Here is a 57,671-nt window from a genome sequence, read left to right on the forward strand (position 1 = left end):
GTGCCCGCCGCGGATGCCGCGCCCGCCGCGGGAGCGGAACCGCACGCCGGGACCCCGGCCGGCCCCGGCCAGGGCTCGCGCGCGCACGTGCGGGCGGGCGCGCAGGAGGAAACAGAGGCGGCCGAGCTGCCCCACAAGTTCCGGCGCGACCGGCGGCACAAGATGCTCGCCGGGGTGTGTGCCGGGCTGGGGCGGCAGTGCGACATGGATCCGGTGATCTTCCGGATCACCCTCACGGTGCTGTCCGCGACAGGCGGCATAGGCCTCCTCTTCTACGGCTTCGCATGGCTCTTCGTCCCGTACGACGACGAGGACGAGAACGAGGTGCGCAAGCTGCTGACCGGCCGCGTGGACGGCCAGGCGCTGACGGCCGTGCTGTTCGCCCTGGTCGGTTGCGGTGTGTTCCTGACCCTGCTGAACAACGGCGGGGTGCTGACCTTCGCCGTCGTCCTCTCCCTGCTCCTCGCGGGCACCGGGTACTGGTCGCGGCAGCGCGGCGCCCCCGACACGGATCCGCTGTCCGCCCAGGCCGTCGCCGACGCCCCACCGGAGGCCAAGGCACCGCCGGTGCCCGCCGCCTACCCGTCCTGGTGGCGCGACCCCATCGTCAAGGACGGCACGCACGTGGGCGGCACAGGCTATCTCTGGGGCCCCGAGGACTCCCGGGACCGGGACATCGCGGCGGCCGTCAACATCGGCCTGGGCACCTCCTGGCGCACCCGCGAGGACATACGCACCCCGTACAGGCCGGCGCCCAAACCGCGCGGCCCCCGCTGGATCGGCGGCTGGGTGCTCCTGTTCGCCCTGCTCGCGGGCGGCCTCGGCACCCGTCTGACGTGGGAGGACCACACCCTCGGCAGCAGTCTGCAGACGGGCCTGGCCTGCGCGATGATCGTCCTCGGCGTCGGCATGGCGATCAGCTCGTTCCTGGGGCGCACGGGGGCGGGGTCGGTGTTCCTGGCGATCGTCACGGCGGGCCTGCTCGCCGGCACGGCGGCACTGCCCGGCGACATCAGCACGCACTGGGAGCGCACCAATTGGAGGCCCGCCGCCGTGGCTCAGGTCCAGCAGCAGTACGACCTCGGCACCGGCGTCGGCACCCTGGACCTGAGCCGTCTGGACCTGGCGAAGGGGCAGACGGTCGCCACGCAGGCCGACGTGGGCATGGGGCGGCTGCTGATCGTCGTGCCCGCCGACGTGACCGTGAAGCTGAGCATCGATGTGGGGGTGGGCGACATCCAGTTGCCGGGCGACGACGAGCAGGACGTGGACGTGGCACCGGGCAAGCACAAGGAGGTGACCCTGACACCGGCGGCCGGCGTCAAAGCCGTCGGCACGCTGGATCTCGATCTCAGGGTCGGCATCGGACAGGCGGAGGTGAGCCGTGCTACGTCATGAGTTCCAGCCCGGAAAGCTGGTCGCCGGAGCCTTCCTGGTCCTCGCGGGCGTCATCTACGCCGGTGACGCGGGCGGCACCTGGGACACGCCGTGGTTCGTGGTCATCCCCATCGTCACGGGCGGCCTCTGTCTGGCGGGCGCGGTGGGAGGGCTGACCCGCGCCATACGCAGACGCCGCGCGGTGGGAGTTGCGAACCGTGCCGCACCGCAACCGGTGGAACCGCACTGAGCCCGCACGCACCTCCACCCCCACACCGGCGCCTGCGCCTGCGCCTGCGCCTGCGCCTGCGGAGCTACCGGTAGTCCCCCACTCGCCGTCGTCGCCGTGCCCGTAGGGCCGCGTCGAGGGAGAGGACGGGGGCGCCGGCGAGGACGAGCGGGATCCAGGCCATCAGGTAGGCGAGGTCGTTGCCGTAGTAGTACGGGTCGGAGGCCCAGCTGACGGTCAGCCACAGACTGAGCGAGATCAGCGCCCCGCCGAGCGCGGCGAGGCGGGTGAGCAGCCCGATCAGGGTGCCGATGCCGACGGCGAGTTCACCGAAGGCGATGGCGTAGCCGAAGCCGACGGGGTTCTTCAGGGACAGGTCGACCAGGGCCGGAATGGCCGAGGAGTCGCGCACGGTGCGCATCAGGTCGCCGACCGAACCGGAGCCGGAGTCCTTCATGAAGGCGCTGTCGGTGAGTTTGTCCAGGCCGGCGTAGATGAAGGTGACGCCGAGGAAGACGCGGAGCGGAAGGAGGGCGTAGCGGATGGCGGTGTCCCGCCAGTCCGGACCGCCATCGACGTAGGGGGAGTGTCTGTCCGTACGAATGCCATGAGTCATAGCTGCTAGCCGCCTCTCGCCCGCCGTGCCGTGACCCCTCAGGTGACGATACGTACGACAGGGAGGTCCCGCTCAATTCCGTCGTGACCGGTTGCGCCCCTGTCCCGACCAGTTTCTCCGACTTGACCGGCTTCGGCCATGCCCACGACACCGAACGGCCCAGGAAGAACACGGGCCATGGACGACATGGGCACGGGCGACACCGTTCATGAACGACGAACACGCACGGATTCAGCGCACGGGCGGACGGATCAGTCGGTCACGTCGATCGCGTACCGGTTCGTCTCGACGCCCGCCGCCGTCACCACCTGGACGTCCACTCGGCCGGGTTCCACGTCGGCCGGGACCGGCACGGTCAGTACGGCGTCCGTGGGGTTGCTGAAGCCACCGGTCACCGGGACCAGGGGCACGTGCACGTTGACCGGGCCGATGCGGACGACCATCCGGGACAGCCGGTCCGCGCCCTGTGCGCCCGGCGGCACGAACGCGGCGCCGCGGATCTCGATGTCGTCGCCCGTGCGGATCGGCCCGTCCAGGTCGCCGGCCTCGCGGGCGCGCACGACGGAGAGGATCACCGGGCGCCCGCCCTCCGCGTACTTCCCGGCGAGGTAGGTCGCGGCGGACACCAGGACCACCACCGCGAGACCCCACGGCAGGTCCGGCAGCTGGTCGGGGCGCCGGGCCAGCCGTACGGCGGCGAACAGGAGGGCGACCGTGTTGATGACGACGTACTGGATGTCGGCGAAGGCCCCCCGGCCCGCGTCGTCCGTCAGCAGGTCGGCGGCGCGCGGCCGGTCCGCCCGCACCTTCTGCAGCCGCTGCCCCAGCACCCGCAGCCCGACCACCCGCCGCACCAGGACGGCGATCGCGCACACCACGGCCAGGACGGTCACCACCCCGGCGGCACGGGCGAGCTCGAAACCGGAGATCAGCGCGTCGCGCTCGGGGTGTTCGGACGCGGCCGCCAGCCGGCCCACCAGCACGAGCACGGCGTACGCGACGAACAGCACCCAGCCGACCGCGACCGCCCGTGACGTGGAGAGGCGGTTGTCCTCGCCGATCAGTGGCGCCAGCGCGCCGCCGCGCGCCCGGTGGAACCACGAGGCCGCGGTCAGCGCGCCGGCCACCACCAGGGCGGCGAGCAGTCCGGCCGTGCGGGCCGACGTCCAGCCCGCGCCGATGGCCGTGAGCGCCTGCACGAGCAGGAGCAGCACGACCAGCGTCCACACCGCACCCGCCGTAAGACGCCAGAGCCGTGACAGCCAGGCTTCGCCCTCGGCCCGGCCTCGTTCGGCGACGAGGTCCGCGGACTGGGTCAGTTCCTCCGAGACCCACTGGCGGGAGGCGGAGGCCGAGTGGGCCACCGCCGCCGGAAGCCCCTGCCCGGCCGCGAACTCGTCCCGCTTCAGCAGGAATTGGGCGACCGCCCTACGGTGTCCCGCACGCGCCCCATGGGGACAGTCCCCGCACGTGCAGCCACCCCCGTGCCCGCCCGAGTCCGCGCTCTGTCTCGCCTCCTGCACCGCCACGCCCGATTCCCCGCCTTCCCCGCCATTTTGTGCCTCACTACACCCGTGCGATGACAGCGAATTGTGCCCTACGGAACACGGTCCGTGCCGGGCAGGTCCGGTCAGGGCGGGGGAAGGGCACTTCGCCGTGTTGACCCGGCTGCGAGAATTCCTCCATGGCCGAGATCATCCAGCGCGACGGGACCTGGGCCTTCGACGGGAGCACGGTCAGGATCACGCCGGGACTCCACCGCTCCGTGCCGCTGTTCCGGCAGACGTACGGCGAGATCGCCGTACCTCTGGAGGCCATCGCGGGCGTCGCCTTCGAGCCCGAACGCAGGCGCGGCCGGCTGCGCATGCGGCTGCGCGAGGGCGCGGACCCGCTCCTGCACGCGACCGGGGGCCGCCTGCCCGACCCGGCCGATCCGTACCGGCTGCTGGTGGAGGTGGACCGGGCGGGGGTCGCCGAGTACCTGGCGGAGGAGATCCGCCGGTCCCTGCTCCTGGACCAGATCCCCACCGAGCCGACCAAGGCCTACCTCCTGCCCGGCCCGCCGGTCCCGGTCTCGGTCCGCTCCTCCGACGGCATGGTCTCCTTCGACGGCACCCGGGTCCGCATCGACTGGGCCGATACCTCGGACCGGGTCAAACGGGCGACCGGCCCCCGCATCGTCGACCTCGGCGATCTCGTCCAGGTCGAGTGGCTGCCCAACTCCGGCTACGAGGACGGCTTCCTGCGCTTCGTGACCCGCGAGACCACGTTGTCCAAACTGCCGCCCGAGAAGGACCCCTACGCCCTGGACCTGTGGGGCAGCACCCGCCGCGACCTGCTCACGGCTCTCGTCGCCACCGCGGTCACGGCCCGGCTGCCGCATCCCTCCACCCGTGCCGCCGTGGAGAGCGGCGAGCGGACCGCCCGGCGCCCGCCGACGGCGACCGTCCCGCCCCAGGCCGACCATCACGACGTACTCCTGCGACAGCTGCGGGAGCTGGGCGAGCTGCACCGGGACGGGGTGCTCACGGACGAGGAGTTCGCGATGACGAAAGCCGCCGTCCTCCGAGGGTTCTGAACGTCGACCCCGAAGCATCGGCCCCGAAACATCGGCCCCGAAGCATCAACTCCGAAGCGTCGGCCCAGCAGCGTCGGCCCAGCAGCCTCAGCTCAGCAGATCCGGCTCGCTGCGGCTGATGTCCTGCCACATCGGCTGGTAGTTGATCCACGCCACCAGGTCGCCGCCCAATTGCTCCCGGGTGGCCACCGCCGCCTTGTGGTCGATCAGGACGGGCCGCCCGGCCGCCTTCGCGGTGAGCTGGACCTGGCAGGACCGCTCCAGGGACAGGAACCACCAGGCCGCCGCGTCCACCGAGTCGCCGACCGTCAGCAGTCCGTGGTTGCGCAGCACCAGCGCCTTGCGCGTGCCGAGGGCGGTGGCGATGCGGCGGCCCTCGTCGGCGTCGACGGCGACGCCGGTGTAGGCGTCGTACAGGGCGTGATCCTCGTAGAAGGCGCAGCTCTCCTGGGTGATCGGGTCCAGGAAGTCGCCGAGGGCCGACAGCGCGCGGCCGTGCACCGAGTGGCAGTGGGCGACCGCGACGACGTCGGGGCGGGCCGCGTGCACCTGGACGTGCACGGTGAAGGCGGCCTGGTTGACGTGGTAGCGGCCCTCGATGACCTGGCCGTCGGAGTTGGCGAGGACCAGGTCGCTCACGGTGACGTGCTTGAACGGCATCCCGAACGGGTTGACCCAGAAGCAGTCGCTGTACTCCGGGTCGCGGGCGGTGATGTGTCCGGAGACCCCGTCCTCGAAGCCCAGCCGCCCGAAGACGCGCAGTGCGCCCGCGAGCCGCTCCTTGCGGTGCCGGCGTTCGTCGTCGACCGATTCGTGCATCGGTGGCATGGCGAATTGGAGCCGGTCGGTGGGGAGCGGCTGGGGTGGAGTGGGCCCGGCTTCGGGCGTCCCGTGCATGTGTCGTCCTCCAGCACTGGGTGGGCTTTACGGGGCGGAAGTTACCGTCGGTCAGCGCGGGAGAACAGCGCTGGTGGGTAAAGATGGCGCACCCGGCCGATACCCGACAGAAGATGTCGGGTATCGCCGGAAGACTGGCTGATATGAACTGGGCAGCTTTCTCCGCCGCGGAACCCGACCTGGCCAGGACCGTCGAAGAACGGTTCGGCGCCTACACCCACCACATCCTCGCGACCCTCCGCAAGGACGGATCGCCGCGCACCACCGGCCTGGAGGTGCGTTTCCTGAACGGCGAGCTGTGGCTGGGCATGATGCCGGGCTCGCTCAAGGCGCTCGACCTGCGCCGCGACCCACGGTTCGCGCTCCAGGCGAACCCCGGGGACGGCACCGGCATGGGCGGCGGCGACGTGCGGATCAGCGGCCGGGCGATCGAGGTCGACGACCCGGAGACCAGGGCCGGATACGTCGAAGAGGTGGAACCGCCGCAGCCGTTCCACCTCTTCCGCACCGAGCTGACGGAGGTCGTCCGGACCTACGTCGAGGACGACACCTACCTGGTCGTCGAGGTCTGGAAGCCCGGAGCGCCGGTGCGCACGCTCAAGAGGACCTGACCTTCCAAAGGGGCCAAGGGGGGAATCACTCCCACTCGATGGTGCCCGGCGGCTTGCTCGTCACATCGAGCACTACCCGGTTGACGTCCGCGACCTCGTTCGTGATCCGCGTCGAGATCTTCGCGAGGACGTCGTACGGCAGTCGCGACCAGTCGGCGGTCATGGCGTCCTCGGACGAGACGGGGCGCAGGACGATCGGATGGCCGTAGGTGCGGCCGTCGCCCTGGACGCCGACGCTGCGGACGTCCGCGAGCAGGACGACCGGGCACTGCCAGATGTCCCGGTCCAGGCCGGCCGCGGTGAGCTCCTCGCGGGCGATGGCGTCGGCGTCACGGAGCAGGTCGAGCCGCTCCTTCGTCACCTCGCCGACGATACGGATGCCCAGGCCGGGCCCGGGGAACGGCTGGCGCTGGACGATCTCGTCCGGCAGGCCGAGCTCCTGGCCGACCATCCGGACCTCGTCCTTGAACAGCTGGCGCAGCGGCTCGATCAGCCGGAACTCGAGGTCCTCCGGCAGCCCGCCCACGTTGTGGTGGGACTTGATGTTGGCGGTGCCGGTACCGCCACCGGACTCGACCACGTCGGGGTACAGCGTGCCCTGGACGAGGAACTCGACCGCGGGACCCTCGTCCGCGATGATCTCCGCCTGCGCCTGCTCGAAGACCCGGATGAACTCCCGGCCGATGATCTTCCGCTTCTCCTCGGGGTCGGAGACCCCCTTGAGCGCGGTGAGGAACCGCTCCTCGGCGTCCACGACCTTCAGCTGCACGCCGGTGGCCGCGACGAAGTCCTTCTCGACCTGCTCGGTCTCGCCCTTGCGCATCAGGCCGTGGTCGACGTAGACGCAGGTCAGCTGGGAGCCGATGGCCTTCTGGACGAGGGCGGCGGCGACGGCGGAGTCCACGCCGCCGGACAGGCCGCAGATGGCCCGCTTGTCACCGACCTGCTCGCGGATCGCGGCGACCTGCTCCTCGATCACGTTGCCCGTGGTCCAGGACGGGTTGATTCCGGCCCCGCGGTAGAGGAAGTGCTCCAGCACCTGCTGGCCGTGCGTGGTGTGCATGACCTCCGGGTGGTACTGGACGCCGTACAGCTTCTTCTCGTCGTTCTCGAAGGCGGCGACCGGGACGACGTCCGTGGAGGCCGTGACGGAGAAGCCCTCGGGGGCGGCGGAGCAGGCGTCGCCGTGCGACATCCACACCGACTGCTCGTCCGGGGTGCCCTCGAAGAGGGTGGAGGACGACCTGGAGACGTGCAGTTCCGTACGGCCGTACTCGCGGGCGCCGGTGTTGTCGACCGTGCCGCCGAGGGTCTGCGCCATCAACTGGAAGCCGTAGCACATGCCGAAGACGGGGACGCCGGCCTCGAAGATCTCGCGGTCGAGACGGGGGGCCTCGTCGGCGTACACCGAGGAGGGGCCGCCGGAGAGGACGATCGCCGCCGGGTTCTTGGCGAGCATCTCGGCGACCGGCATGGTGCTCGGCACGATCTCGCTGTAGACCCGTGCCTCGCGGACGCGACGGGCGATGAGCTGGGCGTACTGCGCGCCGAAGTCGACGACCAGGACGGTGTCGGGGGCGGGGGTCGCTGATGACACGGGGGCCTTCCGGCGGTGGGGCGGGGTCTCTGTGTAACCCGATTCTACCGAGGTGGGCGGGGGCGGGATCCCGGGCGTCCGAGATGTGCGGACCGACGCCGAAAAGTTCCGTGGCATACTGACCGCATGCTCACGCACCCGACCTTCCTCTTTACCTATGGCACCCGGCCCGCCGGCTGCCATGGTCGTGCTGCTTGAGCAACTGACAAGCGACTTCCCAGGCGCCCCGGGCCGACAAGGCCCGGGGCGCCTGTCGTTTTCCGGGTCCTCCTCGCTCCGTGACGTCCCGCCGCACCCCTTGCCCTTCCAACCCCTGAGGAGCCCCGACATGACCGCCATCGACGTGACCGGCGCCCGTACCTCCGAGGCCGCCGACGTGATCTCCGGCGCGCGTGAGCGCATCGACGCGCTGGACGACCGGATCATCGGTCTGATCCAGGAACGGATGGCCGTGTCCGCCGTCATCCAGGAGGCGCGGATCACCTCCGGCGGCCGGCGCGTGAACCTCTCCCGCGAGATGGACGTCCTGAACCACTACAGCCAGGCGCTGGGCAAGCCCGGTACGTCCCTCGCGATGACGCTCCTCGAACTGTGCCGGGGTCGCATCTGAGTTCGGGGGCGCTCTCACCCGTACGGCGCGTGACCGCAAGACGAAGCGCTTCGTTGGTCGGGATGTCCGTGCCAGCCAGGGGCGGGCCCGAAAGAACCACGCGTGGCTCGCTGGAGCGATGAGACGTACGAATCGTGCTGTGCGTCGTGGGACCTCGCTCCGGACAAGTGACCGGACGGCAGGGGACAGCAGCCCGGTCACCCAAGAGAACGGTCGGCTCCGGGGACGCCCGGGGCCGGCCGACGGGACGTCCAAGTCAAAATGTCCGGGTCAGAATGTCCAAGTCTGAGTCAAACGGTTGCGGTGGCGGCATCGATCGAGCACGATGCCTGAAAAGCCCCCGAGTCCCCCCGTAGACAACTGCATGACATGCACCGCCGCACTGCCAAAGGTCTAGACCGATAGTCCCCGCGCCCCGAATGCGCCGGGGCGCCGACCGAGGCACACAAGGCAAGCGGCGCAACCCCCCGGCGCCGCTCCCCAGGCACCGACGCTGCCCTGACGTCGGTGCTGACGCAAGAAAAGAAGGGCCCCGCGGCCTCGGCCTGCGGGGCCCTTCTCATGCCCTGCGTTCCTGCACTGCGCGCCTTGCCCGGCTTCCTTGTACCGCTGTCCCGCACTGCCGGCGCCTGGCGTCAGGCCCCGCGCGTCAGGTTCGTGACACCGTCCCGCACGTTCCGTCCTCGCCGATGTCACGGCTGCGGTCGTACGGATCGACCGTCGGGCCGCTCGCCGGTTCGTCCGCGGGGGTGGTCGACGGGAACTCCGGGCGCAGATAGCCGTCGTTGATCTCGCAGGACGTGTTGCCGACGTCCCGGTCGAGGTTCAGGACGTTCAGGCGGTCGGGGGTGGACACATAGCGGGCGGGGTCGAGGAGTTCGACGTCGAGGACGCGGCGGACGACGGTGCGGGTGACCTCGGTCGAACCGTCGGTGCGGACGACCGGATAGACGAAGGTGTAGTCGGCGTGCACGGCCACCCCGTCCTGGTCGCCCTTCTCGAAGGTCATCCGGCCGCGCGTCTTGATCACGTCACCGACGAGCCGTACGTCTGCCGGGTCGAAGCGGCTGAACAGGTCCAGCGGGTCGTGTTCCTCGTCGGGCGCGCGCAGCGACCGGTTCAGGCCGTCGACGAACTCCGGCTGCTTCGGGTCGAGCACCGCGAACGCGGCCTCGGGGCGTTCGCCGCGTACGGTCTTCGGGTCCAGGTTCGCTCCGACCAGCAGCTTCTTGGTCAGTCGCAGCGCCAGGTCGACCCGGTCCTTCGACAGTCCGCCGACGGCCTTCGCCTCCGGCAGGACGATGCCCGCCGCCCCGTCGGCCCACTGCCGAGCCGGGGAACCGGCGAACGGCTCGTCCAGGGTGGGGGTTTCGGCGTCCGCGGCGGCGGGCGGCGCGGTCGGGGCCGCGGTCTCCTCGGCCAGGGGTGAGGCCGCGGCGGCGTCCGGCGTCCCGGTGCCGAAGGGGTCACCGGGCAGCAGCGAGGGTTTGATCGCCACGACGGCCACGGCGACGGCGAGGGGTATGCCGATGATCGCCCACCCCCGGCGGCGCCGGGCGGCGCGTCCGTTCATCTCCTGCCAGGCCGGACCCGTGCGCCAGCCCGCGGGAAGCTCGCCCCGCGCCTCCTGCTGCCGCAGCCGCTCGGTCACCATACGGGCGCGGGCGGAGGGCTCCTTCGGGGCCGCGGCAGCCACCTCGCGCTCGCTGTCCTGGACGAACTTCTCCCACACCTCGTCGGGGATGGAGGAAGAGTCGCCCCCCTCCCCCGAACCGGATCTCGGCTCTTCGGACGATCTGTCGACCACGGCGCCGGGCGCCTTTCTGCGAGTGGGCTTTCACGGGCTGCTGAGCGTACGTCAGCCCCCACCCGCCCCGAATAGTGATCCAGATCACATAAAAATCCTGTGAAGACGAGGGCAACCATTCGCGGGCTTCGCGGATCAAACCATGCGACTCAAGGGCCACACCCGCGTCACAAACGCGGAGGCCTCTCAAGCGTGCTGCCGCCCGCGGCACACCGGATTCTCGAGGTCTTCATGAAGCTTCGCCGTGCCATGGCCGCAGCGGCCGCGACGGCCGTCATAGCCCCGCTCGCCCTGCTCTCCGCGCCCGCCGCGTTCGCCACGGACGGGACCCCGGACACGTCGACGAGCAGCCCGGCGGCCGAGGAGACCACTCCCTCCGCCGACGCGAGCACCCCGGCCTCGGACACCAGCACGCCCGCCGCCGACAACAGCACCCCGGCAGCGGACCAGAGCACACCGGCCGGCGACTCCAGCACGCCCGCCGCGGACACCAGCACGCCCGCCGCCGACAACAGCACCCCGGCAGGCGACGCGAGTTCCCCGGCCGCCTCCACCTCCCCGAGCGCCAGCGCGAGCGCGCCCGAGGACGAGGACCCGGAGCTCTGCGTCGACGAGGACGGCAACAGCACCGCCGAGCTCAGCGACGACGTGACCAGTGGCCTGTCCGGGCTCCCCGAGACGATCGTCGCCGGCAGCGGCTGGACCGGGTTCGCGTTCAACGTCTCCAACCACGGGGACGACGAGATCAAGGACATCAAGCCGCTCATCGGCGTCGCCGCGATCGGCTGGGAAGACGCGGCGGACTACTCCGGCCAGATCAAGGTCCAGGTCTTCAACACGGCCACCCACTCCTGGGACACGATCGCGGACGCCGCGGGCGAGGGTGGCACGTTCCCCTCGTTCTCGCTCGGCGCCGGCCAGTCGATCTCGTACAAGCTGCGGCTCAGTGTCAGCGGCAAGGTGCCGGACTCCCTCGGCCTGACCGGCGGCCTCGCCGAGTACGCCGACGACGAGGGCTGCTGGGTCGCCGACGACCCGAACGGCTGGGTCTACTTCTTCGACATCCTCGCCGCCGGCTCCGACGCCGGTGACCCGAACGACGCCAAGCCGCAGGGCGGCAAGACGGACCTCACGGACGTGAACGAGGTCTCCGCCACCGGCACCCTGGCCGAGACGGGTTCGAGCTCGGCTCTGCCGGTGATCGGCCTCGTCGGTGGCGTCGCGGTCGTCGCCGGTGCCGGTGCGGTGTTCGTGGTGCGGCGCCGGAAGTCCGGTGCTCAGGCTTAAGGCCCGACCAGGGCTGAACAAGGCCCGGTAAGGCTCGCAAGAACAGAGAAGGACCTGCGCTCGGAGGGGGGTGCAGGTCCTTCTCTTTGCGTACGGCCTCTTTGTGTACGGCCTCTTCGTGTACGGCGGTCCGCTCGGGGTTACTTCTTCGGCGGCACCGCCGGTATCCCCAGGAACGGCAGCCTCAGCGCGCCGAAGGCGTCCGCCGGGACCGCCGGGGACTTCGGCTCGACCGGCTTGAGGCGTTCGTACGCCCTGCCCTGGGCCGGACGCGGGTCCGCCTCGCCCTTGTTGGGCCAGTACGACATGGCGCGCTCGGCCTGGGCGGTGATGGTGAGGGAGGGGTTCACTCCCAGGTTCGCGGAGACCGCGGCGCCGTCGACGACCGAGATGCCGGGGTGACCGTAGAGGCGGTGGTAGGGGTCGATGACGCCGGTGTCGCGGGAGGAGCCGATCGGGCAGCCGCCGAGGAAGTGGGCGGTGAGCGGGGTGCCCATCAGTTCGCCGACGTTGGAGCCGGCGAAGCCGTTGATCTCGGCCGCGATGGCCGCCGCGCCCTCCGAGGCCGCCTTGATCTGCTTGGGGTTCGGGGACCCGTGGCCCTGGCGGGCCGTCAGCAGGCCTTTGCCCACGCCGTCTGGTTTCAGGTACGTCGTCAGGGAGTTGTCCAGCGACTGCATCACCAGACCGATGATGGTCTTCTCCGACCAGCGCCGGTTGGAGAGGGAGCGCAGGACCAGGCCGGGGTGGCGGGCCGCGTTGCGCAGCCAGGCCAGGACGCGGGAGGAGCCTTCGGCGTACGGGACCTGGAGGATCGACAGGCTGCCCATCGAGTTGGAGCCCTTGCCGTAGCGGACCGGCTCGATGTGGGTGTTGGCGTCCGGGTGGATGGACGAGGTGATGGCCACTCCGCGGGTGAAGTCGACCTTCTGCTCGCCGGTGATCTTGCGGTAGCGGCGGTCGCTGGTCTGCGCGCCGACCAGCGCCTCGGAGTTGGTGCGGGTCAGCTCGCCCAGTTTGTCGGACACGTACGGCAGTTGGCCGCCGGTCCTCATCCGGTGCAGGAGGGTCTGGGTGCCGTAGGTGCCGGCCGCGAGGACCACCCGGCGGGCCTTGAAGGTCCGGCCCCCGCCCTTCTTCCGGTCGGTCGGCAGCGTGGCCACCGCGTAGCCGCCCTGCGAGTCGTCCGTGACCGAGACGACCGTCGTCAGCGGGTGCACGACCGCGCCCGCCTTCTCGGCGAGGTACAGGTAGTTCTCGTTGAGGGTGTTCTTCGCCCCGTGCCGGCAGCCCGTCATGCACTCGCCGCACTCGTTGCAGGCCTTGCGAGCGGGGCCGGCACCCCCGAAGTAGGGATCGTCCACCTGTTCACCGGGTTTGGCCTTCGAGGCGCCGTCGGCGTCCTCGCCGTCCCCGAAGAAGACGCCGACCGGCGCCATGTGGAAGCTGTCGCCGACGCCCATCCGCTCGGCGGCCGCCTTGAGGTGCACGTCGGACGGGGTCATCGTCGGGTTGAGGCGTACACCGAGCATGCGCCGCGCCTGGTCGTAGTACGGCGCCAGCTCCTCCTGCCAGTCGGTGATGTCACGCCACTGCGCGTCCTCGAAGAACGGCTTCGGCGGTACGTAGAGGGTGTTGGCGTAGTTGAGGGAACCGCCGCCGACACCCGCGCCGGCCAGGACCATGACGTTGCCCAGCAGGTGGATGCGCTGGAGGCCGTACATGCCGAGTTTCGGGGCCCAGAGGTAGTTCTTCAGGTCCCAGGAGTTCCTGGGGAGGGTCTCCCGTGTGAAGCGGCGGCCGGCCTCCAGGACGCCTACGTTGTAGCCCTTTTCCGTGAGGCGGAGGGCGGTGACGGAACCGCCGAAGCCGGAGCCGACGACGATGACGTCGTAGTCGTAGTCGTATGCGTCCTGGGGCACGTGCCGGCTCCTCTTCGAGTGTGCAGTGCGGGTGATTCGTGGCTGGTCGCGCGGTTCCCCGCGCCCCTGGGTCGGCTACCTGAAACGGAATGCCTTCATCAGGCGGAGACTGCGGCTCATGAAGGCCGCGTACTTCTCGTCGTCCATCCCCAGCGAGGGGGCCATCGGCAGCAGGCGCTGCTGGGCGACCGTCTGGGCCTCGGTGTACTTGAGGATGCCCTCGGAGCCGTGGCGGCGGCCGAGGCCGGATTGCTTCATGCCGCCCATCGGGGACTGGACGCTGCCGTAGGCGGGGGCGTAGCCCTCGTTGATGTTCACCGTGCCGGTGCGCAGCCGGGCGGCGACCTCGCGGCCGCGTCGGCCGTCCTTCGTCCAGACGGAGGAATTGAGGCCGTACGGCGTGGCGTTGGCCTGCTCGACCGCCTCGTCCTCGGACGCGAAGCGGTAGATCGAGACGACCGGGCCGAAGGTCTCCTCGCCGCACACCGACATCGGTGCCTCGACGTCGTCGAGGATGGTCGGCTCGAAGAAGTACGGGCCGACGTCCGGGCGGGCCACCCCGCCGGCGACGACCTTCGCGCCCTTGGCGACGGCCTCCTCGACGTGCCGGGTGACGGTCTCCAGTTGCCGCTCGCCGACCAGGGAGCCCATGTCGGCGCCGTACGCGAGGGAGGTGCCCAGGCGCATCGCCTTCGTGCGGGCGGCGAAGCGCTCGAGGAAGGTGTCGGCGACGGACTCGTGGACGTACAACCGCTCGATGGAGATGCAGAGTTGGCCGGCCGAGGAGAAGCAGGCGCGGACGGCACCCGCGGCCGCCTTCTCGATGTCGGCGTCCTCCAGGACCAGCATCGCGTTCTTCCCGCCGAGTTCGAGGGAGACGCCGACCAGGCGGGCGGCGGCGCCCTGGGCGACCTCGCGGCCGGTGCGGGTGGAGCCGGTGAAGGAGACGTAGTCGGCGTGCTTGACGACCTCGGGGCCTATGACCGGGCCCTCGCCGAGGACGACCTGGAAGACGTCGGCGGGCAGACCGGCCTCGACGAGGAGGTCGCGGGCCCAGAGCGCGGTGAGGCAGGTCTCCGTGTCCGGCTTCATCACGACCGCGTTGCCCGCGACGAAGGCGGGGAGCGCGTCGCCGACGGAGAGTTCGAGGGGGTAGTTCCAGGGGGCGATCTGGCCGACGACACCGCGCGGGTGGCGCAGTTCGGTGACCTTGGTGAGGGCCGGGACGGCGCCGGCGTGCCGCTTCGGCTTCAGATACGCGGTGGCCCTGCGTCCGTAGTGCCGGGCCGCGACGGCCACGGCCTGCACCTCTTCATGGGCGTGCAGGCGGGCCTTGCCGGTCTCCAGCTGGATCAGGTCGAGGACTTCGGCCTGGCGTTCGAGGATCAGGTCGTGGAAACGCAGGAGCACGGCGGCGCGCTGCCGTACCGGCGTCTGCGCCCAGACCGACTGTGCCCTGCGGGCCGCGTCGAAGGCCTCCTGTACGTCCTCGGGCGTCGACTCGGGCAGGTCCGCCAGCTTCTCGCCGGTGAACGGCGTGTGGTTCGCGGTCCGACCGGATCCGGCCACGCCCTTGGTGAGCTGGGCGACCAGCTCCGGGGTGACCACGTCGGCCGCGGTACGGGCGCCCTCGGGGGCGGGGGCGATGGGGTTCGTGCCGGTCTTGGCCGGGGCCTGCGCGTCCGTCATGAGCCGCAGGGTATGACGCCGGGAAGGCTTTGTGTACCCGTCGGTAACGCGGATTCACCGAGCGCCCACACGATGCCAGCGGTCGCTGGCAGGGAATGCGCTGATCAGGGCGTTGTCCGGTGGCATCGCCGGGAGTTCAGCCGCTTCCGTCATTTCCGATCGCGAGCCGGCCACGGGCCGCCTTGAACACCGACGTGCCCTTCTTCTCGTCCGGCGTTCCCTTGGGCATGTCCACGCGCAGCTCGTACATGCGGCCGTCGGGAGTGCGGACCATCAACTGCATGACCCGGGTGGGGCGCCCGTCCAGGTCGTACGTGGTGTCCGCGAGCGCCGCCTCGTAACCGTGGAAGCTGGTGCGGGTCTTCTGCGTGCTCGCGTCCCCGTCACGGCTGCCCCAGGTGTCCTGTGCCGCCTGCGCCTGGGCCATCGGGGAGCGGGGGGCCCGGTCCCACTGGGTGAGGCGCAGCCGGATGGTGTCGTCGAGGTCGTAGACGACGAAGCGGCTCGGGTCCTCGGCGCTGCCTTCGCGGGCGGTTTCCCTGTAGGCGGCGGGAAGGGCGAGGGTGGCGTTCATGGCCGGCTCGGGGTGGCTTGTCCAGGAGGCCGCAGGGGCGGGGGTGGGAGTTGGCGTGGGAGTGGGAGTTGCGGTGGGGGTGTGGGTGGGGGTCAGTTCCGCGGCGGAGCCGCTTTCGGTCTCGGTGAGGTAGGTCGACGTGCCCAGCCATACGCCGCCGACGAGGAGGGTGGCGAGGAGGGCCGTGAGGAGGGGGAGGCGGGGGCGGCCGGGGCGGCGCTTCGGCTTCGGCCTGGAGGTGGCGACGGTGTCCGGTTCGGGCGCGGGAACGGTTTCCGGTGCGGCAGCGGTTTCCGGCGTGGGAACGGCTGCCGGTTCGGGAACGGCTGCCGGTTCGGGAACGGCTGCCGGTTCGGGAACGGTTTCCGGTTCGGGTCCGGGAGCGGGCTCCGGCGGCCGTACGGCCTCTGCCAGCCGCACCGTCCCTACGTCCTCCGCCAACTCCCTGAGTCCCGCCGGATCCTGCTTCTCCGCGTCGGCCGCCTCTCCGGTCGGGCCCGGGTCCGGCCATCCCTGCGCCACCGCATCCAGCGCCACGGCGACCTCCGCCGCTTCCGGACGCCGCTCGGGGTCCTTCTCCAGCAGCCGCACGATGAGCGGCCCGAGCGGACCGGCCTGTTTGGGCTCCGGCGTGTCGGCGGCGAGGATCGCGGCGAGGGTGGACTCCAGTGTCGTACGGCGGAAGGGTGACCAGCCCTCCACGGCGGCGTACAGCAGCACGCCCAGCGACCACAGGTCGGAGGCGGGGCCGGCGGGGCCGTCCCGGCCGGACATCCGCTCGGGTGCGATGAACTCCAGCGAGCCGACGAACTCGCCGCTGAGGGTGAGGGACTCCTCGCCCTGTACGTGGGCGATGCCGAAGTCGGTGAGGACGACGCGGCGGTGCGGGCCGAGCAGGACGTTGGCCGGCTTGACGTCGCGGTGCACGATGCCGACGGAGTGCGCGGCGCGCAGGGCGCCGAGGACGGCGAGGCCGATGCGGGCGCATTCGGCGGCTTCGACGGGCCCTCGCTGAAGCACTTCGTGGAGCGACTCGCCGCGGACCAACTCCATGACGATCCACGGGAGTCCGTCCTCCTCCTCCGCGACGACGTCGTGGATGGTGACGGCGGAGGGATGGTCGACGCGGGCGGCGGCCCGAGCCTCACGGTAGAGCCGGTGGGCGGCCCGCTGATGGCTCTCGTCCCCGGGGTCCCCCGGCAACCGCGGCTGCTTGACGGCGACCTCGCGTCCGACCACCTCGTCGACGGCCCGCCACACGGTCCCCATCCCACCGGACCCGATCCGTTCGACCAGTCGGTAACGCCCCCCGACTATCCGCTCCTTGCCGTCTCCGGAGCCACCGTCGTTGCTCATGTCCCATGAGTACCTTGCGGGGTGGCCGCTTGTCGACGCGGCTCAGTGGCGGGCGGACGCGGCGGGTGTCCCGGCGGCGCCACCTCGGCTCACAGTTTGTCGACGTCGAGGTTCGCGATCGCCGTCTTCGCCACCTCGCGCCCGCGCTCCGTGAAGTCCCCCTCGCCCGGGTAGCCGATGGAGAGCTTGTACATGTCGCCGGCGGAGGTCTTGTAGTAGAAGATCCGCAGCTCCCGCAGGCGGGGGTTCTGGGTGTCGTCGGTGGTGTAGACGATGGTGTTCTCGGCGGCCTTCTTGCCCTGGTACGTCGCGTTGTCGGGCTTGGTCTTCAGCTTCTCGGCGGGCATGTTGAGCTCGTAGGCCCCGCTCTGCTTGAACACGCCGTCGTCGTCGTACATCTCGGCGGCCGCGGAGCCCGCGATCTCACTGCCCGTGTCCTCGGCCTTCTTGTCCAGCGACAGGCGGATCCAGATGGCCCCGCTCGCATCGGTGTACGTCACCCAGTGACTTTTGTCGGACTCACGGTCGGGCAGGGACTTCTTGTAGGTGTCGGGCACCGCCAGCGTCGCCGCGACGTCCTGCGAGGGCACCGTCTTCCAGCCGTCCGGCAGCGGCCCCGCGAAGGGGTCCGCGAGCACGAGATACGCCGCCACCGCCGCCGCGACGACCGCGGCACCGAGGCCGATCAGGGTCTTGCGGCCGAGCCGGATGCCGCCGGGGGCGCCCCCGTTCGCGGAAGCGCCGCTGATCTGGACGACCTGCGTCGGGGCCGGGGCCGGCGGGTTGGCGGTGCGCTCCAGCAGATCGCGGACCTGGGCGGCGTTCGGGCGACGGGCCGGGTCCTTCTGCAGCAGGCCGTTGATGGCCTCGGCGAGCGGGCCCTGCGCCGAGGCGGGCGGCGCGGGGGCCGCGTTGAGGACGGACTGGAGGGTCGCCGGGGTGTTGCTGCGGCGGAACGGGGAGACACCCTCCGTCGCCGCGTACAGGACCACGCCGAGGGACCACAGGTCGCTGGCCGGGCCGGGACGCTGGCCCAGCACCCGCTCCGGCGCGATGTATTCGGGCGAGCCGACGAACCCGCCGGTGTCGGTCAGGTTGGTCTCGCCCTCGATCTGGGCGATGCCGAAGTCGGTGAGGACGACCCGGTCGTGCCGGCCGAGCATGACGTTGTCCGGCTTGACGTCGCGGTGCAGGATGCCCGCCGCGTGCGCGGCCTCCAGCGCGCCCAGCACCTCGAGGCCGATTTTCGCCGCGTCCCGGGCTCCGAGGGTGCCCTCCTGCAACGCGTCGCCCAGCGAACGGCCCCGCACCAGCTCCATCACGATCCACGGCTGGCCGTCCACGACCGCCACGTCGTGCACGTTCACCACGGCGGGGTGGTCGAGCCGGGCCGCCGCGCGCGCTTCCCTGCGCATCCGTTCGAAGGCGTTGGCACGTTCGCGGTCGGGAAGGTGATCCGGTACGCGGGGCTCCTTGACGGCGACCTCGCGGTCCACCGTCTCGTCCTTGGCCCGCCACACCGTACCCATGCCACCGTGCCCGAGCTTGGCGAGCAGCCGGTAGCGACCGGCGATCAGCCGACCGGTGCCGGGGTCCTGGGCAGGCTGCGGCTCCGGCTGGGGCGCGGTCTGCGGCGGGGCGGCCTGCGGCGGCACGACCTGAGTGGGCGCCGCGTACGGGTTGTCGGGGTGCGGCACCGCCGGATGGGGCACCGCCGCGTGCGGGTTCGGCGGTTGCAGACCGAAACTCGTTGGCTCTTCGGCTCCGTAAGGGGCTCCCCCGTTGCTGCTCATGGGTTCATCAATATCGCGCCAAGCGCTTCCGCTTCCACCTCTGGCGCTTTCCGGTCACAGACCCGTGACTCAACTTGCCGCTTATCTTCCCTTTATCCGGAGTTCGTGGGAGCGGGGGCGGGGGCGGAGACAGCGGAAGAGGCGGACGGGCTGAACGGGCTGGACGAGGGAGACGGGCGCAAGGACGCCGACGACCTCGGTGCGGTCGGCGTATTGGGTGCGGTCGGCGTACTCGGTGCGGTCGGCGTCCCCCGTACGGTCGACGTTCCCTGCGCACTCGACGTACCGCCAGAGTGCGGCGCCGAACTGGTGGGCACCGGCACCACACCCCCGCCGCCCTCCCGGTCCATCAGCAAGGCCGCCGCCGACACCCCCGCCCCCGCCATCGCGGTGACCAGCAGCGCGGCGACCAGCACGCTGCGCGGGGAGTACGCGTGGCGCTCCCCCGTGCCGAATCGTTTCGACGTGCTGCCCGTCTCCAGGAAGTCGCGCAGCATCCGCTCCGCCTCCCCCGCGTCGAGCCGCTGCCCGGGATCGCGTTCGAGCAGGCCCTGTACGACGGGCAGGATCGGCGCGGCCTGCGCGGGTGGCCGTATCTCCGCGGAGACGACCGCGTGCAGGATGCCGCCCAACGAGTCGCGCCGGAACGGCGACTCGCCGCTCAGCGCGGTGCACAACAGCGCGCCCAGCGACCAGAGGTCGGACGCGGGCCCGGTCACCGCCCCGGACATCCGCTCGGGCGCGGTGTACTCGGGTGAGCCGACGAAGGCCCCGCTCTCGGTGAGCGTGGAGGCGCCGACGACCTGTGCGACGCCGAAGTCGGTGAGAACGACACGGCCGGGACCGACACGACCGGGACCGACGCGGTCGAAGCCGTCGTGGCCGGTGCCGGTGCCGGTGCGGGTGCCGGTGCGGTTGCGGGTGTTGTGAGTGTCGTGGGCGCCCTTGGTGTGACCGGTGCCGTCGATGCGGTCAGCGCCGTTGGTGCCGTTGGTGCCGTCGATGCCGCTCACGCCGTTCCCGCCGGCGCCGTTCTCCTCCAGCAGGACATTCGCCGGCTTGATGTCCCGGTGCAGGACCCCCGCCGCGTGCGCCGCCCGCAACGCGCCCAACAGGGCGATGCCGATCCGGGCGGCCTCGACGGCGTCGACCGGGCCGCTCTCCGCGATGCGGTCGGCCAGCGAGCCGCCGTGGATCAACTCCATGACGATGTAAGGGCGTTCATCGTCCTCGACCACGTCGTGGACGACGATGATGTGCGGGTGACTCAACTGGGCGACCGCACGCGCCTCGCGCAGGGTGCGTTCGCGCTGTCGACGGGCCTCGTCCGCGGAGAGCGTGTCGTCCAGGGGAAGTTCCTTGACCGCCACCTGCCGGCCGAGCAGTTGGTCGGTCGCCCGCCAGACGACCCCCATGCCGCCGCGCCCGAGCCGCTCCTCGAGCCGGTAACGACCCGCGATCACACGGACGTTGCCCCCCTCGGTCCCCATGCGCCTCATGATGCCGCACCGGACGGACCCCCTCCGGGTCGGCGACCGGCCATTCCCGGGGGAGTGTGTCAGCCGGTCCCCGGCTGCCATCCCTGCAGTACCGCCGTGAACTGCTTGCGCGTCTTCGCCCAGCTCTCGGCCGGCGAGGACATGTAGATGGCGTACTCGACGCCGTCCCGGGCCAGGTACGTCTCCTCGATCGCGCGACGCGGCCCGGGGAACGGCGTGTCCTTGGGCTGCGCGGTCCACGTGTACTCCCACAGGGAGCCGTCGCGGTCGCGGTAGAGGTTCTTCTCCAGCGTCACCCGCTTGTAGTCGACCAGCCCCCGGATCTGCTCCTCCAGGTCGAGCTGATGGGCGTACGGGGCGCCGAAGTCCGGCGATCCGTCGACGGCGATGCGGACGAAGTGCTCGCCGCCGTCGGGTGAGTAGTCGATCTGCTCGATGCCGTCCTCCTTGCTGTAGACCGACCGCTTCCAGCCCTTGGGCAGAGAGAGGCTGAACCCCGCGGGATCGTCGACGGGGACCCAGGTGTCCGGACCGGAAGCTGTCGCACCGGTGCCGGTGTCCGGGGGGCTCGGCGAGGCGGACGCCCCGGCGTCGGCCGCCTGCCGGCGCCCCTCGTCCCACTGCTGCATCCACACCGCCGTACCTCCGCCGATGATCGCGGCGAGAGCGACGACAAGGGCGAGGGTGCGCAGCCGGCGGCGCCTGGGCGGGGCCGACGGCGCGGCGGCGGCATGGTGCGCCGGTCCGCCGACGGGTGTCACACCGGTCGCACCCGTCGCAGGGGGATACGGCGTCCCGGTGACCGGCGTGCTCGCCCCACCTTGCCCACCGCTGTGCGTGCCATGGCGCGCGCTGTCGGACCCCCCACCGCGCGTCCCGCCATACCCACCGACACCCGCTCCGGTCTGGGGCCCCGTCCCGTACGGGGACCCGGAACCGACCCCGACCTGCCGCGTCGCCACGTACGCCTGCGCCGCGCTCGGCCGCCGCCCCTCCGCCGCCTCGGCGAGCATCTGCTCGGCCTCGGCCACGTCGGGCCGCAGGGCGGGTTCCTTGTGCAGCAGGGCGGCGATGACCGGCCCGAGCGGGCCGGCGTGCCGCGGCTCGGCGGGTTCCTCGTCGACGACGGCCTGCATGGTGGTCAGGGGCGTGGTGCGGCGGAACGGCGACCTGCCCTCGACCGCCGTGTACAGCGTGGCGCCGAGCGCCCACAGGTCGGAGGAGGCCCCCGGGTCGTGGCCGCGGATCCGCTCGGGGGCGAGGTAGTCGACCGAGCCGACGATCTCTCCGGTACGGGTGATGGCGGTGTCGCCCTCCACCTGGGCGATGCCGAAGTCGGTGAGCAGGACGCGGCCGTCGCGGCCGAGCAGGACGTTGCCGGGCTTCACGTCGCGGTGCAGGACACCGGCCGAGTGGGCGGCGCGCAGCGCGCGCAGCACCCAGAGTCCGATGCGGGCGGCCTCCGTCGGCTCCACCCGCCCCTGTTCCTTGACCGCGTCGGCCAGCGAGTGGCCCTCGACCAGCTCCATCACGATCCACGGCCGGCCGTCGTGGTCGAGCACGTCGTGCACGGTGACGACGGCGGAGTGGTTGATCCGGGCGGCCGCGCGCGCCTCCGCCCGGGTGCGGGCGAGGAGGACCGTCCGGTCACTTTCGGACACGTAGAGCGCGGCGGTCAGCTCCTTGATCGCGACGGCCCGGTGCAGCACCTCGTCGTGGGCACGCCAGACCCGGCCCATGCCGCCCTTGCCTATCGGGTCGGCGAGCCGGTAGCGCCCGGCGACGAGCTGGCCCTGCATCTGATTCACGTTGCCCCGCAATGCTCTTGACAGGGTCAGAGTAAAGACCCGCCCGCACCGAAAGGAACCAGGGGAGCCTCAAGGAGACCGCACTGTGACGGTTGTCGCTTCGAGAGGCGAAAGTAAACCAACGAGTAGTCGGATGCGTCCGCCAGCTGCCGTCTCCGGCATCTGCGGCCCGGCATTCAGCCGGTGGTCTGGTAGGTCTGCGCCGCCTGCTCGTACAACCGCGTGACCTCGTCCCGCTCCGCCTCTGGGCCGCGTACCTGCACCACGTGGTACTTACCGTCGACCAGCAGCGCCAGGTTGCGCACGAACAGCTCGCGCCCGTCGTCGCCGGTCCAGGTGAACTGCCCCTCGGCCATGGTCCGACCGCCCACCTGGATCGTCTTCAGCCCGGTCGCGGTGGCCCAGCTGGAGTCGCGGTACGGCTGCAACTCGGGCTCCTTCTCCCGCTGGTACACCATGGGATCGCTGCCGTCCTCGGCCGCGCTGTCCCGCCCCGGTACGACGATCAGCTCGAAGTTCCCGTGCGTGTAGACGACTTGCCCGCGCCCGTTCCGCGCCGTGCGCTCCCAGCCGTCGGCCACGGCGACCCGGAAGCCCTCCGTGTCCTTGCGCAGGGTGAAGCCGTCGGCGACCTCGGGGCCCTCGGTCTGTGGCTCGGTGGAACCCGCGGACGTCGAGGGACTGCTCTGCGGTGAGCCGGGCGAGGTCTGGTCGGGCCGCGGCTCGCTGCTCGCCTCCGGGGACTGCTCGGGCGCTCGGCTCACCTCACCGGCGGCTCCGGTCCGGTCCCCGGCGCCCTGGTCTTCCGGGTCGGCCTTCGGCATGAAGAACATGGCGTACGCGATCGCCCCGGCCAGCACGAGCAGGATCAGCACCAGCAGGGTCCGCCCGAGACTCCTCGGCGAACTCGCCTGCTCCCGCGCCCGCTTGTGCCGCCCGTGCGCACTCGTCGCCGGCAGCCCGGCCCGCCGCCTGCGCACCAGCTCGCCCCGACGGCGTACGACGGGCAGCCGGCTCGTGTCGGCGGGCGGCGCGGCGACGACGTGCGCCCCGGCCTCCGGCTCGGGCGCCGAACGGACCAGCGAGCGCAGCCAGCCGCGCAGTTCCTCGAAGTCCAGCCGCTCCGTCGGGTCCTGCCGCAGCAGCGACTCGACCACCGGCCTGAGCGGCCCGCACTCCTCGGCGAACGCGGGCGGCTCCGCACACACCAACTGCACCAGCTCGGCCGTCGACTCCTCCGGGTACGGCGCATGCCCCTGTACCGCCCTGAACAGCAACGCCCCGAGCGCCCACAGGTCGGTCTGCGGCCCGATCGGCGCCGCCAACTGCCAGTTCTCGTGCACCGGCCCGGCCTGCTCGGGCGCCCACCGCTCCGTCACCGGCCCCACCACGGCCATCCGCGCCTGCCGGGCCCGCTCGGCGGCCAACGCGGTGGTCGGCCCCCGCCGCACGGGCGCCCCCGCGGCCAGGTCGTCCCACCGGCCGGTGGGCGCACCAGAGGCGCCGGGAAGGGCGGGCGCGGAGGAGCCGTGAGCACCCGGGCCCGCGACACCGGCGCCCGACGGGACCGGAACACCGGCCGCGGTCGCGCCACGCCCCGCCGACGGGACACCCCCGCCGGGCGACGCGGTGACCCCACCGACCCCACCCCGGGGCGCGGCCCCATGCCAGGACGCGGGACGCACGCCATAGGGGTCGGCGATCTGCCCCGGGGCAACGCCCCCGGGCGTCTCCCGCCCACCGTTCGCAGAGGGGTACGGCGCACGCCCACCCGGCCCGCCGGGATACGGCGACTGCGCCGACCCGTTCCCAGCGGGGTACGGCAACTGCCCGTCCTGCACTCCGGGATACGGCGCCCGCTGCCCACCGTTCCCCGTGCCAGGCGGCAACTGTCCCTCACGCGCGCCGGGATACGCCGACTGCTGCCCGCCCCCCGGGCCGGAGTACGGCGCCTGCGCCGCCCCGTTCCCGGTGGGGTACGGCATCCGCCCACCCTGAGCACCGGGATACGGCGCCTGCTGCCCACCGTTCGCCGTGGCAGGCGGCAACTGTGCCGCCCCGTTCGCGTGTGCGCCCGGGTCGCCCTCGGGCGCGGGGCGGGCCCCGGGCAGTGCCGCCCGCCCGCTCTGCTGCGCCTCCTGGACCCGGGCCGCGGCCCGCGCTCCCGCGCGATACGCGGCGATCGCCCCGGCGCGCGCCGCCCTGACGTCCGCGCCACCGTCGACGTCCCTCCGGGCAACCGCGGCCGAGGCTCCCGCGCCGTTCGCGCTCTCCGGCTCCACCCCGGCAGCCGGAAGCCCCCCGGCCTCCCGCGCCTCGATGGCGGCCCGCCGAGCAGCCTCGGGATCAGCCCCACCGAGGCCACCACTGCCACCGGCACCTCGGGGACCACCGGCCCCGACCGGCACGGCGCCACCGACGCCACGACCACCACCGGGCCCGACGGGCGCACCGGCGCCACCAACTCCACGCAGACCAGGGGCACTTACGCCGCCACCAGGCCCGCCTAAGCCGCCGTCTCCTCCAGCGGCCCCGGCACGACCAGCGCGTCCACTTCCCTCCGCGCCCCCAGGCCCACCAGGCCCCCCGGCCCCAGGCCCGTCACCGAACTCGCCGCCCTCACCGCCCCCGGCGCCCCATTCCGCCCCTTCGGCCGGCACCGGGTCGTACCCACACAGCGCTTCCTCGGCCGCGCCGACCGCGAGGCCGGTCAGCATCACGCGGCCGTCGTCGCAGACGAGCACCGTGCGGGCGGTGATGTTCCGGTGCACCCAGCCGTGCGCGTGCAGTACCCGCAGCGCCATGAGGACGTCGGAGGCGACCTCCGCCGCCCGGTACGGCGTGAGCGGCTTCTCCGCGAGCAGCGCCGCCAGCGGCCGCGCGGGCACCAACTCACTGACTATCCACAGCGAACCACCGTCGGCGAACACGTCGAAGACCTGGTCGAGCCGGGGATGGTCGGGAATCCGGGCCGCGGACTGCGCGGCCTCGACGGCCCGCCGTACGGCCGGATCCGTGGGTCGCCGCGCCGCGGCACCCGCCGGGGCCCGCCGCGCTCCACGGTCCCGCAGCCCCTGCGGATCGCGCGCCGTGAATCCCTCCGGCAGCCCCTCCGCGTCGAGCACCTCCGCCTCGACGACCTCGGGCAACGGAACCTGCCTGACCAGGACTTCCTGCCCGCTGTAGGTGTCGAAGGCCCGGCTCTCGGTGAGTTCGTACTCGTCGGAGGGCGGCAGCGGCAGGCGGTAGCGGTCGGCGAGTACCCGTCCCGCATAGTCGTCCACGTTGCCTCCCCCGGCCGCCCGGTTGGTCAATTCCGTTCGCCTCGCGGCCCGTTCCGCCTACTTTCCTGGCTGCGTACGGTCCGCAAGCACTCACGATACGTGCCGGAGGCAACTCACCAAGAGGGGATTCCAGATCTCACGCCGCAAACAAGAAACCGAACAAGATGTCGATCACACCTCACGCGGCCTCACGACTTCGGTGCGAACGTGTCGGCCAGCGTCTTCCATGTGCCCTCACGCAGCGCGCTGTCCCACTCCGCGTCCTTCGCGGTGTACATCAGCGCGTACCCGAGTTGGTCGTTGACGACGAACCCCCGGTCGATCGTCCGGTACGTCGTCCCGCTCTCCGAGTAGGTGAACTCCCAGTCAGCCGTGTTCCAGCCGCGGTAGTCCACCTTCTCTATTCGGATCCTCTTGTACTGAGAGCGCGTCATGTACCGCTCCTGGCTCTCCCAGTCCGCCACCGGGTCACCCTTCGGCGTGGACGTCCAGGCCACGAGCAGCTTCTGCCCGTCCGGCCCGGTGAAACGGTCCCCCGCCGACCCCGTCGACTGGAACTTCCACCCGGCGGGCAGCCCGATCGAATACCCCTGGCTTCCCTTGTGCGTCGTCTTCGCCGCGTTGCCGTCACCGGAACCGGAGGAGCCCTCGCCCGAACCACTGCCTCCGGACGCACTCGCGTCGGCGCTCGGCGTGTTCGCGGACCCGGCCGCCGCGGACTCGGTGGCCGAGCCGTCGGTACGCGTACCGCTCTTCTCGTCCTCCTTGGTGTCGGCACTCGCGCTCGTACTGGCCGACGCCTTGCCGCCACCGCCCGCGGCCCCGTCGGAGCTCCCGTCGTCACCGAACGTGAGGGCCAGTACGGTGCCGATCACCGCGAGCACCACGACCACCGCGATGACGACCAGCGTCCGCCGCGGCACCACATCGGTGAGCGGCGCCCTCGGCACGGGCCTCGGCGGCAGATCCGGCGGCGTCATCACGGGCCACCCGGAGCTACGCCCACCCGTCGAGGCGTTGGCACCCGCGCCACCGGCGGCAGCACTCGCATCCTGAGCACTCCGGTCACGAGGACCGGGCACCCCACCGGAGGCCGATCCCGAGCCGGAGCCCGAACCGGCACCCGCCGCCCCGCTCGACGCGGGCTTCCCCGAGGAGCCGGCCCCCTCGGGGACCGACGCGCCCTTACCGCCACCCGCACCGGAGTCCGCCGTACGGCCACCGGCCCCGGCCCCGGCACCCGACGTACCGCCACCGGACCCCGAGACAGCGCGCCCGCTGCCCTCCGAACCCGAAGCGGCCGTGTCGGCACCGGACTTGGTCCGGGAAGCGGCAGCGGAGGAGGCCACGGCACCCGCCGCCCCGGCGGCCTTCCGCACGGAACGCAAGGCCCCGCGGAACCGCTCGCCCGCCTCCTCGCCCCGCTTGCCCCGGTCCGCCCGCTCCTCGGGCTGCGGGGGCAGCGGCACGACCTTCGTCGCGTCCTGAGCCTGCTCCGGCTCGGCCGCCTTCGGCTCGGGCGCGTGGATCACGGCACTGAGCATCGCTCGCGCGCCGTCGTCGTCGAGCCGCTTGGCGGGGTCCTTGTTGAGCAGGCCGTAGATGACGTCCTTCAGCGGCCCCGCGTTCTTCGGCTCCTCCAGCGGCTCGGTCATCACCGCGGTCAGCGTCGCGATCGCCGACCCCTTGTCGTACGGCGGTGCACCCTCGACCGACGCGTACAGCAGACCGCCCAGCGACCACAGGTCGGCCGCCGGTCCCGGCTTGTGCCCGCGGGCCCGCTCCGGGGAGATGTAGGAGGGCGCGCCGACGAGCATGCCGGTCGAGGTGATGGACGGGTCGCCCTCGACCTGGGCGATGCCGAAGTCGGTGAGCACGACCCGGCCGTCCTCGGAGATCAGCACGTTGGACGGCTTCACGTCACGGTGCAGGATGCCCTCGCGGTGCGCGGACCGCAGCACGTCGAGGATCGCCAGGCCGACCTCCGCCGCCCGCCTGGGCTCCAGCAGGCCGTCTTCGCGGATGACCTCGGCGAGCGACTTGCCCTCGACGAGCTCCATCACGATCCACGGCCGGTCGTCCTCGTCGACGACGTCGAAGACCGTCACCGCGCTGTTGTTGCGGATCCGCGCGATGGCCTTGGCCTCGCGCAGCGTGCGGGTGATCAGCCGCCGCTTCTCGTCCTCGTCGATGTTGGACGGGAACCGCAGCTCCTTGACGGCGACCGTCCGGCCCAGGGTCTCGTCCTCGGCACGCCACACCGTGCCCATGCCACCGCGGCCGAGCACACCTCCCAGCCGGTACCGCCCGGCGAGAAGACGCCCGCTGTTGTCCTGACGAGTGTCTTGACGGGATGTGCCCGCCCGCTCCGCCTCCGACATGCGTCCCCTCATGCAACCCGCCCTGACAGAGCCTCCATTGTCCCTCACCCGACAAGTGCCCGACGCCCAGGGTGCCCCTGACAGGACCTTTGGCCCTCCACACGGGGTCCGGTGAAGCCGCCGGTCCGCCGCCCTGCATGATGGGCCCCGACAAGGGAGGAGCCGCGCGATGCCACCGCTTCGGACGCTGTCGGCCGTGCCCGTGTGCCTGGCGCTCCTCGCCCTGGCCCCCGCCGCCTCCTCGGCACCGCCGATCCCTCCCACGGATACGGTCCTTCCGCTACTGGTCACGCGCGGTGGCGCCCCCGCCGCGGCCCTGCTGGCCCGCGAGGAGACCGGCACCCGCTACGTCCACAGCGGTCCGGGCATCGCCCGCGACGACCACTTCCGCGCCGGCAGCATCACGAAGACCCTCATCGCGACGGTCGTCCTGCAACTGGCCGCCGAAGACCGGCTGAAACTGTCCGACACCGTGGAGCAGCACCTGCCCGGCCTGGTGCGGGGAGCGGGCAACGACGGCCGCGCGCTGACCCTGCGCGCCCTGCTCACCCACACCAGCGGCCTGTACGACTTCACCGCGGACACCAGCGGCGTCGTCCCCGTCGCCCCTCTTCAAGCGGTACGCATCGCGCTCACCCACCCCCCGGCCGAACCCGGCCGCTACTCCTACTCGAACACCAACTACGTTCTGCTCGGCCTGGTCGTCGAGCAGGTCACCGGCCACTCGTACGCCACCGAGGCCGAGCGCCGCATCATCGCTCCGCTGGGTCTGACGGGCACCTCCTTCCCCGGCTCCCGCACGACTCTCCCCTCCCCGCACGGCCGCGCCTTCGCCGCCGACGGAACCGACGTCACCGAACTCGACCCGCGGGTGGCCGGCGCCGCGGGCGAGCTGGTGACCACGCTCGCCGACCTGGACCGCTTCTACGCAGCCCTGCTCGGCGGACGGCTCCTGCCCCCGCGCTGGCTGCGCGAGATGCTCGACACCCGCACCGCACACGGCTCGTACGGCATGGGCCTGTTTCCAGTGAAGCTGCCGTGCGGCACCACGGTGTGGGGGCACAACGGCCGCATCACCGGCAGCTACGTGCGCACCGCGGCCACGGTCGGCGGCCGTCGCGTCCTCACCTTCCGCGTGAACACGACGGCGGTGGCAGATCCCGGTCTCGAACCCCGGCTGCTCACTGCCGAGTTCTGCCCCCGCACCTCGTAGAACGGCCGGGTTCCGAACGAAGATCCCGGTCCGCGACACTCGTTCGAGTGACGCTCGACCACCGACCACCGACCACCGACCACCGACCACCGACCACCGACCACCGACCATCCGCAACCCGCAACCCGCAACCCGCAACTAACGCGCAGCCACCGAGGCGGCGGTGACGGATCCGGGGCCGGGCGACGGCGGTGGTGGCTGAGCGGCGACGGAGGTGGCCGAACGTCGGCCGGTAGGCCCCGCCACCCCGAACGCCCTACAGCGGCACGATGTCCGGCGCCCCCAGCCGCGCCGCGTCCGCCGTCAGGTCGTCCGGCTGGCGCTGCGACTCCCGCTCCGCCTCCACCCGCTTCTCGTAGTGCTGGACCTCGCGCTCGATCTGGTCCTTGTCCCAGCCGAGCACCGGCGCCATCAGCTCGGCGGCCTCGCGGGCGGTGCGGGTGCCCCGGTCGAAGGTCTCGATGGAGATGCGGGTGCGCCGGGTCAGGACGTCGTCCAGGTGCCGCGCACCCTCGTGCGAGGCGGCGTACACGATCTCGGCACGCAGATAGGTGTCGGCCGTGTGGAGGGGGTCGCCGAGCGAGGTGTCCGAGGCGATGAGGTCAAGGACCTCCTCCGCCATCGCGCCGTACCGGTTCAGCAGATGCTCCACGCGCACCACATGGAGGCCCGTCCGCGCGGCGATCCGCGCCCGCGCGTTCCACAGCGCCCGGTAGCCCTCGGCGCCGAGCAGCGGGACGTCCTCCGTCACGCACTCGGCGACCCGCATGTCGAGTCCGTGCACCGCCTCGTCCACGGCGTCCTTGGCCATCACCCGGTACGTCGTGTACTTGCCGCCGGCCACCACGACGAGCCCGGGCGCCGGGTGCGCCACGGTGTGCTCGCGCGACAGCTTGCTGGTGGCGTCCGACTCGCCTGCCAGCAGGGGCCTGAGACCGGCGTACACACCCTGGACGTCGTCCCTGGTCAGCGGCACCGAGAGCACCGAGTTGACATGCTCGAGGAGGTAGTCGATGTCGGCGCTGGACGCGGCCGGGTGCGCCTTGTCGAGGTCCCAGCCGGTGTCCGTCGTGCCGATGATCCAGTGGCGGCCCCACGGGATGACGAACAGGACGGACTTCTCGGTGCGCAGGATCAGGCCGCTCGAGGAGTTGATCCGGTCCTTGGGCACGACCAGGTGGATGCCCTTGGACGCCCGGACGTGGAACTGACCGCGCTCCCCCACCATCGCCTGGGTGTCGTCGGTCCACACACCGGTGGCGTTCACGATCTGCTTGGCGCGGACCTCGTACTCCCCTCCCGCCTCGACGTCCTGTACCCGGGCGCCGACCACGCGCTCGCCCTCGCGCAGGAAGCCGGTCACGCGCGCGCGGTTGGCGGCCTTCGCGCCGTACGCCGCCGCCGTACGCACCAGGGTCGCCACGAAGCGGGCGTCGTCCATCTGCGCGTCGTAGTACTGCAAGGCGCCGACCAGCGCGTCCTTCTTCAAGGCGGGCGCGACGCGCAACGCGTGACGGCGGCTCAGGTGCCGGTGCAGGGGCAGGCCCCGCCCGTGTCCGCGAGCCATCGACATGGCGTCGTAGAGGGCGACGCCCGACCCGGCGTACAACCGCTCCCACCCCTTGTGCTGCAGCGGGTACAGGAACGGCACAGGCTTCACCAGGTGCGGCGCGAGCCGCTCCAGCAGCAGACCGCGCTCCTTCAGCGCCTCACGGACGAGGGCGAAGTCGAGCATCTCCAGATAGCGCAGGCCGCCGTGGACCAGCTTGCTGGACCTGCTCGACGTGCCCGACGCCCAGTCACGCGCCTCGACCAGGCCCACGGACAGGCCCCGGGTCACCGCATCGAGCGTGGTGCCCGCGCCGACCACTCCCGCGCCCACCACCAGCACGTCCAGCTCGCGCTCGGCCATTGATGCGAGTGACTCGGCGCGTTGCGCCGGGCCCAGTGTCGCTGTCCTCACCGCTGCCTCCCGCTGTCGGTCGTGCCGGTTCACCCCGGAGGAGTGGCCCGGTTCGTATCCCCCATGCCCAAATTCTGACCGGCTTGCCCGACTTCAGCCACCAGTGGCCCCAGCCTGTGGACAACTTTCACGACCTGCGGAAGAACGCTCACGGACCCACAGGAAGACACACGTGATAAATCCCGCGCATCGGTCATATTTACTCCTAGTCTGACATTGCGCTCGCCCATCCTGTCCACAGGGCTTGCACACCTGTCCCGCTTCGGCTACTGGGAAGGACGGTCCACGCCATGCCCGCAGATCTCGCCGTCATCGGACTCGGCCCCTACGGACTGCCCCTGGCCCAGGCCGCCGTCGCCGCCGGCATCCCCACGCTCGGTTACCGCACCGGCCCCGAGCCGGGCTCCCTCAGCCCCGCCGAAGTCCGCCGGATGCTCGCGGAGGGCTTCCGGCCGACCACCTCCCCGGCCGAACTCGGCCGGGTGCGCACCGCGGTCATCTGCGCCCCCACCCCACGGGGCGCGGACGGCGGACTCGACCTCGGCCAGGTGGAGGCGGCCGCCCGCACCCTGGCCGCACACCTGCGCCCGCACACCACGGTCATCCTGGAGTCCCCCGTCCACCCGGGCACCACGGAGGACTTCCTGCGTCCCCTTCTCGAAGAGGGCTCCGGGCTGCGCGCGGGCCGCGACTTCCACCTCGCCTACTCCCCCAGCCGTGTCGACCCCGGCAACCGCGACTTCACCCCCGCCAACACCCCGAAGGTGATCGGCGGCCTCACCCCCGCCTGCACCGAGTCCGCCGCCGCCTTCTACGGCCGTCTCACCGACAAGGTGGTACGCGCGCGTGGACCCCGCGAAGCGGAGACCGTGCAGCTCCTGGAGACCAACTACCGGCACGTCAACATCGCCCTCGTCAACGAAATGGCCGTCCTGTGCCACGACTTGGGCGTCGACTTCTGGGACGTCATCCGCTGCGCGGAGACCAAGCCGTTCGGCTTCCAGGCATTCCGCCCCGGCCCCGGCGTCGGCGGTCACGCCGTGCCCCAGGACCTGACCGGCAGCGCCTCCGGCCGCACCCTGCGCATGGTGGAACTCGCCCAGCAGGTCAACAGCCAGATGCCGCGTTACGTCATCCAGCGCGCCGCCACCGTCCTCAACGAGCACGGCAAGTCGGCCCGCGGCGCCCGCGTCCTCCTCCTCGGCGTCACCTACAAGCCCGACCTCGCCGACCAGCAGTCCACTCCCGCCCAGGAGATCGCGGTCCGGCTGATGGAGCTGGGCGCCTCGGTCAGCTACCACGACCCGCACGTCCCGTCCTGGAGCGTCCTGGACCGCCCGGTCCCGCGCGCCGACTCGCTCTACGAGGCCGCCGCGGACGCCGATCTGACGATCCTGCTGCAGCAGCACCGCACCTACGACCTCCAGGGGCTGTCGGTGAAGGCCCAGTTGCTGCTGGACACGCGAGGGGCGACGCCGACCGGGGCGGCCCACCGCATCTGAGGGCGAATTTCCGGGTGAACCGGGCAGGGGTGCCTGCTACTCTTCGGCGACTCGTCGCACATGCGTGCGCGAATCCGTCGCATGTTCACATGCGCACCACACCGCTCGTTCACCGGTCCCGCGAGGGACATGGGGGGATCTCTGTCATGACCCAGTCAACGCCACCGCCTCAGCAGCCCACCGAGGGCAACCCGTACGCCCAGCAGCCGGGCGCCATCCCGCCTCCGCCGGTGCCGTTCGCCCCGGCGCCGCCCGCCCCGGCCCGCGGCAATGTCGCCCTCGGCCTGGTCGTCGCCGTCGTCGCGGCCCTGGTCACCGCCGGCATCTACGGCGCCATCGTCGGCGCCACCGAGTACGAGATCGGCTACGCGGCCGTCGGCGTCGGCTTCCTCATCGGCCTCGCCGCGGGCAAGATCGGCGGCTCCCACCCGGCGCTGCCCGTGGTGAGCGCGATCCTGTCCCTCGGGGCCGTCTACGCGGGCCAGCTCATCGGCATCGCGATGATCGGCGCCGACGCCAGCGGCCTGTCCGTGACGGAGATCTTCACGGACCACTTCGACCTGGTGACCAAGAGCTGGAGCGAGGAGGCCGACGTGCTGACCTTCGTGTTCCTCGGCATCGGCGCGTTCGCCGCGTTCTCCGGCGCCAAGAAGGCCGCCGCGTAACGACGTACCCGGTACGCACCCGCCGCGTACCCGCAAGGGGCCGCCCACCTGATGGTGGGCGGCCCCTTCACGTCGTGCCGACTAGCGCCGGTGCACGGAGTCCGCCACCGTCACCTCGACGCGCTGGAACTCCTTCAGCTCGCTGTACCCGGTCGTGGCCATCGCCCGCCGCAGCGCCCCGAAGAAGTTCATCGAGCCGTCCGGTGTGTGGGACGGGCCGGCGAGGACCTCCTCGATGGTGCCGACCGTGCCGAGGTCGACCTTCTTGCCGCGCGGCAGCTCCTCGTTCACCGCCTCCATGCCCCAGTGGTGGCCCCTGCCCGGCGCGTCCGTGGCGCGGGCCAGCGGGGAACCCATCATCACCGCGTCGGCGCCGCAGGCGATCGCCTTGGGCAGGTCGCCGGACCAGCCGACGCCGCCGTCGGCGATCACGTGCACGTACCGGCCGCCGGACTCGTCCATGTAGTCACGGCGGGCAGCCGCCACGTCGGCGACCGCGGTCGCCATCGGGACCTGGATGCCGAGCACGTTGCGCGTGGTGTGCGCCGCGCCGCCGCCGAAGCCCACCAGGACGCCGGCCGCACCGGTGCGCATCAGGTGCAGGGCCGCGGTGTACGTGGCGCAGCCGCCGACGATCACCGGGACGTCGAGCTCGTAGATGAACTGCTTCAGGTTCAGCGGCTCGTGCGAACCGGAGACGTGTTCCGCGGAGACCGTCGTGCCGCGGATGACGAAGATGTCCACGCCCGCGTCCACGACCACCTTGGAGAACTCCGCGGTGCGCTGCGGGGAGAGCGCCGCCGCGGTGACCACGCCCGAGTCGCGCACCTCCTTGAGGCGCTGCCCGATCAGCTCCTCCTTGATGGGGGCGGCGTAGATCTCCTGGAGGCGGCGGGTCGCGGCCTCGACCGGCAGGCCGACGATCTCGTCCAGCAGCGGCTGGGGGTCCTCGTGCCGCGTCCACAGGCCCTCGAGGTTCAGCACGCCGAGGCCGCCGAGCTCACCGATACGGATCGCGGTGGCCGGGGAGACGACCGAGTCCATGGGGGCGGCCAGGAAGGGCAGCTCGAATCGGTAGGCGTCGATCTGCCAGGCGATCGAGACCTCCTTCGGGTCCCGCGTACGGCGGCTGGGGACGACGGCGATGTCGTCGAAGGCGTACGCCCGGCGGCCGCGCTTGCCGCGCCCGATCTCGATCTCAGTCACGTGTGTGGCCTTTCCCTGATGCGTTTCAGCGTCTTCCAGTATCGCCGACAGGTACGACAAGGGCGGCCCCGGATGCCCCGGAGCCGCCCTCGGCCTGCCTCACGCGCGCGTGCGGGTCACTTGCTGCGGCTGTAGTTGGGTGCCTCGACCGTCATCTGGATGTCGTGCGGGTGGCTCTCCTTGAGGCCCGCCGAGGTGATCCGGACGAACCGGCCGTTGTCCTGGAGCTCGGGGACGGTCCTGCCGCCGACGTAGAACATCGACTGGCGCAGGCCGCCGACCAGCTGGTGGACCACCGAGGAGAGCGGGCCGCGGTAGGGCACCTGGCCCTCGATGCCCTCGGGGACGAGCTGCTCGTCGGAGGCGACGCCCTCCTGGAAGTAGCGGTCCTTGGAGAAGGACTTGCGGTCGCCGCGGGACTGCATGGCGCCGAGCGACCCCATGCCGCGGTACGACTTGAACTGCTTGCCGTTGATGAACATCAGCTCGCCCGGCGACTCCTCGCAGCCCGCGAGCAGCGAGCCCAGCATCACCGTGTCGGCACCCGCGACCAGGGCCTTGGCGATGTCGCCGGAGTACTGCAGGCCGCCGTCGCCGATGACCGGGACGCCGGCCTCCTTGGCGGCCAGCGCCGCCTCGTAGATGGCGGTGACCTGCGGGACGCCGATGCCGGCGACGACACGGGTCGTACAGATGGAGCCGGGGCCGACGCCGACCTTGATGCCGTCGACACCGGCGTCGATGAGCGCCTTGGCGCCGTCACGGGTGGCGATGTTGCCGCCGATGACGTCGACGCCCGCCGAGTTCGACTTGATCTTGGCGACCATGTCGCCGACCAGCCGGGAGTGGCCGTGCGCGGTGTCGACGACGATGAAGTCGGCGCCCGCCTCGATCAGGGCCTGGGCGCGCTCGAAGGCGTCACCGGCCACGCCGACCGCGGCGCCGACCAGCAGACGGCCCTCGCCGTCCTTCGCGGCGTTCGGGTACTTCTCCGCCTTCACGAAGTCCTTGACCGTGATCAGGCCCTTGAGGATGCCGCCGTCGTCGACCAGCGGAAGCTTCTCGATCTTGTGCTTGCGCAGCAGCTCCATGGCCTCGACACCGGAGATGCCGACCTTGCCGGTGACCAGCGGCATCGGCGTCATGACCTCGCGCACCCGGCGCGCACGGTCGGTCTCGAAGGCCATGTCGCGGTTGGTGACGATGCCGAGCAGCTTCTTGTTGCCGTCGGTCACCGGGACACCGCTGATGCGGAACTTGGCGCACAGCGCGTCGGCCTCGCCGAGCGTGGCGTCCGGGTGGATCGTGATCGGGTCGGCCACCATGCCGGACTCGGAGCGCTTCACCAGGTCGACCTGATTGGCCTGGTCCTCGATGGAGAGGTTGCGGTGCAGAACGCCGACGCCGCCCTGGCGGGCCATCGCGATCGCCATGCGCGACTCGGTGACCTTGTCCATGGCGGCGGACAGGAGCGGGATGTTGACCCGCACGTTCTTGGAGACGTACGAGGCGGTGTCGATCTCGTCGGGTGCCATGTCCGACGGGCCCGGCAGCAGCAGCACGTCGTCGTACGTCAGCCCGAGGGTCGCGAATTTTCCGGGCACTCCGTCGACGTTGGCAGTCATGACACCTTCCCCAAATGGCCTTGCTCGGTGCGGATGTCCATGCTAACGGGAAGCTCAGCTCCCGAATTCCACGGTTCCGGATGACTCCGGGCTTCGTATGTTCGTACGGAATCCCGCGGACGCCTGTTCACATCCGGCGCAAGCCTGGTCATCCGGGGCTGCACCCCGGCGGGCCCTACTGCTCGGCCAGCGCCCGCAGCCTGCTCAGTGCCCGGTGCTGGGCCACCCGGACCGCTCCGGGTGACATTCCCAACATCTGGCCGGTCTCCTCGGCCGTGAGGCCCACCGCGATGCGCAGCAGCAACAGCTCCCGCTGGTTCTCGGGGAGGTTGGCCAGGAGTTTCTTGGCCCATTCGGCGTCGCTGCTGAGCAGCGCCCGCTCCTCGGGGCCCAGTGAGTCGTCGGGCCGCTCGGGCATCTCGTCCGAGGGGACCGCCGTAGAACCGGGGTGACGCATCGCCGCCCGTTGCAGGTCGGCGACCTTGTGCGCGGCGATGGCGAAGACGAACGCCTCGAAGGGGCGGCCGGTGTCCTTGTAGCGAGGCAGGGCGAGGAGGACCGCCACGCAGACCTCCTGGGCCAGGTCCTCGACGAAGTGCCGGGCGTCGCCGGGAAGGCGGGACAGACGGGTGCGGCAGTAGCGCAGGGCCAGGGGGTGGACGTGGGCGAGCAGGTCGTGCGTGGCCTGCTCGTCCCCGTCGACGGCACGATGCACGAGCCCGCCGATCGCCCCTGGGGCAGTGCCCGCCTCGTCGTCGCGCATCGGTCCATGGTGCCTTGGCGGAATCCGATGCGTGGCATCGCCCTGGTCGTTGTGCACCGAAGCGTTATGAGCAGGTGCGCCGGAACTCATCCCTTGCGCCCTCCCCTCCCGCTCGATCGACTCGTCCCCGAGGAACTCCACACCTCAAGGATGCGGCATCCGCGGCGAAACGAGCAGCGGGCACCCGGAGGGCCCCTTCGCGACCCCCGCCCACCATGAGGCAGGCGGGGGTGTCCGTACCCCCGCTACGACACACCAGGCCCTGCTCAGCGCACCAGGCCCCAGCGGAAACCGAGCGCCACGGCGTGCGCGCGGTCCGATGCGCCGAGTTTCTTGAACAGTCGCCGGGCGTGGGTCTTGACGGTGTCCTCCGAGAGGAACAGCTCGCGGCCGATCTCGGCGTTCGAGCGACCGTGGCTCATGCCTTCGAGGACCTGGATCTCGCGCGCGGTGAGCGTCGGCGCGGCGCCCATCTCGGCGGAGCGCAGCCGGCGCGGGGCCAGCCGCCAGGTCGGGTCCGCGAGGGCCTGCGTGACGGTGGCGCGCAGTTCGGCGCGCGAGGCGTCCTTGTGCAGGTAGCCGCGGGCACCGGCGGCGACGGCGAGCGCCACGCCGTCGAGGTCCTCGGCGACGGTGAGCATGATGATGCGCGCACCGGGGTCGGCGGACAGCAGCCGCCGGACGGTCTCGACGCCGCCCAGACCGGGCATGCGTACGTCCATCAGAATCAGGTCCGAGCGGTCGGCACCCCAGCGGCGGAGGACTTCCTCGCCGTTGGCCGCCGTCGTCACGCGCTCGACACCGGGCACGGTCGCGACCGCGCGGCGGAGCGCCTCTCGGGCAAGCGGGGAGTCGTCGCAGACGAGGACGGATGTCATGACCGTCCTCCGCAGCTGATGCACGTCACCTTGAGCCTCCAGGCTGGTACGAAATCGTCACCTGTGCGGTCGACCGTCTCGGACGCCTGCCCGAGCTCTTGTTGTTTCAACCGCCTCCGCACTCTCAACGACGGTCACTCGAAAGAGTTACGGGGCCGTGTGCCATCTTCGGCACTCTACGTGAGGGCGCGGACACGGTGCAGACATGCGCGGGGGACCCACAACGTTTCATCACAACCCATGCCCCATTCAGACCCTTTTCTTCCCATTTCCTAGTGTCTGAGGCTAGATTCGCAATGAGTCATATTTTCATCTCCTTAGATCGTAGATGTACGGTTGTGGACACCGTATCCGCCCAGAACGGCTACAAGGGGTCACGCAATGGCAGATTTCTCCCGCCTTCCCGGACCGAACGCTGACCTGTGGGACTGGCAGCTCCTGGCCGCCTGCCGAGGGGTGGACAGCTCGCTCTTCTTCCATCCGGAGGGTGAGCGCGGTGCGGCCCGGAGTGCTCGCGAGAACTCGGCCAAGGAGGTCTGCATGAGGTGCCCGGTCCGCGCGCAGTGCGCGGCGCACGCGCTGGCGGTGAGAGAGCCGTACGGCGTCTGGGGCGGGCTGACCGAGGACGAGCGCGAGGAGCTCATGGGGCGGGCACGCCACCGGCTGGTGTCGGCGGCGGCCGGGGACGGCCCTTCGAGCGACTGAACAACCGAAAGACCGCACAACTGAAGGAACGTTTCTTCGAGATGGGCACGCGCAGGCGTGCCCCTGCTTTTTCCCCGAGGCATCTCCTCGGGTGCGCGCGTCAGCGTTCCGCGGCGCGCGTCAGCTGGTCCAACGTCGCCGCCACCGCCGGCACCTGAGCCAGGTCGGGCAGCGTGAGCGCGACGATCTCCCGCCGGACCGCCGGTTCCAGCGTCACCGTGCGCGCGCCCCGCGGCCGTACGGACTCGACGGCGAGCTGGGGCAGGACGGCGACGCCGAGACCAGCGCCCACCAGGCCGACGACCGCCGGATAGTCGTCGGTCGCGAAGTCGATGCGGGGCGTGAAGCCGGCGCTCTCGCACACCTCGACGAGCTGACCGCGGCAGCGCGGGCAGCCGGCGATCCAGGGCTCCCCGGCGAGCTCGCCGATGGCCACGGACTCCGCGCGCGCGAGCCGGTGCCGTTCGGGTACGAGGGCGACGAGCCGGTCGGTCAGCAGCGGACGTACGACGAGGTCGTCCCACTCCTCGGCGCCGGCCGCCCCCTCGTACCGGAAGGCGAGCGCCAGGTCGCAGTCGCCCTCGCGCAACAGGGCGACGGACTGCGGCGGTTCGGCCTCCTCCAGGGAGACCCGGGTGCCGGGGTGTTCCGCGCGCAGGGCCGCGAGCGCCGTCGGTACGAGGGTGGAGCTGCCGCTGGGGAAGGAGACGAGCCGGACCCGTCCGGCGCGCAGGCCCGCGATGGCGGCGACTTCCTCCTCGGCCGCGGTGAGCCCGGCGAGGATTCCGGCGGCGTGCCGCACCAGCGCCTCGCCGGCCTGGGTCAGCCTCATCTCGCGTCCGCTGCGGATGAGCAGGGGCGTGCCGACGGACGCCTCCAGCGCTTTCATCTGCTGACTGATGGCGGGCTGGGTACAGCCCAGTTCGCGCCCCGCCGCCGAGAAGGAGCCGGTGGCGGCGACGGCGCGCAGCACGCGGAGATGACGGGCCTCGATCACCCCACGAGCATAAGCCGACCTTAGGGCTCTGGGAGAAAACTCCGTCGACACTTTGGGGCGCGGTCACCTACCGTGCGCTGATGAAGCTTCTCTCGGTGAATCTGGGCCGCGCGAAGGCCGTGCCGTACACGGACCAGCCGGAAGGCCTGACCGGCATCGACAAAAAGCCGACCGGTGCGCCGGTGAAGGTGACGCCACCCGGGCCCAAGGGGATCGGGGCGAGTGGGCTCGCCGGGGACACGGTGTGCGACACCCGGCACCACGGCGGCGACGACCAGGCCGTGTACGCCGTGGCCCGCGAGGACCTGGACGACTGGGAGCGGGAACTGGGGCGCACGCTGGCCAACGGCGCCTTCGGCGAGAACCTCACGACGCAGGGCATCGACGTCTCCGGCGCGCTGATCGGCGAGCGCTGGCGTGTCGGGTCCGAGGTCGTGCTGGAAGTCAGCAGTGGGCGGATCCCCTGCTTCACCTTCCAGGGACACATGGGTGAGCAGCGGTGGGTGAAGCGCTTCACGCAGAAGGGAGCGTCGGGTGCGTATCTGCGGGTGATCGTGCCGGGCGAGATCCGGACCGGGGACCCGGTCGAGATCATCCACCGGCCCGACCACGACGTGACGGTGGCCCTGGTGTTCCGGGCGATCACCACCGAGCGGCACCTGCAGCCGCGGCTGCAGGTGGCGGGGGAGGCGCTGCACTCGGAGGTGCGGGAGTGGGCGCGGGAGTACGTCGAGAAGCAGGCGCAGCAGACGAAGCAGTCGAGGGAGTCGCAGCACGAGAAGCACGGAGCCTGACGGGCGCTCACGGGGCTGCCGTCCGCCGGGCCTTACGCACCGGCAGGCGGGCCCTGTGCGGAGAGCGGACGCGCACAGTCCGGGTCACTAACCTTGCGCCATGACAACGGCTCTCATCACGGGTTCCACCGCGGGCATCGGTGCCGCCTTCGCGCGACGGCTGGCGGCGGACGGGCACAACCTCGTCCTCGTCGCCCGCGACACCAAGCGGCTGCGGGAACAGGCGACCGAACTGCACGACCGGCACGGCATCGAGGTCAAGGTCCTCACCGCCGACCTGGCGACCGACGACGGCATCGAGGCGGTCGCCGCCCGGCTGGCCGACCGTAAGAACCCCGTCGACCTGCTGATCAACAACGCGGGCTTCGGCAACAAGGGCCGCTATCTCGACGTGTCCATGGCCGACGAGCTGATGATGCTCAAGGTGCACTGCGAGGCGGTGCTCCGGCTGACGTCGGCGGCGACGGAGGCGATGCGGGAGCGGAAGCGCGGGGGTGTCGTCAACGTCGCGTCGGTGGCCGCCTTCCTGCCGCGCGGCACGTACGGCGCGTCCAAGGCGTGGGTCGTGCAGTTCACGCAGGGGGCGGCGAAGGACCTGGCGGGGAGCGGGGTGCGGCTGATGGCGCTGTGCCCGGGCTTCGTGCGCACGGAGTTCCACCAGCGGGCCGGGATGGGGACGGACAACATCCCGGGGTGGATGTGGCTCGACGCGGACAAGCTGGTCGCGGCGGCGCTGGGGGACCTGGCGCGCGGGAAGACCGTGTCGATTCCGGATCCCCGGTACAAGGCGTTGATGGGGGTGGTGAAGGTGATGCCTCGTGGGTTGCTCGGGGGGATCAGCTCCAGGACCGGGCGGAAGTACGGGCCGCAGTAGTCGGCCCGGGCGCGGCAGGGCCCGTCGGCGTGGCCGGGCCGCGCAGGGTCTCGACGATCCAGGGGACGGTTCGCGGTTCGAGGTGGGCGACGGCAGACAGTGCGTTGAGCCACGAGCCCCCGTCGAGAAGGAGACGTACGGTCAGTTCGCGGCCGAGGGACGGTTCCACGACGGGGACCAGGGCCACAGCCGCGGACGGGCTCACGCCGGACAGCCCGTCGCCCAGGCCGGCCCGGCGCGCGGCGCGGTCATGCTCCCCGGCGGCGACGAGCGCCTCCACCAGGGCGTCGGAGCCGCGTCCGTCGAGGCTGTCGACCAGTTCCTCGGCGTGGTCGTACCAACCGGTCTCGACCAAGGCCCGAACCACCTCATGGGCGACACCGAACGCCGCCGCCAGGATGTCCTCGACCAGAGTGATCACTTCCAGAGCCGAGTGATCATCGCCGAGAGCCCGTCGCGCACGGTAGAGGCAGGTGGCCGCCAGCACCTGGTCCCAGGAGCTGGCCGCCGGTCCGTCGAACACCGCCTGCGGAAGGCCGTCGAGGAGGGTACGGGCCCGAACCGTCTCACCGGCTACTGCCAGCGCCTGCGCCACGGCCGCGAACGCCGCACACGACAGGTGTGCCCCCCTCACCTCTTCGGCGAGCGCCCAAGCCCGGGCGATCTGTCCGGTCTCGGCGAGTTTCCGGGCCGTCTCCACGCGGAGGATGTCGCCCGGATCCCGGGCACCCCCCAGTCGCGAGATCAGTGCCTCCGCGTGCTCGTACTCCGCGGACTCGACGCGGGCACGCAGGACCGCGGCCCACGCACCCGCACAGTGGTCCGGCTCGAATGCGGTGTGCAGCAGAGCCTCGGCGCGGTCCAACTCGCCGCTTTCCGCGAGCCGTTCGGCGACCAGAGCGGTCAATGAGTCGTAGCCGTACTCCTCGACGCCGGAAGAACTGGCCTGAGGCCGGGGCGGCAGAAGGCCCTCCACACCGTCGAGGACCGCGCGTGCCGCCGCGGCGCACCCGGCTCGGCGGAGGTCAGCGGCCGCCTCCGCCAGTTCCCACGCGCGACGACTCGGTGGGATCCGGCCACGCGCCGCGTCTTCGACGCGCGTCACGAAACGCGCGGCCTGTTGCGGATGCCCGGCCCGCGCGTGGGCCAGGGCACCACGTATCAACGCGTCGTCGCCGCTGCCCGAGCGCTCCGCACCGGCTACCGCGGTCTCGGCTTCGGTGTACCGCCCCTGGGAAGCCAGCGTCTCCGCCACGGCCATGGCCACGTCGGCGCGGGCGAAATCCTCCGGGATGTCCGAGGAGAGTGCCTGGGCCTCCTCGATGTTGCCGGTACGTGCCAGCGCACAGGCGAGTTCCGACTCGGCGAAGCACCAGTCCAGACCGTCGGTTCTGCGCACCCACGCCTCGGCCCGCCGGAGCTCGCCCGCCCTGACGAGCACGGTGACCATGAGCCCGCACAGTTCCGAGTCTGCGGCCTGGCCGTCGAGAGCGGCGTCGACCAGCGCCTCCGCCCTGGCGAACTCATCGGCCCGGACCAGCTCTCGCACCACGCACGCGATGGCGTCATCGGCGACCGCGCCCGCGTGGACCTCGTCGAACAGGGCCTGGGCCCGCGGGTGCTCCCCGTCCGCGGCCAGGAGCGTGGCAAGGCGGGTCAGGGCCGGGTACCGGACGAGGGGGACCGTCGCCGACCGAGCCAACCGCTCCGCACGATCGAAGCGTCCCGTGGCCGCCCAGAAATCCACCGCGGCGACGATCCGTTGCTCGTTTCCCACATCCGCCGGTCCGACGAGGAGGTCCGCGAGCCGGTCCGCGCGGTCGCGGACGCCGGGACCGAGTTGGGTGAGTGCCTCGAGAACGGACACCATGCCGTTCACGGCGTACGGGGAGTGCTTCCGGTCGTCACCGTGGAGCTCCGCCTCCGCGTCGGCCAGGACACTGAGCGCTCGTTCGCGATCCCCTTGGGCGGCCAGCACGCGGGCGACCTCGGCCAGGGCGCTGACACGCAGGTGGAAGGCCGGAACGGTGTGCGCCAACGCCACCGCCTTCTCCGCCCGCCCGAGCTCCGCCCACGCCCGGCACAGCGTCACGGACACACCCTGGTTACGGTCGTACAGTCGCGTACGCCGAAACGCGAGCCGCATCAGTGTGAGCAGGTCGGCGGGCGTCTCCCCGGCCACGCGCTCCGCCGCGTCCCGGATCTCGGCCAGAGCAGCCGCGTCGGAGCCGGTCAGCTCCAGCATCCGGTCGTGGCGGGCCTCGTCCATGGCCAGGTCGACGAGGCCGCCCGGGTCACCGGTCGCCCGCAGCATGCGGAAGTACCCCCGCAGAAGATACTCAGGGGTCCCCTCGGGCCAGCCTCGCGCCCGCCACCGCTCGGCCCAGGCGTGCAGACTGGCGCGGCGACGGGCCAGTTCGGGGGCACCGAGCATCCGCTGCGCCCGAAGCTGCAGTTCCTCGTGGCCGAGGAGATACACCCGCACGCGCAGGCCGAACGTTCGCCCCGCCCGTGTGCGCAGCACATCCGCCACCTGATACGGCACCGCGCCCGTCAGGTCGGCCAGGTCCCCGGCCGTCAGGCCGCCGCCCGCGGCCGTCACCAGGGCCAGCAGGTCGTACTCCAGACCACCGACCCCGATCAGCTGCTTCAACTCCCGTTCCGCCTCGGCCCGGATGGCCTCGGCGTGCGGCGAGCGTGGGAGCGTCCGCACGATCGCGGGGTCGCGCAACGGATGGTCGGCGGGCACATCCCCCGGCAGCGGCGGGTTCAGCCGGCCCGCAACCAGGACCCGCATGCCCGCCGGCGGGTGGGCCGGCAGCAGGCTGGCGATGCTGTGTGCCTCGGGGCCGGTCGTCACGCCCCGGTCCTCGTCCAGGCCGTCGACCAGCAGGACGAGGCGTTCGCCGCGCCGCTCGCACGCCTGGGCGGCCGCACCGTACAGATACAGGAGATGCGCCTCGCGGGTGGACTCGGTCAGGTGGGCGGGCAGGGGCTCGGCGGACAGTTCTGCCAGTTGCTCCAGTACGACATCGACGTACGCCGTCACGTCGTTCTGAGCGCCCAGACGGGCCGTCACGAAGAAGGGCACGATCCGTACGCCCGACGGCGGGTGCAGCGCGAACCACGACATCAGGGCCGTCTTGCCCGCCCAGGCCTCGGCACGCCACCATGCGTACGCCGAGCCGGAGTCGGCGGTGCAGAAGGCCGTCAGGTCGGCCGATTCCCGCTCACGGCCGACCAGTTCGGGCGGGGCGATCCTGCGGACCTGTTCCCAGTAGGCCGAGCGCACCGGCGGGGCGAGGAGGACGCTGTTGTGGTCGCCGGTGACGGCCACCTCGATGTCCCGTCCCGCGGCCACCGACCGCTGCTTCCCCCACCAGCGCATGGCGTCATGATGCCAAACGGACAGGAGGCGCCGAGGCGTCCTGGTGGGAGAATGGTGCTGTTCAGCCGGACCCAGGGGGGCCGGAGGCGGTGTCATGACGTTTGTACAGCTCATTGACTGCAGGACCAGCCGGTTCGAGGAGATGAATCGGCTGATGGACGCGTGGGTCGAGCAGACCCGGGGGAAGCGGACCGCGACGCATGCCGTGGTGGGGAAGGACCTGTCGGACGCGTCGCACTTCGTGGAGATCGTCGAGTTTCCGTCGTACGAGGAGGCGATGCGGAACTCGAACCTTCCCGAGACCGAGCGGGTGTTCCGGGAGCTGGTCGCCCTGTGTGACGGGATGCCGACCTTCACCGATCTGGACGTGGTGCGGGACGAGCAGCTCAACCGTGGGGTCGCGCGGGAGTTCTTCGTGGAGGCCGGGCGGGGCGAGCCGGAGGCGATGTTCGAGCGGTTCACCGACGACTACGTGGATCATGATCCCGCCAATCCGCAGGACCTGGGGCTGCGCGGGGCGCGGGAGGAGTACGCCGGCTGGCGGCGGTCCTTCGACTTCTCGTTCCGGGTGGACGACCAGGTCGCCGAGGGGGACCGGGTGTGCACGCGGTGGATGTGGACCGGGCGCCAGAAGGGCGAGTTCCTGGGGATCGCGGCCACCGGGCAGGAGGTCGCCATGACGGGGACGACCTGGCACCGGTTCCGGGACGGAATGATCTGCGAGGGCTGGTGGCAGTACGACCGGGCGGGTCTGCTGGAGCAGTTGGGGGCGGTCGCTCAGACCCCGTGACCCGCGAAGGGGAGAACCCCCGCTCCCTTCGGGGAGTGGGGGTTCCTTCTGCCTTGACCGGGCTCGCCGGGTCAGATCTCCGGCGCGAGCAACGTCAGCCGCAGCAGCGCGGCGACGGCCAGCACCGTGGGGATGGCGTACCACCACCGGCGCGGCCACTGGGCTCCAATTCTGTCATGAACAGGCCAGAAATGATCACTTGTGAACTGGTTCACCTGCATCCACGACGACTGATCGCGGACAGAACAGACACCCGCGAACACGCCGAGGCCCGGCCCCCTCGCGGGTGCCGGGCCTCGGGGTGCTGCCGTGCCTTAGTGGGAGTGGCCGTGGGAGTGACCCGCGGCCGGCTCCTCTTCTTCCTTCTTCTCGACGACCAGGGTCTCGGTCGTGAGGAGGAGGGAGGCGATGGAGGCGGCGTTCTCCAGGGCGGAGCGGGTGACCTTGACCGGGTCGATGACGCCGGCCTTGACCAGGTCGCCGTACTCGCCGGTGGCCGCGTTGAAGCCCTGGCCCTTGTCGAGCTCGGCGACCTTGGAGGTGATGACGTAGCCCTCCAGGCCGGCGTTCTCGGCGATCCAGCGCAGCGGCTCGACGACCGCGCGGCGGACGACGGCGACACCGGTGGCCTCGTCGCCGGTCTTGCCGAGGCCGCCCTCGAGCACCTTGGCGGCGTGCACCAGAGCGGAGCCACCACCGGAGACGATGCCCTCCTCGACCGCGGCGCGGGTCGCGGAGATGGCGTCCTCCAGACGGTGCTTCTTCTCCTTCAGCTCCACCTCGGTGGCGGCGCCGACCTTGATCACGCACACGCCGCCGGCCAGCTTCGCGAGGCGCTCCTGGAGCTTCTCGCGGTCCCAGTCGGAGTCGGTGTTCTCGATCTCGGCCTTGATCTGGGCGACGCGGCCCGTGACGTCCGCCGAGTTGCCGGCGCCGTCGACGACGGTCGTGTCGTCCTTGGTGACCGTGACGCGGCGGGCGGAGCCCAGCACGTCCAGGCCGACCTGGTCGAGCTTGAGGCCGACCTCCTCGGAGATGACCGTGGCGCCGGTGAGGACCGCCAGGTCCTGCAGCATCGCCTTGCGGCGGTCACCGAAGCCGGGAGCCTTGACCGCGACCGCGTTGAAGGTGCCGCGGATCTTGTTCACGACCAGGGTCGACAGGGCCTCGCCCTCGACGTCCTCGGCGATGATCAGCAGCGGCTTGGAGGCACCCGCCTGGATGACCTTCTCGAGCAGCGGCAGCAGGTCCTGGATCGAGGAGATCTTGCCCTGGTTGATGAGGATGTAGGGGTCCTCCAGGATGGCCTCCATGCGCTCCTGGTCCGTCACGAAGTACGGCGACAGGTAGCCCTTGTCGAAGGCCATGCCCTCGGTGAAGTCCAGCTCCAGACCGAAGGTGTTGGACTCCTCGACGGTGATGACACCGTCCTTGCCGACCTTGTCCATCGCCTCGGCGATGAGCTCGCCGACCTGCGAGTCCTGGGCGGACAGCCCGGCCACGGCGGCGATGTCGGACTTCTCGTCGATCGGGCGGGCGGTCGCGAGGAGTTCCTCGGAGACCGCGGCCACGGCCGCGTCGATGCCCTTCTTCAGCAGCGCCGGGGAGGCACCCGCGGCGACGTTCTTGAGGCCCTCGCGTACGAGCGCCTGGGCGAGCACGGTGGCGGTGGTGGTGCCGTCACCCGCGATGTCGTTGGTCTTGGTCGCCACCTCCTTCACCAGCTGGGCGCCGAGGTTCTCGTACGGGTCCTCGAGCTCGACCTCGCGGGCGATGGTGACGCCGTCGTTGGTGATGGTGGGGGCGCCGAACTTCTTGTCGATGACGACGTTGCGGCCCTTGGGGCCGATCGTCACCTTGACCGTGTCAGCGAGCTTGTTGACGCCGCGCTCGAGGGCGCGACGGGCGTCCTCGTCGAACTTCAGGATCTTCGCCATGGGAGCGTGAGCCCTCTCGGAAATCTAGGTGAAATTAGCCGCGCCCCCGGCGCCCGGCTCATGGAGTGATCGCGGGGGGCCAGGGGCGCAGCTCAAGCAATGTGCTTCGCGGTGAGGCGAAGCGAGGTGAATTACTTCTCGATGATCGCGAGTACGTCGCGAGCCGAGAGGACGAGGTATTCCTCGCCGTTGTACTTCACTTCGGTGCCGCCGTACTTGCTGTACAGCACGATGTCGCCGGTCTTGACGTCGAGCGGAAGTCGCTCGCCGTTCTCGAAGCGGCCCGGGCCCACGGCCAGGACGACGCCCTCCTGGGGCTTCTCCTTGGCAGTGTCCGGGATGACCAGGCCAGAGGCCGTGGTCTGCTCGGCGTCGAGCGGCTGGACCACAATGCGGTCCTCGAGCGGCTTGATGGCAACCTTGGAGCTGGTGGTCGTCACGATCCGACCTCCCCCTTCGGAGATCTCACGGGGTTAACTGTCTGAGGTGGCGACCAGGTCGATCCGTCGTCGCGGGTGCCGGACCTGCCCGTCGCTAGTTGGCACTCTCCAGGGGGGAGTGCCAGGTCCGAGACTATGACTGCGATTAGCACTCGGTCAAGCGGAGTGCCAATGCGGTGCGGCGCGGCGGAGTGGATTTCACCTGGCGTTGGCCGCCGGGGCGCCCGCCGTGGATCCCTGCCGCGCGCCCAGGGCCCGCACCGGCGCCGGGAAGCCGGCCTAGACGTAGTCCTCCAGCCGGCCCACCGTCAGCCCCTTCCCCTGGATCTCCCGCAGGAGTCGCATGGTCCGTTGCGTCAGCGTGTCGTCGGTCGGCTCGCCCGAGGGCACCGAGACGATGTCGCCCGGCCGCAGGCGGCTCGCGCCCTCGGTGAAGGTCAGCTCGCCGTTCTCCGCCGAGGCCCGCCACAGGACGACCGCCGAGAGGCCGCAGTCGGCGGCGGCGCGCAGGGTGGTGGCGTCGTACGTGCCGTAGGGCGGGCGGAAGAGGCGGGGGCGGATGCCGAAGCGGGAGCGGAGCTTGTCCTGCTGGCCGCAGATCTCGGCGCGCTGGCCGGCGTACGGCAGCCCGCGCAGCGCGGGATGGTCGAGGGTGTGGTTCTGGATGCTCGCGCCGACGGACCGGAGGCGTGCGAAGTGGCCGTATCCCGGCCCGACGACACTGTCGGTGAGGAACATGCTGACCGGCAGCCGCAGTTCACGGACCATGTCGACGAACCGCGGGTCCTTCTCGGCGCCGTCGTCGTAGGTGAGGAAGACGACCCGGTCGGCGGTGTGGACGCGGTCGAGGACGGGCGGTCGGCCCGGGCGCGCGGCGGGGGGCCGGGCGGCCGGCTTCGGCGCCGGACGCAGCGGGGCCGCGAGCCCCCACCGGCGGTACGGCCGCTCGCCCGCGCCTTCCGGACCGTACGGGCCCTCGCCTTCCGGATCGCGGGAGCCCGCGCCCTCCGGACCGTACGGCCCCTCCGCCTCGGCCGCCCCGCTCGGGCCGTAGGACCCCTCCCGCTGGGCCGCCTTCCCGCCGAGGCGTTCGATGGGGTCCGCGGACTGGGCGCAGCCGGTGAGGAGGGTGGTGGCGAGGACGCCGGCCGTCAGGGTCCGCCATCTCACAGGTAGTCCTCCAGGCGGGCCACGGCGTACCCCTCCCTGGTGATCTTGTTCAGGAAGCGGCGGATCATGTCCGGCATCGTGCCCTTCCACATCTCCGGGCCCCGGAAGTGGCTGAGGACGATGTCACCGGGGCGGATCTCCCGGTCCCACTCGCGGTACTCCCAGCGGTCGACGAAGACCTCCTCGTTCCACAGGGGCGCGTGCGTGATGCCGCAGGACCTGGCGGCGCGCAGAGTGGCCTCGTTGTAGTTGCCGTAGGGCGGGCGGAAGAGGGCGGGGCGTTTGCCGTAGCGGTTTTCGATCACGTCCTGCATGCCGCAGATCTCGCGCTTCTGGCGGGCGTACGACAGCCCGGGCAGGTAGGGGTGGCGGAGGGTGTGGTTGTTGAGGGTGACCCCACCGGCCTGCATCTTCTTGAAGTAGCCGTAGTCCTCCTTGATCAGGTAGTCGCTGAGGAAGGCGGTGTACGGGATCTGCAGTTCGCTCATCATCCGCAGGAACGCCGGGTCCTTCTCGGCGCCGTCGTCGATGGTGAGGAACACGATCTTCTGGTTGGTGGGAACGGTGGTGAAGACCGGCGGCAGGCTGTCGTGGCCGTCCACCTCGAAGCCCTTGCGGGTGGTGATCACCGGTTTGACGGCAGGCGGGCGCGGAGGCAGGAGCGGGACGTTCCTCAGGCCCCAGCGTTTCGCCGCCGCCACCCTGGCCTGGTGCGCGGCCCGCAGTTTGGCCGCGCCACCCTGCTTCGCGCGCTGCTGGCCGAGGGCCGGTCGCACCTCGGAGCCGCCGCCCTGCGCGCAGCCGGAGAGGAGGGCCACGACGGCGAGCACGGCGATGCCGGGCCGCACTGTCACCGATGACCGCTTTTTGTATGCTTGTCCTACCGTTCGCATGGTGCCGGATCCTCGCAGGACGCCGCCGCGAACCCGGGCCGACACCGCCACCGCAGGCACACCGTCCACCGACTGGCCCACAATGATCCGGTGAACGACCTAGCCCCCCTCCTCACCTCCGAGGGCCGCGCCCTCCTCGACGCGGTGCGCGGCACCGCCCCCGCCGACGAACTCGCCGTCGCCACCCGGCTGCGCCGCGAGCACCCCGCCGACTTGGTGTCGGCGGCGCTCGGGCAGGCGCGGCTGCGGCAGCGGGCGGCGGCGAAGTTCGGGGAGGAGGACGCCGGGCTGATGTTCTTCACTCCGAACGGCGTCGAGCAGGCCACCCGGGCGAGCGTGGCGACGTACCGGGCCGAGCGCTTCCAGGCGCGGGGGGTGCGGTCCGTCGCCGACCTGTGCTGCGGGATCGGCGGGGACGCGATCGCGTTCGCGCGGGCGGGGATCAGGGTGCTCGCCGTGGACCGCGACCCCGCGACGGCGGCGGTGGCCCGGGCGAACGCCGACGCGCTCGGGCTCGCCGACCTCATCGAGGTGCGGGAGGCCGACGTCACGGAGGTGGAGACCGCCGGCTACGACGCCGTGTTCGTGGATCCGGCGAGGCGTGGCGGGCGCGGCCGGATCTTCGATCCGGAGGCGTACTCACCGCCACTGTCCTGGGCCGTCCGGGCCGCCCGTACGGCGCCCCGCGCCGCCGCGTTGAAGGTCGCTCCCGGCATCCCCCACGAGGCCGTCCCCGCCGAGGCGGAGGCCGAGTGGATCTCCGACGGCGGAGACGTCAAGGAGGCGGTGCTGTGGTTCGGCACCGCGCCGGGGGCGGTGCGGGCGACCCTCCTGCCAGGACCCCGGACCTTGCTCGGCCGGGGCCTGCCGGACCCCCACGTCCGCCCCGTCGGCCGGTACCTGTACGAGCCCGACGGCGCCGTCATCCGTGCCCATCTGGTCGCCGAGGTCGCCGAGGACCTTGAAGGCGGGCTGATCGACCCCACGATCGCCTACATCACGGCCGACGAACGGCACGTGACCCCGTACGCCTCCGCGTACGAGATCACCGACCGGCTCCCCTTCAACGTGAAGAAGTTGAAGGCCCTGCTACGGGAGCGCGAGGTCGGCATCCTGACCGTGAAGAAGCGGGGCTCCGCGGTCGAGCCGGAGGAGCTGCGCCGCAAGGCCCTGCCCAAGCAGCACGGGCCGAACTCGGCGACCGTGTTCATGACGCGGGTCGCCGGGGCGCCGACCATGCTCCTCGGGCACCCCGCCTGACTCAGGAAGCCTCGGCCTCGGCCGCCCGCCCCAGCAGCAGTTCCCGTTCCCGCGTGTTGTGGGTCAGCTCCGCCGCCCGCAGGAACTCCGCCCGCGCCTGAGCCGTACGGCCAAGACGCATCAGCAGGTCGCCGCGCACGCTCGGCAGCAAGTGGTAGTCCCGCAGGGCCGGCTCGGCGGCCAGGGCGTCGACGATCTCCAGCGCCGGGCCCGGACCGTCCGCCATCGACACGGCGACCGCGCGGTTGAGTTCGACGACCGGCGAGGGGGCGCGGGCGGCGAGCAGGGCGTACAGGGTGGAGATGGTCCGCCAGTCGGTCTCCTCGTAGGAGTACGCCATCGCGTGGCAGGCGGCGATGGCGGCCTGGAGGGCGTACGGGCCCGGGGCGCCGGTGGACTCGGCGCGGCCGAGGGCGGTGATGCCGCGGGCGATGAGCAGGCGGTTCCAGCGGCGGCGGTTCTGGTCCTTGAGGAGGACGGGTTCGCCGGACGGGCCGGTGCGGGCCGCGGACCGGGACGTCTGGAACTCCAGCAGGGCCGTCAGGCCGTGGACTTCGGGTTCCTTCGGCATCAGGGCCGACAGGACGCGGGCCAGCCGCAGGGCGTCCTCGCACAGGCCCGGGCGCAGCCAGTCGTCGCCGGCCGTGGCGGCGTAACCCTCGTTGTAGATCAGGTAGATGACGTCGAGGACGGAACCGAGGCGGGCCTCGCGGTCGGGGCCGTAGGGGACCTCGAAGGCGATGTTCCTGGCGGCCAGCGTCCGCTTCGCGCGCACGATGCGCTGGGCAACCGTCGCCTCGGGCACCAGGAAGGCGCGGGCGATCTCGGGCGTGGTCAGACCGCCGAGCAGGCGCAGGGTGAGGGCGGTGCGGGCCTCGGCGGACAGGACCGGGTGGCAGGCGGTGAAGACCAGGCGGAGCAGGTCGTCGTCGATGTCCTCTGGGTCGGCGGGCTCCTCCGGCGGGGCCGCGTCGGACAGGTCCCGGCCGATCTCGGCCAGCTTGCGGGCGTAGTTCTCCCGGCGCCGGACGAGGTCGACGGCGCGGTGCCGGGCGGTGGCCATGAGCCAGGCGCCCGGGTTGTCGGGGACGCCGTCGCGCGGCCACTGTTCCAGGGCCGCGACCAGCGCGTCCTGGGCGAGTTCCTCGGCGATGCCGATGTCCCGGACGATGCGGGCGACGCCGGCGATGATGCGCGGGGACTCGATCCGGAAGACGGTCTCGACGGCTCCGCGCGGGTCTTCCGCGGCTCCGCGCGGGTCGGCGGTGGGCTGTGGTGTCACAGCCCACCATCAGACACCCGCACAGGCGTGCCGCCAAACGCTCAGCCGGCGCTCAGTAGGCGCTCAGTAGGCTCAGCCCTCGGCGATCTCCCGCACCTCGCACGTCACCGTCCAGTGCTCCTCGTGCACCTTCAGGAACCGCTTGGTCCACTCCAGCGCCTCGGCCTTGTCCTTGCACTGCATGACCGCGTAGCCGCCGACGACCTCCTTGGCCTCCGTGAACGGCCCGTCCGTGACGGACAGCTGCCCGCCCTCCCAACGCACCCGGTTGCCCTGCTCGGTCGGCGTCAGCCCGGCGGTGTCCAGCAGCACCCCGGCCTTCGTCATCTCGTCGATCAGTTCCCCCATCCGCTGCATCAGCTCGGGGCTGGGGCCCTCGGCGGGGGCGGTGGACTCGTCGATCTGGACCAGGGAGAGATAGCGCGGCATGGTGTCCGTCTCCTCGTGTCGTGGGGCCGGGCTGTTCCCGGCCTCTCACCCCTGCGTCGATCGGGCGGCATCCGGATCGACAGGGCCGAGGAAAATCTTCGGGGATTTCTCGCGTGTCCGCTCAGCGCAGGGATTCCCACAGGTCGCGCGCCTCCGGCTCGTCCGCCACCACCCGGTTGGGGTCCGAGGCCGCGGGCACCACCGGCATCGTCACCGTCGTCACCTGGTCCGCCGACAGGCCCTTGAGGCTTTCGCCGAGGCGCATCAGCTCGGTCAGGGAGTCGAGGCCGGTGTCCGTGGTGAGGCTGCCGGTGATCGCGTCGGCGACCCGGTACAGCTTGGCGGGGTCGGACAGCAGGTTCGTCGAGGAGATCTGTTCCAGCAGGGCCTTCACCAGCATCTGCTGGAGACCTATGCGGCCGAGGTCGCTGCCGTCGCCTATGCCGTGCCGGGTGCGGGCGAGCGCGAGGGCCTGGTCGCCGTCGAGTTCGTGGGTGCCGGCCTTCAGCTTCAGGTGGCTGTCGTCGTCGTCGATGTCCTGGTCCGTGGTGACGGTGACCCCGCCGAGCGCGTCCACCAGTTTCGCGAAGCCCGCGAAGTCGATCTCGATGCAGTGGTCCATGCGGACGTCGGTGATCGACTCGACCGTCTTGACCGCGCACACCGGCCCGCCCACCGAATACGCGCTGTTGAACATCGAGCCGTACGCCACCGCCGTCGACCCCCCGGACGACAGCGGGCAGGACGGCCGGGTGACGAGCGTGTCGCGCGGGATGCTGACCACGGTCGCCGTCGTACGGCCCGCGTCGAGGTGCACCACCATCGCGGTGTCGGACCGGGCGCCGGAGCTGTCGCCGCCGCCGAGCTCCTGGTTCTCCGCGCCGCTGCGCGAGTCCGAGCCGAGGACCAGGATGTTCAGGGCCCCGGTGGGCAGCGGGGAGGCGGTGGCCGTCGCGGAACCGGAGGGGGCCGGCGTCGTCTCGGCCTTCGCCGGGCGGTCGTCGCCGAGCGCGTTGTTGATGTCGACGCTCTTGATGTTGCTGTTGAGGTGCCAGTAGGCCCAGCCGGCCGTGGCGACGCCCAGCACCAGTGCGCCCGCGAGTGTGAGACCGGCGGCCTTGAGCGCTCTCGACCGCCGGCCCCCGCGTCTGCCCTCGTCGCCGTTCTCTCCGTGTCCGGTCACGGGGAGGAACGTAAGTCCGAATTATTAGGAGAATGTTAGGGACGGGGGCGGGAGACGCCTTTCTTCGGAAAATCTCATACTTCTCAGGACCGCCTCACCCCAGTGTCACCACCGGCACCGGGTTGCTCCCGCTCCACGAGGCGTTGAACCCGAAGGTCACCGAACCGCCGTCCGCGACCGTCCCGTTGTAGGAGGCGTTGGAGCAGCTGACGGCCGTGCCCGTCTGGGCGCAGGTGGCGTTCCATGCCTGCGTGATCCGCTGCCCCGCCCCGTACGTCCAGCCGACCTTCCACGACGACAGGGCGGCCCCCGAGCAGGCGATCCTCACCTGCCCCGTGAAGCCGGTGTTCCACTGACTGGTCACGCTGTACGTCGCCGTGCAGGCGCCCGTCGGCGGCTCGCTCGTGGTCCCGCCCAGCGCCTCGGCGATCGCGTGGTACGCCGGTTTCGGCGCGTAGTTCTCGTCGTACGGCGTCGCCGCGCCCTGTCCCGGGAAGGTGTCCGGGATCCAGGAGTCGGAGTCGGTGAAGCCCCACACGGTGACGCCGACGCACCGGGCCACCGCCACGCACGCGCCGACGACCGCCTTGTAGTCGGCGGCCTGCCGGGTCAGCTTCGCGCTGTCGGACGGCAGTTGCATCCGGATGTCCAGCTCGGTGATGGCCACGTCCACGCCGAGGTCGGCGAAGCGCTGGATGTTCTGCTGCAGCGTGGACGGCACCTGGCCGAGGATGAGGTGGGCCTGGAGCCCGACCCCGTCGATCGGGACGCCGCGTTCCTTCAGGGACTTGACCAGGTTGTACAGGGCCGTGCTCTTCGCGTTGACGCCCTCGACGTTGTAGTCGTTGATGTACAGCTTGGCGGCCGGGTCCGCGGCGCGCGCGGCGGTCAGGGCCTGGGCGATGTAGTCGGCTCCGAGGCCGTTGTACCAGAGGGTCTGACGGTAGGTGCCGTCCTCGTTGAACGGCTCGTTGACCACGTCCCAGGTGGCCAGCCGGCCCTTGTACCGGCCGACTTCCAGCGCGATGTGGTCGTTCATCAGCTGGCTCAGCTGGGCCGCGGTCCAGGTGCCGTTCGTCAGCCAGCCGGGGTTCTGGCTGTGCCAGACCAGGGTGTGGCCGCGCACCTGCTGGCCGTTGGCCTCGGCGAAGGCGACGATCTGGTCGGCCTCGGCCCAGTTGAAGGAACCCCGGGTCGGCTCGACCGAGCCCCACTTCATGGCGTTGCCGGGGGTGAGGGCGTTGAACTCGCGGGCGGCGGTGTCGCCGTACGTCCCGGTGAGTTTGGATCCGGTGACCGCCGTGCCCATGACCTTGCCCTTGGCGTCGGCGAGGTCACGCAGGGGTGCGTCGGCGGCGTGCGCCGCGGGTGCCGTGACCAGCAGCGCGCCGAGCAGGGCGACGCCGCTGAGCAGTGATGTGAGGGATAAGCCCGTTCTCAGAGATCTCATTGCGGGTGCCTCCGAAAGTTTCGGTCGAACAACCGACTGGCTTCGGAGCAGTGTGGGGCGCGTCACCACACCGGTCAATACGGAAACAGGCCTCCCCGCAGCCTCTTTACAGCCTTCACGCGGACCTGCCCTACCCCGCCGGCGGCGTTCCGGTACTGGCCCGCACCACCAGACTCGTCGCCAGCTCCACCCGGGTCGCCGCCGACGTGGCGCCGGCGTCGCGCCCGAGGTCGAGGACCAGCTTGGCGGCCGCCTCCGCCATCTCCGTCAGGGGCTGTCGTACGGTCGTCAGCGGTGGCCCCACCCAGGGCGCCACCGGCAGATCGTCGAAGCCGACCACACTCAGGTCCTCCGGGATCCGCAGGCCCAGCTCGCGCGCGGCCTCGTACAGTCCGAGCGCCTGGAGGTCGTTGCCGGCGAATACGGCGGTGGGCCGGTCCGGGCGGCGCAGCAGCTCCAGGCCGCGCCGGTAGCCGGCCTCGTGGTGGAAGTCGCCGGCCGCGATCAGCTCGGGGTCGACGGGCAGTCCGGCGGTCTCCAGGGCGGCCCGGTAGCCGTCGACGCGGGCGCGGCTGCACATCATCCGGGACGGTCCGCTGATCGCGCCGATCCGGGTGTGGCCCAGCTCGACCAGATGCCGGGTGGCGGCGAGGCCGCCCTGCCAGTTGGTGGCGCCGATCGAGGGCACGTCGGCGCCCGGGTCGCCGGCCGGGTCCATCACCACGAATGGGATGGAGCGGCTGCTGAGCAGGGCGCGCTGGGACTCGTCGAGCCCGGACAGCACGAGGATCACGCCGTGCGGCCGGCGGGCGGCGACCTGGTCGGCCCAGGTCCGCCCGGGGGTCAGCCGCCCCGCGCTCTCACTCAGCACCACGCTCAGACCGGCGTCCCGCGCCACGTTCTCCACGCCCCGGATGACCTCCATCGCCCAGGCGCTCTCCAGCTCGTGGAAGACCAGGTCGATCAGGGGCGAGCGGCTCGCCTCGGCACGGCGGCGCCGGTAGCCGTGCGCACGCAGAAGGTCCTCCACGCGACTGCGGGTCGCCGGGGCGACGTCGGCACGTCCGTTCAGGACCTTCGAAACTGTCGGCGCCGAAACGCCGGCCTCGCGGGCGATCTCGGCGAGCGTCGCGGTCTGCGCGGTCCGTCCGGCCGTCGTGGCTGTCGTCCGGGTTTGTGCGGGCTCCGGGGGTGTCATGGCGGCGATCGTATCCCTGCGCGACCTCTTGACGAACCCCTCGCACCGCCCTAGGTTCCCAAAACATTCGACTTACATTACGAAACATTCGCGAGAGGGCCATCGACCCCGACAGGAGTTACATGACCACCGCCCCCTGGCGTGACCCCGCCCTGCCCGCCGCCGCCCGCGTCGACGACCTCCTTTCCCGGATGACCCTGGAGGAGAAGACCGCCCAGCTGTACGGCGTGTGGGTGGGCGCCGCCACGGACGGCGACGGAGTCGCCCCCCTGCAGAGCGAGATGACCACCGACTACGACTGGGACGAGCTGATCACCCACGGCCTCGGCCAGCTCACCCGCCCCTTCGGCACGGCCCCGGTGGACCCGGCGCTGGGCGCGCAGGCACTGGCCCGCGCCCAGCGCCGTATCGCCGAGGCCGGCCGCTTCGGCATCCCCGCGATCGCCCACGAGGAGTGCCTGGCCGGCTTCACCGCCTGGCAGGCCACCGCCTACCCGGTCCCCCTCGCCTGGGGCGCGACCTTCGACCCGGCGCTCGTCGAGGAGATGGCCCGCCGCATCGGCGACGACCTGCGCTCGGTCGGCGTCCACCAGGGCCTCGCCCCGGTCCTGGACGTCGTACGGGATCCCCGCTGGGGGCGCGTCGAGGAGACCATCGGCGAGGACCCGTACCTCGTCGGCACGGTCGGCGCCGCCTATGTCCGCGGCCTCGAATCGGCCGGGATCATCGCCACGCTCAAGCACTTCGCCGGGTACGCCTCCTCGGCGGGCGCCCGCAACCTGGCCCCCGTACGCGCGGGTGTCCGCGAGTTCGCCGACGTGGTCCTCCCGCCGTTCGAGATGGCGCTGCGGGAGGGCGGCGCCCGCTCGGTGATGGCCGCGTACACCGACACGGACGGCGTCCCCGCCTCGGCCGACCCCGGCCTGCTGACCGAACTCCTCCGCGAGCAGTGGGACTTCACCGGCACGGTGGTCGCCGACTACTTCGGCATCGGCTTCCTGCAGACCCAGCACCGGGTGGCGGGGACCGAGGCGGAGGCGGCGCATGTCGCGCTGTCCGCGGGCATCGACGTGGAACTGCCGACACTCAAGTGCTACGGCACACCACTGCTGGAGGCGGTCAGGGCGGGCGCGGTCCCGGAGTCGCTGATC

The 57,671-nt window shown here is 71.5% G+C and carries 45 protein-coding genes (1 of these 45 running past the window's edge); 15 read left to right on the forward strand and 30 right to left on the reverse strand.

Annotated features, from left to right (window positions below):
• Nucleotides 1-1,398 carry a PspC domain-containing protein gene (locus tag ACWBNA_RS13700; protein WP_482704617.1) on the forward strand — a complete coding sequence of 466 codons (1,398 nt, stop codon included), beginning with the start codon at nucleotides 1-3 and terminating at the stop codon, nucleotides 1,396-1,398.
• Nucleotides 1,385-1,627 (forward strand): hypothetical protein, encoded by a 243-nt coding sequence (locus ACWBNA_RS13705; RefSeq protein WP_482704618.1) that lies wholly within the window; start codon nucleotides 1,385-1,387, stop codon nucleotides 1,625-1,627. The genes ACWBNA_RS13700 and ACWBNA_RS13705 overlap by 14 nt, the downstream gene beginning before the upstream one ends.
• A 64-nt stretch (nucleotides 1,628-1,691) precedes the next feature.
• Here ACWBNA_RS13705 and ACWBNA_RS13710 read toward each other — a convergent pair whose 3' ends face one another.
• A complete protein-coding gene (locus ACWBNA_RS13710) occupies nucleotides 1,692-2,222 on the reverse strand; it encodes a DoxX family protein (RefSeq protein ID WP_482704619.1) in 531 nt (176 codons plus the stop codon).
• 251 nt (nucleotides 2,223-2,473) lie between these two features.
• Nucleotides 2,474-3,751: a hypothetical protein gene (locus tag ACWBNA_RS13715; protein ID WP_482704620.1), complete on the reverse strand. Its 1,278-nt coding sequence runs from the start codon at nucleotides 3,749-3,751 to the stop codon at nucleotides 2,474-2,476.
• 155 nt (nucleotides 3,752-3,906) lie between these two features.
• Between ACWBNA_RS13715 and ACWBNA_RS13720 the strand changes: the two genes are divergently transcribed.
• Nucleotides 3,907-4,800, forward strand: coding sequence for a DUF4429 domain-containing protein (locus tag ACWBNA_RS13720; RefSeq protein ID WP_482704621.1), 894 nt, complete (start codon nucleotides 3,907-3,909; stop codon nucleotides 4,798-4,800).
• Nucleotides 4,801-4,887: 87 nt separating this feature from the next.
• On the opposite strand, the gene ACWBNA_RS13725 is transcribed toward ACWBNA_RS13720, so the two are convergent.
• A complete protein-coding gene (locus tag ACWBNA_RS13725; RefSeq protein WP_482704622.1) occupies nucleotides 4,888-5,697 on the reverse strand; it encodes a class II aldolase/adducin family protein in 810 nt (269 codons plus the stop codon).
• 143 nt (nucleotides 5,698-5,840) lie between these two features.
• Here ACWBNA_RS13725 and ACWBNA_RS13730 point away from each other — a divergent pair, with 143 nt between their 5' ends.
• Nucleotides 5,841-6,308: a pyridoxamine 5'-phosphate oxidase family protein gene (locus tag ACWBNA_RS13730; protein WP_482704623.1), complete on the forward strand. Its 468-nt coding sequence runs from the start codon at nucleotides 5,841-5,843 to the stop codon at nucleotides 6,306-6,308.
• A 25-nt stretch (nucleotides 6,309-6,333) separates the two neighbouring features.
• Here ACWBNA_RS13730 and guaA read toward each other — a convergent pair whose 3' ends face one another.
• A complete protein-coding gene (gene guaA / locus ACWBNA_RS13735; protein ID WP_482704624.1) occupies nucleotides 6,334-7,905 on the reverse strand; it encodes a glutamine-hydrolyzing GMP synthase in 1,572 nt (523 codons plus the stop codon).
• 328 nt (nucleotides 7,906-8,233) lie between these two features.
• Here guaA and ACWBNA_RS13740 point away from each other — a divergent pair, with 328 nt between their 5' ends.
• The gene (locus ACWBNA_RS13740; protein ID WP_482704625.1) at nucleotides 8,234-8,515 is read left to right on the forward strand and encodes a chorismate mutase; all 282 of its coding nucleotides are present in this window, start codon (nucleotides 8,234-8,236) and stop codon (nucleotides 8,513-8,515) included.
• A 649-nt stretch (nucleotides 8,516-9,164) separates the two neighbouring features.
• Here ACWBNA_RS13740 and ACWBNA_RS13745 read toward each other — a convergent pair.
• A complete protein-coding gene (locus ACWBNA_RS13745; RefSeq protein WP_482704626.1) occupies nucleotides 9,165-10,322 on the reverse strand; it encodes a hypothetical protein in 1,158 nt (385 codons plus the stop codon).
• A 231-nt stretch (nucleotides 10,323-10,553) separates the two neighbouring features.
• Between ACWBNA_RS13745 and ACWBNA_RS13750 the strand changes: the two genes are divergently transcribed.
• Nucleotides 10,554-11,609 (forward strand): LAETG motif-containing sortase-dependent surface protein, encoded by a 1,056-nt coding sequence (locus tag ACWBNA_RS13750; RefSeq protein WP_482704627.1) that lies wholly within the window; start codon nucleotides 10,554-10,556, stop codon nucleotides 11,607-11,609.
• A 140-nt stretch (nucleotides 11,610-11,749) separates the two neighbouring features.
• Here ACWBNA_RS13750 and ACWBNA_RS13755 read toward each other — a convergent pair whose 3' ends face one another.
• The 8 genes from ACWBNA_RS13755 to ACWBNA_RS13790 all read right to left on the reverse strand — a co-directional run bounded on the left by ACWBNA_RS13755 (nucleotide 11,750) and on the right by ACWBNA_RS13790 (nucleotide 27,915).
• A complete protein-coding gene (locus ACWBNA_RS13755) occupies nucleotides 11,750-13,531 on the reverse strand; it encodes a GMC oxidoreductase (RefSeq protein ID WP_482704628.1) in 1,782 nt (593 codons plus the stop codon).
• 75 nt (nucleotides 13,532-13,606) lie between these two features.
• Nucleotides 13,607-15,220, reverse strand: coding sequence for a succinic semialdehyde dehydrogenase (locus tag ACWBNA_RS13760; RefSeq protein ID WP_482704629.1), 1,614 nt, complete (start codon nucleotides 15,218-15,220; stop codon nucleotides 13,607-13,609).
• A 136-nt stretch (nucleotides 15,221-15,356) separates the two neighbouring features.
• On the reverse strand, nucleotides 15,357-17,150 hold the full coding sequence (locus tag ACWBNA_RS13765; RefSeq protein ID WP_482704630.1) for a protein kinase domain-containing protein: 1,794 nt from the start codon (nucleotides 17,148-17,150) through the stop codon (nucleotides 15,357-15,359).
• An 89-nt stretch (nucleotides 17,151-17,239) separates the two neighbouring features.
• On the reverse strand, nucleotides 17,240-18,943 hold the full coding sequence (locus tag ACWBNA_RS13770) for a serine/threonine-protein kinase (protein WP_482704631.1): 1,704 nt from the start codon (nucleotides 18,941-18,943) through the stop codon (nucleotides 17,240-17,242).
• A gap of 92 nt (nucleotides 18,944-19,035) precedes the next feature.
• The gene (locus tag ACWBNA_RS13775) at nucleotides 19,036-20,433 is read right to left on the reverse strand and encodes a serine/threonine-protein kinase (RefSeq protein ID WP_482704632.1); all 1,398 of its coding nucleotides are present in this window, start codon (nucleotides 20,431-20,433) and stop codon (nucleotides 19,036-19,038) included.
• A gap of 68 nt (nucleotides 20,434-20,501) precedes the next feature.
• A complete protein-coding gene (locus ACWBNA_RS13780; protein WP_482704633.1) occupies nucleotides 20,502-22,241 on the reverse strand; it encodes a serine/threonine-protein kinase in 1,740 nt (579 codons plus the stop codon).
• 185 nt (nucleotides 22,242-22,426) lie between these two features.
• Nucleotides 22,427-25,534, reverse strand: coding sequence for a protein kinase (locus ACWBNA_RS13785; RefSeq protein WP_482704634.1), 3,108 nt, complete (start codon nucleotides 25,532-25,534; stop codon nucleotides 22,427-22,429).
• Between the two features lie 188 nt (nucleotides 25,535-25,722).
• Nucleotides 25,723-27,915, reverse strand: a complete 2,193-nt coding sequence (locus tag ACWBNA_RS13790; protein WP_482704635.1) for a serine/threonine-protein kinase — start codon at nucleotides 27,913-27,915, stop codon at nucleotides 25,723-25,725.
• A 169-nt stretch (nucleotides 27,916-28,084) separates the two neighbouring features.
• Here ACWBNA_RS13790 and ACWBNA_RS13795 point away from each other — a divergent pair, with 169 nt between their 5' ends.
• Nucleotides 28,085-29,128, forward strand: a complete 1,044-nt coding sequence (locus ACWBNA_RS13795; protein ID WP_482704636.1) for a serine hydrolase domain-containing protein — start codon at nucleotides 28,085-28,087, stop codon at nucleotides 29,126-29,128.
• Between the two features lie 256 nt (nucleotides 29,129-29,384).
• Here ACWBNA_RS13795 and ACWBNA_RS13800 read toward each other — a convergent pair whose 3' ends face one another.
• Nucleotides 29,385-31,091, reverse strand: coding sequence for a glycerol-3-phosphate dehydrogenase/oxidase (locus ACWBNA_RS13800; RefSeq protein WP_482704637.1), 1,707 nt, complete (start codon nucleotides 31,089-31,091; stop codon nucleotides 29,385-29,387).
• A gap of 290 nt (nucleotides 31,092-31,381) precedes the next feature.
• Here ACWBNA_RS13800 and ACWBNA_RS13805 point away from each other — a divergent pair, with 290 nt between their 5' ends.
• Both ACWBNA_RS13805 and ACWBNA_RS13810 read left to right on the forward strand, forming a co-directional pair.
• Nucleotides 31,382-32,593, forward strand: a complete 1,212-nt coding sequence (locus ACWBNA_RS13805; protein ID WP_482704638.1) for a nucleotide sugar dehydrogenase — start codon at nucleotides 31,382-31,384, stop codon at nucleotides 32,591-32,593.
• 146 nt (nucleotides 32,594-32,739) lie between these two features.
• The gene (locus ACWBNA_RS13810) at nucleotides 32,740-33,258 is read left to right on the forward strand and encodes a hypothetical protein (protein ID WP_482704639.1); all 519 of its coding nucleotides are present in this window, start codon (nucleotides 32,740-32,742) and stop codon (nucleotides 33,256-33,258) included.
• An 81-nt stretch (nucleotides 33,259-33,339) separates the two neighbouring features.
• Here ACWBNA_RS13810 and ACWBNA_RS13815 read toward each other — a convergent pair whose 3' ends face one another.
• The 4 genes from ACWBNA_RS13815 to ACWBNA_RS13830 form a co-directional block, all read right to left on the reverse strand.
• Nucleotides 33,340-34,464, reverse strand: coding sequence for a GuaB3 family IMP dehydrogenase-related protein (locus ACWBNA_RS13815; RefSeq protein WP_286064119.1), 1,125 nt, complete (start codon nucleotides 34,462-34,464; stop codon nucleotides 33,340-33,342).
• 116 nt (nucleotides 34,465-34,580) lie between these two features.
• Nucleotides 34,581-36,089 (reverse strand): IMP dehydrogenase, encoded by a 1,509-nt coding sequence (gene guaB, locus ACWBNA_RS13820; RefSeq protein ID WP_482704640.1) that lies wholly within the window; start codon nucleotides 36,087-36,089, stop codon nucleotides 34,581-34,583.
• Between the two features lie 175 nt (nucleotides 36,090-36,264).
• Nucleotides 36,265-36,852, reverse strand: a complete 588-nt coding sequence (locus ACWBNA_RS13825; protein WP_286064117.1) for a sigma-70 family RNA polymerase sigma factor — start codon at nucleotides 36,850-36,852, stop codon at nucleotides 36,265-36,267.
• A gap of 266 nt (nucleotides 36,853-37,118) precedes the next feature.
• Nucleotides 37,119-37,730, reverse strand: coding sequence for a response regulator transcription factor (locus ACWBNA_RS13830; protein WP_003948568.1), 612 nt, complete (start codon nucleotides 37,728-37,730; stop codon nucleotides 37,119-37,121).
• Between the two features lie 381 nt (nucleotides 37,731-38,111).
• Between ACWBNA_RS13830 and ACWBNA_RS13835 the strand changes: the two genes are divergently transcribed.
• A complete protein-coding gene (locus tag ACWBNA_RS13835) occupies nucleotides 38,112-38,435 on the forward strand; it encodes a WhiB family transcriptional regulator (protein ID WP_482704641.1) in 324 nt (107 codons plus the stop codon).
• Between the two features lie 100 nt (nucleotides 38,436-38,535).
• Here the strand turns inward: ACWBNA_RS13835 and ACWBNA_RS13840 are convergent, their stop codons facing one another.
• A complete protein-coding gene (locus ACWBNA_RS13840; RefSeq protein WP_482704642.1) occupies nucleotides 38,536-39,432 on the reverse strand; it encodes a LysR family transcriptional regulator in 897 nt (298 codons plus the stop codon).
• An 80-nt stretch (nucleotides 39,433-39,512) separates the two neighbouring features.
• Here ACWBNA_RS13840 and ACWBNA_RS13845 point away from each other — a divergent pair, with 80 nt between their 5' ends.
• Both ACWBNA_RS13845 and ACWBNA_RS13850 read left to right on the forward strand, forming a co-directional pair.
• Nucleotides 39,513-40,226 carry an MOSC domain-containing protein gene (locus ACWBNA_RS13845; RefSeq protein WP_482704643.1) on the forward strand — a complete coding sequence of 238 codons (714 nt, stop codon included), beginning with the start codon at nucleotides 39,513-39,515 and terminating at the stop codon, nucleotides 40,224-40,226.
• A 100-nt stretch (nucleotides 40,227-40,326) separates the two neighbouring features.
• Nucleotides 40,327-41,100: an SDR family NAD(P)-dependent oxidoreductase gene (locus ACWBNA_RS13850; RefSeq protein ID WP_482704644.1), complete on the forward strand. Its 774-nt coding sequence runs from the start codon at nucleotides 40,327-40,329 to the stop codon at nucleotides 41,098-41,100.
• On the opposite strand, the gene ACWBNA_RS13855 is transcribed toward ACWBNA_RS13850, so the two are convergent.
• Nucleotides 41,063-44,488, reverse strand: coding sequence for a hypothetical protein (locus ACWBNA_RS13855; protein WP_482704645.1), 3,426 nt, complete (start codon nucleotides 44,486-44,488; stop codon nucleotides 41,063-41,065). The genes ACWBNA_RS13850 and ACWBNA_RS13855 overlap by 38 nt on opposite strands.
• Nucleotides 44,489-44,582: 94 nt before the next feature.
• Here ACWBNA_RS13855 and ACWBNA_RS13860 point away from each other — a divergent pair, with 94 nt between their 5' ends.
• Nucleotides 44,583-45,278, forward strand: coding sequence for an ester cyclase (locus ACWBNA_RS13860; protein ID WP_482704646.1), 696 nt, complete (start codon nucleotides 44,583-44,585; stop codon nucleotides 45,276-45,278).
• A 71-nt stretch (nucleotides 45,279-45,349) separates the two neighbouring features.
• Here the strand turns inward: ACWBNA_RS13860 and ACWBNA_RS13865 are convergent, their stop codons facing one another.
• The 5 genes from ACWBNA_RS13865 to ACWBNA_RS13885 form a co-directional block, all read right to left on the reverse strand.
• Nucleotides 45,350-45,499, reverse strand: coding sequence for a hypothetical protein (locus ACWBNA_RS13865; protein ID WP_482704647.1), 150 nt, complete (start codon nucleotides 45,497-45,499; stop codon nucleotides 45,350-45,352).
• Between the two features lie 93 nt (nucleotides 45,500-45,592).
• The gene (gene groL / locus ACWBNA_RS13870; protein ID WP_482704648.1) at nucleotides 45,593-47,215 is read right to left on the reverse strand and encodes a chaperonin GroEL; all 1,623 of its coding nucleotides are present in this window, start codon (nucleotides 47,213-47,215) and stop codon (nucleotides 45,593-45,595) included.
• Nucleotides 47,216-47,346: 131 nt separating this feature from the next.
• Nucleotides 47,347-47,655 (reverse strand): co-chaperone GroES, encoded by a 309-nt coding sequence (gene groES / locus ACWBNA_RS13875; protein WP_003998759.1) that lies wholly within the window; start codon nucleotides 47,653-47,655, stop codon nucleotides 47,347-47,349.
• 279 nt (nucleotides 47,656-47,934) lie between these two features.
• Nucleotides 47,935-48,825 (reverse strand): polysaccharide deacetylase family protein, encoded by an 891-nt coding sequence (locus ACWBNA_RS13880; protein WP_482704649.1) that lies wholly within the window; start codon nucleotides 48,823-48,825, stop codon nucleotides 47,935-47,937.
• Nucleotides 48,822-49,718, reverse strand: a complete 897-nt coding sequence (locus ACWBNA_RS13885) for a polysaccharide deacetylase family protein (RefSeq protein ID WP_482704650.1) — start codon at nucleotides 49,716-49,718, stop codon at nucleotides 48,822-48,824. Before ACWBNA_RS13885 ends, ACWBNA_RS13880 begins: the two co-directional genes overlap by 4 nt.
• A 90-nt stretch (nucleotides 49,719-49,808) precedes the next feature.
• Here ACWBNA_RS13885 and ACWBNA_RS13890 point away from each other — a divergent pair, with 90 nt between their 5' ends.
• Nucleotides 49,809-50,978 carry a class I SAM-dependent methyltransferase gene (locus ACWBNA_RS13890; RefSeq protein ID WP_482704651.1) on the forward strand — a complete coding sequence of 390 codons (1,170 nt, stop codon included), beginning with the start codon at nucleotides 49,809-49,811 and terminating at the stop codon, nucleotides 50,976-50,978.
• A 1-nt stretch (nucleotide 50,979) separates the two neighbouring features.
• Here ACWBNA_RS13890 and ACWBNA_RS13895 read toward each other — a convergent pair whose 3' ends face one another.
• From ACWBNA_RS13895 to ACWBNA_RS13915, 5 genes are all read right to left on the reverse strand, one after another.
• A complete protein-coding gene (locus ACWBNA_RS13895; protein ID WP_482704652.1) occupies nucleotides 50,980-52,260 on the reverse strand; it encodes an RNA polymerase sigma factor in 1,281 nt (426 codons plus the stop codon).
• Between the two features lie 72 nt (nucleotides 52,261-52,332).
• Complete coding sequence (locus tag ACWBNA_RS13900) at nucleotides 52,333-52,689, reverse strand: YciI family protein (RefSeq protein WP_482704653.1); 357 nt, start codon at nucleotides 52,687-52,689, stop codon at nucleotides 52,333-52,335.
• 121 nt (nucleotides 52,690-52,810) lie between these two features.
• On the reverse strand, nucleotides 52,811-53,872 hold the full coding sequence (locus tag ACWBNA_RS13905) for an LCP family protein (protein WP_482704654.1): 1,062 nt from the start codon (nucleotides 53,870-53,872) through the stop codon (nucleotides 52,811-52,813).
• Between the two features lie 94 nt (nucleotides 53,873-53,966).
• The gene (locus ACWBNA_RS13910) at nucleotides 53,967-55,322 is read right to left on the reverse strand and encodes a glycoside hydrolase family 10 protein (protein WP_482704655.1); all 1,356 of its coding nucleotides are present in this window, start codon (nucleotides 55,320-55,322) and stop codon (nucleotides 53,967-53,969) included.
• 130 nt (nucleotides 55,323-55,452) lie between these two features.
• Nucleotides 55,453-56,520 (reverse strand): LacI family DNA-binding transcriptional regulator, encoded by a 1,068-nt coding sequence (locus ACWBNA_RS13915; protein ID WP_482704656.1) that lies wholly within the window; start codon nucleotides 56,518-56,520, stop codon nucleotides 55,453-55,455.
• Between the two features lie 122 nt (nucleotides 56,521-56,642).
• Between ACWBNA_RS13915 and ACWBNA_RS13920 the strand changes: the two genes are divergently transcribed.
• Nucleotides 56,643-57,671, forward strand: the 5' end (the start) of a protein-coding gene (locus ACWBNA_RS13920; RefSeq protein WP_482704657.1) for a beta-xylosidase/alpha-l-arabinosidase. It continues 1,281 nt past the right edge of the window; only the first 1,029 of its 2,310 coding nucleotides appear in the window; the start codon lies at nucleotides 56,643-56,645; its stop codon lies beyond the right edge, outside the window.

This window comes from Streptomyces sp. Q2 (assembly GCF_056820935.1).

Bases quoted from the DNA above. Each gene is read 5' to 3' on its own strand.
- ACWBNA_RS13710 (WP_482704619.1), bottom strand. From the start codon at position 2,222: ATGACTCATGGCATTCGTACGGACAGACACTCCCCCTACGTCGATGGC.
- ACWBNA_RS13720 (WP_482704621.1), top strand. From the start codon at position 3,907: ATGGCCGAGATCATCCAGCGCGACGGGACCTGGGCCTTCGACGGGAGC.
- ACWBNA_RS13725 (WP_482704622.1), bottom strand. From the start codon at position 5,697: ATGCACGGGACGCCCGAAGCCGGGCCCACTCCACCCCAGCCGCTCCCC.
- ACWBNA_RS13730 (WP_482704623.1), top strand. From the start codon at position 5,841: ATGAACTGGGCAGCTTTCTCCGCCGCGGAACCCGACCTGGCCAGGACC.
- ACWBNA_RS13740 (WP_482704625.1), top strand. From the start codon at position 8,234: ATGACCGCCATCGACGTGACCGGCGCCCGTACCTCCGAGGCCGCCGAC.
- ACWBNA_RS13750 (WP_482704627.1), top strand. From the start codon at position 10,554: ATGAAGCTTCGCCGTGCCATGGCCGCAGCGGCCGCGACGGCCGTCATA.
- ACWBNA_RS13760 (WP_482704629.1), bottom strand. From the start codon at position 15,220: ATGACGGACGCGCAGGCCCCGGCCAAGACCGGCACGAACCCCATCGCC.
- ACWBNA_RS13765 (WP_482704630.1), bottom strand. From the start codon at position 17,150: ATGAGCAACGACGGTGGCTCCGGAGACGGCAAGGAGCGGATAGTCGGG.
- ACWBNA_RS13770 (WP_482704631.1), bottom strand. From the start codon at position 18,943: ATGAGCAGCAACGGGGGAGCCCCTTACGGAGCCGAAGAGCCAACGAGT.
- ACWBNA_RS13775 (WP_482704632.1), bottom strand. From the start codon at position 20,433: ATGGGGACCGAGGGGGGCAACGTCCGTGTGATCGCGGGTCGTTACCGG.
- ACWBNA_RS13780 (WP_482704633.1), bottom strand. From the start codon at position 22,241: ATGCAGGGCCAGCTCGTCGCCGGGCGCTACCGGCTCGCCGACCCGATA.
- ACWBNA_RS13790 (WP_482704635.1), bottom strand. From the start codon at position 27,915: ATGTCGGAGGCGGAGCGGGCGGGCACATCCCGTCAAGACACTCGTCAG.
- ACWBNA_RS13795 (WP_482704636.1), top strand. From the start codon at position 28,085: ATGCCACCGCTTCGGACGCTGTCGGCCGTGCCCGTGTGCCTGGCGCTC.
- ACWBNA_RS13805 (WP_482704638.1), top strand. From the start codon at position 31,382: ATGCCCGCAGATCTCGCCGTCATCGGACTCGGCCCCTACGGACTGCCC.
- ACWBNA_RS13810 (WP_482704639.1), top strand. From the start codon at position 32,740: ATGACCCAGTCAACGCCACCGCCTCAGCAGCCCACCGAGGGCAACCCG.
- guaB (WP_482704640.1), bottom strand. From the start codon at position 36,089: ATGACTGCCAACGTCGACGGAGTGCCCGGAAAATTCGCGACCCTCGGG.
- ACWBNA_RS13825 (WP_286064117.1), bottom strand. From the start codon at position 36,852: ATGCGCGACGACGAGGCGGGCACTGCCCCAGGGGCGATCGGCGGGCTC.
- ACWBNA_RS13830 (WP_003948568.1), bottom strand. From the start codon at position 37,730: ATGACATCCGTCCTCGTCTGCGACGACTCCCCGCTTGCCCGAGAGGCG.
- ACWBNA_RS13835 (WP_482704641.1), top strand. From the start codon at position 38,112: ATGGCAGATTTCTCCCGCCTTCCCGGACCGAACGCTGACCTGTGGGAC.
- ACWBNA_RS13845 (WP_482704643.1), top strand. From the start codon at position 39,513: ATGAAGCTTCTCTCGGTGAATCTGGGCCGCGCGAAGGCCGTGCCGTAC.
- ACWBNA_RS13850 (WP_482704644.1), top strand. From the start codon at position 40,327: ATGACAACGGCTCTCATCACGGGTTCCACCGCGGGCATCGGTGCCGCC.
- ACWBNA_RS13855 (WP_482704645.1), bottom strand. From the start codon at position 44,488: ATGCGCTGGTGGGGGAAGCAGCGGTCGGTGGCCGCGGGACGGGACATC.
- ACWBNA_RS13860 (WP_482704646.1), top strand. From the start codon at position 44,583: ATGACGTTTGTACAGCTCATTGACTGCAGGACCAGCCGGTTCGAGGAG.
- ACWBNA_RS13865 (WP_482704647.1), bottom strand. From the start codon at position 45,499: ATGCAGGTGAACCAGTTCACAAGTGATCATTTCTGGCCTGTTCATGAC.
- groL (WP_482704648.1), bottom strand. From the start codon at position 47,215: ATGGCGAAGATCCTGAAGTTCGACGAGGACGCCCGTCGCGCCCTCGAG.
- ACWBNA_RS13885 (WP_482704650.1), bottom strand. From the start codon at position 49,718: ATGCGAACGGTAGGACAAGCATACAAAAAGCGGTCATCGGTGACAGTG.
- ACWBNA_RS13900 (WP_482704653.1), bottom strand. From the start codon at position 52,689: ATGCCGCGCTATCTCTCCCTGGTCCAGATCGACGAGTCCACCGCCCCC.
- ACWBNA_RS13910 (WP_482704655.1), bottom strand. From the start codon at position 55,322: ATGAGATCTCTGAGAACGGGCTTATCCCTCACATCACTGCTCAGCGGC.
- ACWBNA_RS13915 (WP_482704656.1), bottom strand. From the start codon at position 56,520: ATGACACCCCCGGAGCCCGCACAAACCCGGACGACAGCCACGACGGCC.